Below are 57671 nucleotides of genomic sequence, written 5' to 3' on the forward strand. Positions count from 1 at the left end.
GCAAGGTTTGTAGCGACTGACACACCGCTATCGCGGGCAAGCCCGCTCCCACAGGGATCTGCATTGGATTCGGCAGCAGCGACCGACCGCCACGCTGCCTCCGCCAGCAATTCCCGATAGACCTTCGGGCTGCCCTTGACCCGCCCCGACAACCAGGCGCGGCAGTAACTGTCGGCCTGGCCGATGATCAGCGACAGCATCAACTCAGCAGGAACCCCCGCCAATTGCTCTTGGCGCTCGGGGTTGAACAGCCACTCCAGAAGCAACTTGTTGCGCGCCTTGTTGCGGGTGGCGAGGTCGTCCTTGAGCGGTCCCTTGGTCACGGCAAATCGCGCGTGATACTGGAATCGTGCCCACTCGGGCTGGCTATCAACCCAATCCACGTAGCTGTGCACCAGCGCCTGCACGCCCGCTTGGGTGGTCTGCGCCTCGGCGAGATAGCTGTCGCGCAATCGGGCCTGATCATCCAGCGCGGTGAAAAACAACGCGGCCACCAGACCTTCCTTGTTGCCGAAGTGGTGGTAGATGGCGCCGACGCTGGTATCGCATTCGGCGCGAATCATCTCGATGGTCGTGGCCTCGATGCCCTGCTCGTTGAACAGTTTGAGGGCCTTGCGAAAGATGTCGCGCTTGAGTTCGGCGCGCCGGCCGGGATAGCAGCGTTCGAGTAGGTCGGAAGTTTCCATGCGGGATTCGGTCCAAAAAATCGATGGTGGAGGCTGGCGTCAGGTTGACAGATTTCGCGTCAACAGAATACTGTTCCGTCACAGAACAATATTCTGTAACGGAACTATATTCCGCAAACCAACTCCCTGAAGAGGCTTCAACATGAGTCAGTTCCTCAGCATGTTCAACAGCGCAGGCCCGGAAGCATTCAGCAAAATGGCCTGTCAGGTCGCGCCTTACTTCTCCACCATCAACCCACTGGTCAAGGACTTGCGCCCAAACTCGGCCACCGTGCTGGTACCGTTTGCCAAAGAGATCACCAACCATTTGGGCACCGTGCATGCGATTGCGATGTGCAATGCCGCCGAGCTGGCCGCCGGGATGATGACCGACGTGTCCATCCCCGCCGGTGCGCGCTGGATTCCGAAAGGCATGACGGTTGAATACCTGGCCAAGGCTAAAACCGATGTGACGGCGGTGGCTGATGGCGAGGCGGTGGACTGGAACACTGAAGGCGACAAGATCGTGCTGGTGAACATTCACGATGTGGAAGGCAGGAAGGTGTTTACGGCGCGGATTACGATGAATGTGAAGTTGGCCTGAATCCCAATGTGGGAGCGAGCCTGCTCGCGATGGGGTCAGACCAGTCAACACATGTGTTGAATGAAAGACCGCTATCGCGAGCAGGCTCACTCCTACAGAGGAATTGCGGTGTGGTCAGACCAGCCGAAGTCGCGGACCACTGGCCGGCACCGCGTCGTCACCCAATCGCCCACGCACAAACTCGTTGGCCTTGTGCGTCAACTGATCCAGATGTCGGTCCCGCTGTTTCTCCGCATCGACCATCGCCCGTTTGCCGTGTTTTTGCAGCAGGTACGTGTGAATTTGTCGCACCTCCAGCGAGCTGTAGATCGGCGCCACATCCAGCAACGCCATCAAGCCGTCGCTGCCGTGATCGCGGGTGTTCATCAGCACCTGGGTTGCGCGCACGCCCACCACCTGGAAACCCATCGCCTCGAAATACGGCACCTTGGCCACAGCGCAAGTCAGCTCGGCATGGGGATAGCGACCGACCATTTCCCGCAGCATCCGGCGCGCAACGCCCTGGCGCCGATGCCCAGCTCGAACCGCCATGTACGCCACGCCGCAGGCCTCGGGATCGTCCTTGACCGGCAGGTACAGCAAGAAACCGATGACCTGTTCCGGGTCATCCAGATCGGTGGCGACGATCAACTCCACATCAATCCCTTTCGCCCCGTTCAGCGCTTCCAGATACAGGTGCACCTCATAGCCGATCGCGTACTGGTAGACGTTGTACAGCAGGTTGCTCGGCGGAATCGCGACCATGCTGATGTCGGTCAGGTTGTCGACCACCATCTGCAGGATCTGGCTATTGATGTGCTCGGGGCACGGGGTTTTGAAGCGCGTGATCTGGGGCATTGCGGGCGTGGGCTCCGGTACGGTTTGCGTGGGCTGCCCATCTTAACGCGTTCCGGCCCTTTGCTGGATTCATGAACCAGACACATGACTCTATAGCCGAAAAAAGAATAAACATTTTCATCAATTCAATGGTCACTCTTATTGATGAGGGCTGCAAAGGTGCCGAAGGGCACTGCACGCAAAAATTACGCAAAGGAAATGACCTGATGACGATTTCCCGACGCACTTTCCTGATTGTCGGTGCGGTGACAGCGGCCAGCGTGGCGCTGCCGCCGTTCATTTCTGCACGGGCATCCGCCGCCAATGCCGCGCGGCCGATCAAAGCCGCGGTGAAGATCTGGGTGAATGACAAAGAACGCGCCCTTGACCTCGATACCCGCACCACTCTGCTCGATGCCCTACGCGAAAACCTGCATCTGACCGGCACCAAGAAAGGCTGCGACCACGGCCAATGTGGCGCCTGCACGGTGATCGCCAATGGTCGGCGGATCAATTCGTGCCTGACCCTGGCCGTGATGCATGAGGGCTCGAAGATCACCACTATCGAAGGCCTCGGCACCCCGCAACAGCTGCACCCCATGCAGGCCGCGTTCATCAAGCACGACGGCTATCAATGCGGTTACTGCACGCCGGGGCAGATCTGCTCGGCAGTCGCGGTGCTAGGGGAAATCCGCGACGGCATTCCCAGCCATGCCAGCCCCAGCCTGACCGAACCACCGAAGCTGATCGCCAGTGAAATCCAGGAACGCATGAGCGGCAACATCTGCCGTTGCGGGGCGTACTCCAACATCATCGAAGCGATCAGCGAAGTCGCGGAGGCCAGCGCATGAGACCCTTTACCTACATACGCGCCAAATCCCCGACCGAGGCGGCGGCACTGGCCGCACAGGTCAGCGATTCGAGGTTCATCGCCGGCGGTACCAATCTGCTTGACCTGATGAAGCTCGACATCGAAACGCCTACGCACCTGATCGACGTCAACGGCATTGGCCTGGACCGCATCGAAGCCACGTCCGAAGGCGGCCTGCGCATCGGCGCTCTGGTCAGAAACACCGACCTCGCTGCCGACCCGCGCATCCGCAAAGACTACGGTTTGCTCGCACGCGCCCTGCTCGCCGGCGCCTCCGGGCAGTTGCGAAATGTCGCCACCACCGCTGGCAACCTGCTGCAACGCACCCGCTGCCCGTACTTTTACGACACTCATCAGGCCTGCAACAAACGCCAGCCCGGCAGCGGCTGCGCAGCCATCGACGGCGTCAGTCGGCAGCTCGGCATCATCGGAGTCAGCAACGCCTGCATCGCCACCCACCCCAGCGACATGGCCGTGGCAATGCGCGCGCTGGATGCTCAAGTCGAAACGATAAAACCTGACGGCAGCACACGCGCCATTCCGATTGCCGACCTGCATCGTTTGCCCGGCACCACGCCGAATAACGAAACCACACTGACGGCCCATGAATTGATCACCGCCGTGACCTTGCCGGCGCCAATTGGCGGCACCCACATTTACCAGAAGGTCCGGGATCGGTCGTCTTATGCATTCGCCCTTATTTCGGTCGGTGCAATCATTCAGAAAGATGGTACTGGTCGCGTCGCCCTCGGCGGCGTGGCGCATAAACCATGGCGCGTCGAGAGCGCTGAGTCGGCCATGCCACAAGGTGCGAAAGCACTGACCGAAAAGCTGCTCGCCGGTGCGACACCCACCCACGAAAACGCCTTCAAACTAACTCTGGTCGAGCGCACGCTCGCTGCGGTGATGGCCCAACCGAGGGAGCACGCATGAAATTCGACACGCCAGCCACCACCAACCCCATCGATCAAATGCAGGTCGTCGGCAAGGCCACCACCCGTATCGAAGGCCCGCTGAAAACCACCGGTACGGCGCATTACGCCTACGAGCATCACGACGCTGTACCGAACCAGGCCTATGGCGTGGTGATCGGTTCGGCCATCGCCAAGGGTCGCATCGCCTCGATGGACCTTGAAATCGCCCAGGCTTCGCCGGGAGTACTCACCATTGTCACCGCAGCCAATGCCGGCAAGCTCGGCAAAGGTAAATACAACACCGCGAAATTGCTTGCCGGGCCGGACATCCAGCATTACCACCAGGCCGTCGCTCTGGTGGTGGCAGAAACTTTCGAACAGGCACGGGCCGCCGCCGAGCGGGTCAATATCAACTATGTGCGCGCCGAGGGCGTGTTCGACCTCGCGGCCACTCGCGATTCGGGCAAAGAAGCCAAGGACCAGATGCCCGACACCGTGCATGGTGATTTCGAAGGTGCTTTTGCCGCTGCACCGGTGCAACTGGATGCGACCTACACCACGCCCGATCAGGCCCACGCAATGATGGAGCCGTTCGCTTCAATGGCGGCGTGGGACGGCGACAAGCTGACCTTGTGGACCTCCAATCAGATGATCGACTGGTCTGTCACCGATCTGGCGACAACCCTCGGCATACCGAAGCAGAATGTGCGGCTGATTTCGCCCTACATTGGCGGCGGTTTCGGCGGCAAGCTGTTCATCCGTTCCGACGCAGTGCTGGCGGCGCTCGGTGCCCGTATGGCCGGCAGACCAGTGAAAGTCGCGCTCGCACGGCCACTGATGTTCAACAACTCGACCCACCGCCCCGCCACCATCCAGCGCATCCGCATCGGTGCCACCGCCGATGGCAAGATTACCGCCATGGCTCACGAAGGCTGGAACGGGGGCTTGCCCGACGGCAAAGTCGAACTGGCCTCGCAACCCAGCAAGTTGCTGTACGCCGGGGAAAACCGTCGGGTGACCATGCGTCTGTCGACCCTTGATCTGCCGGAAGGCAATGCCATGCGTGCGCCGGGCGAAGCGCCGGGGATGATGGCTTTGGAAATTGCCATGGACGAAATGGCGGAAAAACTGAAGCTCGATCCGGTGGACTTTCGCATCCTCAACGACACCCAGGTCGATCCGGTCAATCCGCAACGCCCCTTCTCTCAACGCCACTTGATCGAATGCCTGCGCACCGGAGCCGAGCGATTCGGCTGGAGCAAACGTCACGCGCAACCGGGTATGCAGCGCGAGGGCCGCTGGCTGATTGGCATGGGCGTGGGCGTCGCTTTCCGCAACAACCTGCTGGTGAAATCCGGCGCTCGCGTGCGGCTCAATGATCAAGGCATCGTCACCGTCGAAACCGACATGACCGATATCGGCACCGGCAGCTACACCATCATTGGCCAGACGGCGGCGGAGATGATGGGTGTCAGCCTCGACAAGGTCGTGGTGCGCCTGGGCGATTCGAGCTTTCCGGTGTCGGCCGGTTCCGGTGGCCAGTTCGGTGGCAACTGTTCGACCGCTGGCGTCTATGCAGCTTGCATCAAACTTCGCGAAGCCGTTGCGCAGCGCCTTGCCGTGAAACTGGACGATGCGACGTTCGCAGAAGGAGAAGTCCGTTCCGGCGATAAACGCGTGCCGCTGCAACAGGCCGCGCAAGCCGGAGAATTGGTGGCCGAGGATTCGATCGAGTTTGCCGAGCTAAGCAAAAAATTCCAGCAGTCGACCTTCGGCGCGCACTTTGTCGAAGTCGCCGTGGACAGCGCCACTGGTGAAACCCGCGTGCGGCGGATGCTCGCGGTATGTGCCGCCGGGCGCATCCTCAATCCGACCTCGGCACGCAGCCAGGTGATCGGCGCCATGACCATGGGCGTCGGCGCGGCATTGATGGAAGAATTGGCGGTCGACAAGCGCCAGGGATTTTTCGTCAACCACGACCTGGCCGGGTACGAGGTGCCGGTGCACGCCGACATCCCGCATCAGGAAGTCATTTTCCTCGACGAGACCGATCCGGTTTCATCGCCAATGAAAGCCAAGGGCGTGGGTGAGCTGGGTATTTGCGGGGTCAGTGCGGCAATTGCCAATGCCGTTTACAACGCGACAGGCATTCGGGTCCGCGACTACCCCATCACGCTGGACAAAATGCTCGATAAATTGCCGCAGATGATTTGACTTGGCACCGCGTCAGTCGCTCTGCGGTATTGGGTGAGTCAGTTGATTTTGTACCGGGTTTGCGGCCCCATCGCGGGCAAGCCCGCTCCCACAGGAGACCGGGTTGCTCGGTTGAACTCGGATCCTGTGGGAGTGAGCCTGCTCGCGATGGCGTCAGTAGCTTCGGCGGAGATCAGAAGTCGTAAGTCATCTCGACCGACGCCACCCGCTCCTGCCCGTAGTAGCAACCGAACGAGTAGTTGCAGTCCGACACATACTCACGATCGAAGATGTTCTGCACGTTCAGGCGAGTCTGCAAACCGCGCAGGCTCGGGTCGAGTTTACCCATGTCGTAGCTGACGGTGGCGTCGTAGACGACCCACGATGGCACGTCGAACGAGTTGGCCGCATCACCCGGTTTGCGTCCGGTGTAGCGCGCGCCGGCACCGAAGGTCAGGCCATTGAGGGTGGCCTGGGTGAAGTGATAGTCGACCCACAACGATGCCGAGACGGGCGACTGCGCTTCGTTGCGATTGTCCTCGTTGCCCCAACTGTCCTTTGTGTAGAACGAGTCCATGTAGCTGGCGGCGGCCAGGACATCGACGTTGTCGATGCTGGATTTGACTTCCAGCTCGACGCCGCGCGAACGCACTTCGCCGCCCTGGGACATGTACTCCGGATAGTCATCATCGCCGGTCAGAACGTTCTTCTGCTTGATCTCATACACCGACGCGGTGATCAGGGTTTTCTCGAACGGCTGGTACTTCACACCCACTTCGTACTGTTGACCCTCGGTCGGCTCGAAGGCCTTGCCGCCACGCTCGGGAGCCGCGGTGCCCAGGGTCGGCAGGAAGGATTCCGAGTAGCTGACATACGGCGCCAGGCCGAAATCGGTGACGTAGGTCAGGCCGACACGTCCGGTGAACTTGTTGTCGCGCTTGGATTCACGGGTCGACGCCAGCAAGTCCTTGTTGTCGATTTCCGCCCAGTCCTGACGACCACCGATGGTCAGGATCCACTGGTCGAGTTTGATCTGGTCCTGCAGGTACACGCCGGTCTGGCGCAGGGTGTTGTCCCACTTGGTGGTCAGTGTCGGCATCACGCTGCTGGTGTCGTAGTTGTTCTTGCCATACAGGTCGACCGGCAACACGTTGCTGGCGTTGTAGCCGTCGTACTTGCGGGAGAAATGCCGATAGTCCACGCCCGCCAGCGTGGTGTGTTCCAGGGCGCCGGTGTTGAATTTGTATTCCAGGTTGTTATCGATGGTGTAAGCGATGTTGTGCTGGCGCCAGTCGATCTTGGCGCGGTTGGCCCGGGTGAAATCGGTCACGCCGGCATCATCGGTGACGAAGCTGCGCAGGTAAAAGCCCTTGTAGCGGTCACGCACGTCGGTGTAGCGCGCAGTGGAGCGGTACTTCAAGTCATCGGTGATGTTGTGGCTGAAGTCGTAGCCGAAGACGTACTGGTCACGCTTGTAGTCGTTGAAATTGGTATCGCCGGAAAAGAAGTCGCGGTTGATTCGTTCGCCGTTTGGACCACGATCCAGCGAGCCGATCCGTGGCAGCGACTGATAATCCGGTACGCCGTCATCGCGCTGGATTTGTGCCAGCAAGGTCAGGAAAGTGTCCTCGGTCGGCGCCCAGGTCAGGCTCGGCGCCAGCAGCATGCGTTCGCTGCTGTTGTGCTCGACTTGTTCGCCACCCTTGTTGGCGACGCCAATCAGGCGATAGGTGAACTGCTTCTGTTCGTCGATCGGGCCGCTGGTGTCGAAGGCGCCGTTGACCCGGTCGTAACTGCCCGCCCCCAGTTTGATCTGGCTGCGCTGTTCGGTGGTCGGGCGCTTGGAGACCATGTTGATCAGGCCGCCCGGCTGGTTCTGCCCGTAGAGTACCGACGACGGCCCCTTGAGCACTTCGATGCGCTCCAGGGTGTACGGGTCGATTTGCGGCGCGCCACCGAGGCTGCCCGCGTAAGGAATGTAGGCGCCATCGAGATACAGCGGCGTCGGCGCGAAACCACGGCTGGTGATTTCATCGGCAATCGAGTTGCGGTCGGTGTAGCCGCTGGTGTTCAGCCCCGGCGTGTAACGCAGGGCCTGGGTCAGGTTGCGCGCGCCCTGGGCTTCGACCTGGTCGGCGGTGACCACGTTGATGGTCTGCGGAATTTCCAGGATCGGCGTATCGGTCTTGGTGCCGGTGGCGCTGCGGGTCGCAACGTAACCGTCCACCGGACCGTAGGCCGACTCCACGGCAACCCCCGAAATGCTGGTGGCGCCCAACTGAATCGCCGCGCCCGCCCCTACGATCGGCAACAACGAATAGCTGCCGTTATCGTGACGCACTGCTTCGAGTTTGCTCCCAGCCAGTAGCTGGCGCAGACCAGCATCCACCGAATAACGACCCTGCAATCCCGCCGTTTGCTGGCCGTTGGCGGAGGTCGGTTCGAAGGAAACGGTGACTCCGGCGGTGCCGGCGAACTGGGTCAATGCCGAGCCCAGGGGACCGGCCGGAATGTCGAATTCGGTTTCGCCCGTGGTTTGCGCCCAGGCCGGTTGCGCCACCACCGCCATGCCCAACGGGGCGACCAGCGCCATACCGAGCAGTGCGGCGTGCACGGCACGGCTCAAGGGCCTGACGGATGGCTGGGTAGAAATGTTCAGTTGGGAATTGCGAGGGGTCATGCGGTGTCCTTTCGCCCGTTAGTGGCAGTAAATGGCGGCGTCTATGTGCGCCTCTAACTACCAAGTCGAACGAGAATCGAAATCAATAACCCCCGCGAAGATTTTTTTTGATCAATCACTCAGACCGGTTCCACACGGGTCCAAAACCGGCTGAAGCGACGTATGCGCACAGGCAAGGTCGAAGTCAGGTTGTCGAGGATCGTGTCGGTGCTGCCCAGATGAAACGCGCCGGAAATCCGTAGCGCCGCCACCGCCGGCTCACACCCCAGATGGCCGGGACGATAGCGCTGAAGTTCGCGGACAAAATCACCCAGGCGCCAGTCATTGACCACCAGCATGTCCCGGGTCCAGGCATCCGCTTGCGGGGCGGCTCGCTGCACGGTGTCGATGGCGTCGCGGCGAAAGCTCAATTGCTGGCCGGCATCGACGCGCACCGCAGGGCCGGACAGGTCGGCGCAGCGCACCTGGACCGCATGCTCCTGCACACTGACCAGGCTTTGCTCCGCATCACGCCGCACGACAAAACGGGTGCCAAGCGCGCGGATGCTGCCTTCGGCGGTGTGGACCACGAAGGGTCGCGCCAACGCGTCGGGCGCCGTTTCAATCTGGATTTCACCTTCGAGCAAACGGATTTCGCGCAGGGTATCGCTGTAGCGAATGTCCACCGCCGTTGCCGTGTTGAGTTGCAACTGGCTGCCATCGTCGAGCCGCACACGGCGACGCTCGCCGGTGCCGGTGCGCTGGTCGGCCATCAAGGTTGGCAATGACGTGGTGTTCCAGGCCAGTGTCCCTGCCCCACCCGCCATCAACAGAATCGACAAGACCTTGAGCACATCGCGGCGTTTGGCGCGGGCGCTGGCCAGGGTCGGGCGGGCGACGGCGGGAGTGACTTGCCCGAGTTTGTCCTGCAGGCGCGACAGACGCTCCCACGCCTGCACATGTCGAGGGTCGCGTTCCAGCCAACGCCGATGCGCTTCGCGAACGGCCTCGTCCGGCACCTCGCCGCGCAAGTCGACATACCAGCGCGCGGCGGCTTCGAGGGTCGCGTAGTCCAGTGGTTGCGCTTGGGCCACGGCTCAGTCCTCGATCAGCAACAGGCAGTGCGTCAGGGCGCGCACCGCATGCTTCTTGACCGTGGTCACCGAGACATTCAGGCGTCGGCCGATCTCGACATAGCTCAGGCCATCGAGCTGGGCCAACAGGAAAATCTCGCGGGTTCGCTCACCCAGGCCGTCCAGCAGGCGATCGATTTCCATCAGGGTTTCGATGATCAGCGAACGGGTTTCCGGCGAGACCGCCACCGGTTCCGGAGCGTTGGCCAAGGTTTCCAGATACGCCTGCTCCAGCGCTCGTCGGCGGAACATGTCGATCATCAGGCTGCGGGCGATGGTACTGAGGTAGGCGCGCGGTTCGCGCAATTCCTGGACCTTGCGTTGGGTGAGGACGCGAATAAAGGTGTCCTGGGCCAGATCCGCCGCGTTGTGATTGCAACCCAGCCGTTTGCGCAGCCAGCCACACAACCAACTGTGGTGTTCCTCGTAAAGCGTGTGCACGGCGTGTTGCAGCGAGAGGTCGGCGGAGGACATGGAAAAGGCCCGAAACAAATTTATTTGATAATGACTCTCATTTTCTTCCAAGCCAACACACTTTGGCAAGACCACCCCAGCATTGGTGAAAGTAACCCAATGAAATAAGGGGATTTCCCCCGTAAGCGCGGAATATGCCCCACCCGTTTCTGTAAGCGCGCAGAAACACTCTGAAACAACTTACTAATTCATTAGCACTTTTTCTGCCGGCCCGAGTGATGGCCCAACAGTTGCACTTCCCCCATTACCGCAGCAGCTGTCGTTCCCAAACGGGATGGCGGGTTTCGCCGATTTGGCATGACGCGAGGGGAAAAAAATGAAACGTGCAACACCACCGTTCAACCCGATGAGTTATCTGCGCAGGTCCGGCGTGGCCTCTGTGATGCTCATGACTTTGGCCACGGCCAACGCCGTACCGCTCGACGACGTCAACGAGCCACCACCAACAGACCCCTCGGCCTACTCTCCTCTGCCCGCCGATCCAGTGGCCGCGGCAGCCGCGCTGGAAGCCTTGAAAGGCATGCCCGAAGCCAACCAGGGCGCGATCGCCTATCCCAACGGCGTGTACGGGGACCGCGACTCACCGCGCGCCGAGAACGTGCTGCCGCCGAGTCTGCAGACCTCGTTCAATTACCCCACCAACGGCAAACCCAGCCCGTTGTTCGGGGCGCTGCCGTACACCCAGCAACTGCTGCTGTTCGAAGAATTCGGTACGGAAAAACTCGACCCGACCTTGCCGGCACCGCCGCTGACCTTCCCGGTGCCCACGGTCGGGCCTTTGCCACAGCAAGACCCGGATAACGTTGCCCGCAGCGGCCCGTCGAGTTCGGCGCTGGAAGCCTTCATGCGCCAGCCCGGGCTGTATCCGTTTCCGTCCCAATTCTCCAACGTGCTGGACCGCAACCCGTGGAAAGCGCAGATCGAAACCTTCCTCAATCGCCATCCGGTCGGCTCGCCGGCCGAAGGGCGTCCGCCAGGAAAGGGTTGGTCGCATCAACGCTGGAACGAGTTCTACCCGCAGGTCGCCTTCAAGACCGTGCAAGCGGGCGCCAAACTCAATGGAGGCATGCGTGATCGGCGGCAATTGCACAACTATGCCGTCGGTGAGTTCGGGCCTGGCGGGCTGTACTACCAGACCTCGGACATCCCGACCACCACAGGCACAACCAAAGGTATCGACACCCGCTTCCACCCCAACTTTCCAATACAGAATCACAACGCGCTGTGGACCTTCGACGGCACCTTTCCGCCAAAACTGCTGATGGTGCGTTACGGTCAACCGGTGCTGATGCGTCACTACAACGCGCTGCCGATCGACCCGGCGGCCAACATGGGTTTCGGCCTGCACACCATCAGCACCCACGAACACAACGGCCACTCCCCGGCTGAAAGCGACGGCTACACCAACGCGTTCTTCTTTCCGGGCCAGTACTACGACTATCGCTGGCCGCTGCAACTGGCCGGTTACGACACCATCAACACCGACGCCCATGACCCGCGCGCGGCGTTCCCCTGCGCGCCGGGCGAAACCCTGTTCGTCAACGATGCCAACCCGGGCCTCAAGACCTGCGACAACGGCAGCATCAAGATCCGTGGCGACTGGCGCGAAACCATGAGCACCCACTGGTTCCACGACCACATGCTCGATTTCACCGCGCAAAACGTCTACAAGGGCAACGCGGTGATGATGAACTACTACAGCGCCCTCGACCGTGGCAACGAAGCGCTGGAAGACGGCGTCAACCTGCGCCTGCCCAGCGGTTCGGCGCTGCCTTGGGGTAACCGCGACTACGATGTGAACCTGGTGGTGGCCGACAAGGCCTGGGACGGCAATGGTCAACTGTGGTTCAACCCGTTCAACACCGACGGCTTTCTCGGCGACCAGATCCTGGTCAACTGGCAGTACGAGCCGCGCCTGAAAGTGCGGGCGCGCAGCTATCGATTCCGCATTCTCAACGGCTCGGTGTCGCGCTACTTCCGGATTGCACTGGTGCGTGAAATCGCCGGCAACGGTGGCGAATATCCGGGGCCGGCCGGATCCAACGTGTCGTATACCCGCGTGCCATTCCATATGATCGGCAACGACGGCAACCTCATGGAACACGCCATACCGTTCGACGGCAGCATGGACCTGGACGGCGACGGCGATAAGCAGAACCACAACGCGATCCTGCCGACCCAAGGCATCGCCGAACGCTATGACATCATCGTCAACTTCGCGAAAAACGGGATCAAGACTGGCGACAAGCTGTACTTCGTCAACCTGATGGAACACAAGACCGGCAAGGGTCCGGAAAAGAACGGCCTGAGCCTGGCTGACGTGCTGTCCGAGAAGTACAAAGCGGTGATCAAGCAAGGCAGCAAAGGTCCGGAATGGGACAAAGGCGACCCGGTGGTCGGCAAGTTCATGCAAATGATCGTGCAGCCCTACACCGGCACGGATGTCAGCATGAACCCCGCCGACTATGAACCCGCCAAACCGGGCAAAGCCGCCGGTAAAACCATGATCCCGCTGACCCTCAATCGTGACGACCCTCAGGTCCAGGCCAAGCTCAAACTGGCGCGGCACCGCGAGTTCATTTTCGGTCGCTCCGACGGTACTGATGAAGCGCCGTGGACCATCAAGACTGACGGCGGTTTCGGCTACAGCATGGACCCTCGCCGGCTCAACGCGGCCCCGCAACTGGCCAACGGCCCGACCGATGGCGGCTACGTCGGCGACGGTACGCTGGAAGTGTGGAAAATCAAGAACGGCGGCAACGGCTGGAACCACCCGGTGCACGTGCATTTCGAGGAAGGCATCGTCCTCAGCCGCGACGGCAAGGCGCCACCGGAATGGGAAAAATGGGCACGCAAGGACGTGTATCGCATTGGCGAGGGCATCGACAGTTCGGTGGATGTGGAAATGGCGATCCACTTCCGCGAGTTCGCCGGGACCTACATGGAGCACTGCCACAACACTCAGCACGAGGACACGTCGATGCTGCTGCGTTGGGATATCGAGCATCCAGGGCAGTTCCAGTTGATGCCAACGCCGCTGCCCGGTTGGGACGGTGTCACCTACGTCAACTCTGCCGCACTGCCAACCTTCCGCAATGGCGATGGCAACGGTAATGGTGACGACGACGATGATGACGACAACGAAGGCCAGAACAAGAAACCGATTGCCAACGCCGACAGTGCCGCCAGCAGCAATGGCCAGCCGGTGACCATCAACGTCCTGGCCAACGACACCGATCCGGATGGCAACGTGCCGTTGAAAGTGGTGGGTCTGGCCCAACCGGACTCCGGTCAGGGCACGGTCAGCACCGACGGCGTGCGCGTGATCTACACGCCACCGGCCACCGTCACGGCGCCGTTCACCGCGACATTCACCTATCAGGCCAGCGACGCCAAGAACGCGGTTTCGGAACCGGCATCGGTCTCCGTGGCAGTCGCAGGGGCTGCGGTCAACGAAGACCTGGTGGTCACCAGCGCCTCGGTCACGTCCCGTAGCAACAGCCGTTACACCTGGGACCTGGCGGGCACCACCTCACGCGGCACCGGCAATACGCTGACCGTGACCGTGTCCACCACCGCCGGCCCGCTCAGCCTCGGCAACGCGATCCTCACGCCAACCGGCACCGGAGCGCGCTGGAGAGTGTCGGTCAGCACCACCGGCGCCGGCCCGACACCAAGCCCGACCGCGACCATACGCTCGGCCTTCGGGCAGGCGGTGACAGTGCCGATAACGGCGAAGTGATGGGGTAATGATTGACGCCCGGTTCATGCAATGTGGACCGGGCTTAAACTCATCGGACAAAGCACCTCACCTCGGCAAACCCATGCCGGCGAGCAGCGCTTGAAACCTGGCGCACTTGATCTACCGTTCTGTGACGCGCTCATTGCTGATGCCTGCGCACCGGTAACGAGACCTCTCCAAAACCGCGACTGCCATGTTTCCAAGGAGCCACGATGGCCACCTCTCCTCGCAAGGCTGCGCCTGCCTCTGCCAGCAAAGCCAAAACCCGAAAGCAATCAAGCGCCCCTGAATCCTCTGCCACCCTGCCCCGCCGTCTCCCGGTGTGCCCGGATCAGTTGGACATGCGTGACCGGCTCTATTTACCGCCGGTCGGTCTGCAACCGGCCAAGACATTGATGCCAACGCTGCGGATGGGCATCAAGAATCAGTTGCAAACCAATGCCTGCACAGGCTTCGCGCTGTCGACAGTGATTGAGTATCTGCTCGACAAAGGAAAACGGGAGAACAAACCGGCCATCTCGCCCTTCATGCTGTACAGCATGGCCCGGCGTTACGACGAAATTCCCGAACCGCCGAATCCGGACCCGAAACTTTCCGACAGCGGATCGACCCTGCGTGGCGCGCTCAAGGGCTGGTACAAACAAGGTGCCTGTGCTGCAAATCTGTGGCCAAACCTGAATATGCCGCCAGCGACCAACCAGCCCACGACCGACTGGTGGATCGACTCAGTACAACGCCCGCTCGGTGCCTATTATCGAGTCAATCCATTATCGATCAGTGACATGCACGTAGCGCTCAATGATCTGGGCGTACTCTACGCCAGCGCTGCCTGTCATTCCGGCTGGAGCGTCGCCGCCAGCGAGGCCATGCCGCTCACTACGCCGTCGACGCATTGGGGCGACTACTGGCGTATCCCCTGCGAGAAGGCCGAACCCGACGATGGTGGGCATGCCTTTGTGATTATCGGCTACAACGAAGACGGTTTTCTGATCCAGAACTCCTGGGGCACTGAATGGGGTAGCGCCGGTTACGCCATCCTCACGTACTCTGACTGGCAGCTGAACGCGATGGACTGCTGGGCACCACAACTGGGGGTGGTCACCGCCGAACACACGGCGATTTCCGAAGCCACTACCCTGCGAGAATCGCCCTCCGGCAATGTTATCGTCGCCACCTCCGAAGTGCTGGCCAATCGCGAAATCAACCCGTTTATCATCGATCTGGGCAACAACGGGGAGCTGAGCCAGACCGGCGATTTCCGCACTCGTCGAGAGGATGTCGAAGACCTGGTCGATTTCCATCTCGGTGAAGCCCGCAAGCGCTGGAACCTGTCGCTAAATGACCCCATCGATATCGCGATCTACGCCCATGGCGGCCTCAATGACGAAAAAGCCGCGGCCGACGCGGCAAAAGAGTGGGTGCCGCTGCTCTACGAAGCAAAAATTTTTCCGATTTTCCTGATGTGGGAAACCGGTGCCATGAAGACCGTGCTCAACCTCATTGTCGATGCCTTCATGCAAGTACCACGCAGCACCGGAGGATTTGTTTCGGACGCCCGTGACCTCGCCAAACAGTTCCTGAACAAACGCCTGGAGCGTTCGCTTGCTGCGCCGGGAACATTGCTGTGGGGTGAGATGAAGCAAAACGCCGACGCCTTGAGCGGCAATCCGCGCAGCGGGTTGCAGATCTTGCACAAGGCCTTCCTGAGCTCTAACAAAATCGGCAAATTCCGCCTGCACCTGATAGGCCATTCGGCGGGCGCCATCGTCCATAGCTTTATCATTGATCGGCTCGCCGGTTCCGGTCTGCGCTTTGCTTCGCTCAGCCTGATGGCGCCAGCGGTGCGCGTAGATACCTTCGAACGCCTGGTATTGCCTCACCTGATCAACAAAACCGTGGACAACTACCTGCAGTTTTCCCTGACGGACAAAGCCGAAAACCAGGATCCGACCTGCCGCCCTTACCTGCGCTCCTTGCTGTACCTCGTTTCCGAATCGTTCGAAGCAGGCGTGCGCACACCGATTCTGGGCATGGACAAGTACATACAGGCATCACCCGTGTTCAACCTGCCTAATTTCACTTACGTCACAACACCGTCGGATAAGTCGATCAACTCGACCCACGGTGGTTTCGACGATGACTTTCCAACCCAACAAAAAATTGTCGAACAAATACAAAAAAGCCGAACCAACATCATTAACCTGACAGGTACGTCGGGTGTGCCAGCAGTGGCGAACGCCAAAGCTACACGCAGCAAGGCAGTGGCCGCGAAACCGAAGAAAGCAGCGACGCCGCGGACGAAAAAAGCATGAACGAAAGCAAGCAGACCACTCCTTACGGCGCTACCGAATTGCTTTGGTCCGGAAAGATAGATTCCAAGCCGTACTGGAATGATGTGCCATTTTCACTGCAGGGCGGCACGCGGTATTACCTGCGCGCCACTGGAAACTGGCTGGACTGGCATAACCTCAGCGACGCCAACGGCTATGACAAAAGCAGCATGAACTGGGCAAAAGGCCTCCTGCGTTTCAAGGCGCCGGGGGCAACCTGGTTCTCCCTGATCGGCAGCATCGACCGGAAACGAGAGAGCCGATTCGTGATTGGCGACGGCAGTCGCTGGAAAGAAGGATGGGTGGCGCCCAAGTCTGGTCGATTGAGCTGTTACGCTAACGATGCACCAGGTTTTTACTGGAACAACGAAGGCGTTGTAACGCTGGAAATCTGGCGGTAGCCGGCCTCAATGCCCTTCCGGTGCCGGCAAGGCGATGTAACTGAAAGGCCTGGGCATCACAATTTCTGTTCCCTTCGGCACATTGTCCCGGGTTATCTGGATCATTGTCGATTCATGCCTCTCTGCCCGCAGAATTTTTGGGTCATCGGGGCTGCCTCCGAAAAAATCCTCCCAGTGCGACAGCACCACCAGTCTGGGCCGGGTCAAATGCAGTAGCCGTTGCGGGTAACCTTCGACATTGCTCCAGGAAGCGACAGGCAAAAACACGACGTCTATGCGCTTGTTGTCGCCAACGTCCGGTGGAAAACCGTACGGCGCATCGCTTGCCGAATCCTGATAGTGCATCCGATAAACCGTCCTGCCCTCTGAGTCCAGCAGGTCCACCAGCCAGGCCAGAGTCTGGCCTTCTCTCCAGTTCCACGCCAATTTTGGCAGCGCGTTCAGGTCGTACGTCCAGGAACCCTTCGCCGGGTCCAGCCCGGTAAAGTTCGGGGCATGATTGCTCTGGACCGGCATCGCGCGAAAGCCACGATTTTTTGAGTAGAACCAGCCGTCCTTCCGCTCAACCGTACGCGAACTCTCCACACCACGCAGCAGACGCGCCATTTTCGACTCGGCATTCACGATCCTGTCGGCTGGCAGTTCGGCACGCAGAATATGGCCAGCAGTACTCGACCCATAGATTGTCGCGGCGAGTGTGTGCCTGCGCATTACCCAGGCCACATCCAGCAGGTGATCGTAGTGGGCGTGACCGACCAGCAGCATCGTCACATCCGCCGCCTCGGGCATGCGCGCGTCTATCTCTTTGGTGTCTGGTGTCATCCAGAACAACTCAGGTAACGCAGGTCGACTGAAAAACGGATCGAACAACAACCCTTCGTCCCGCCAGCGCAGCAAAAAACCGGTCACACCCAGGAACTGCAGCCTGGGCGATGGCGGTGTTTGATTGTTGGAAAGAGGCAATTCACTGATGTCTTGCCTACACCCAGCGAACAGCAGCAGGATCGATAGCGCGAACCAACGCATGGTGTGATCTCCTGCGGGAGCAGATAAAAAATGCAAGAAACACTGGGTTACTGGTGTTACAGATGTGTAATGAAAGAGAGAAAATCATATTTACATCTTTCAATCAGTGTAGCCAACAATCTCGTCACAATAACTCCCACTCGAAGACCTCTACAAAACCAAACTTTTGTAGATAGATAAACGCAATTAATACACTCAAGATTATGCCGAACAAATTTAACAACCAAACTAAAATACAACTACCTTTCAACTCAACTGCCACCACATCAATAACGCTTCGCTACCAGCATGTGGAAAAAACTCCATGAGTAAATTGCACTCCACTCACCCTACCTTCATACGCAATGCCTGTCTTGTGCTGGCGCTTTCGTGGCTGTCAGGTTGTGTGATGCTGCCTTCGGTCTCCCAATACGATGAAGTCACCGACAAACAACTCACGGCCCTTCAACAGTCCACCGATGACTTCATCGTAAAACTTGCAACTGAAACCAACCCCAAAGCCCGAACATATCAGGCCAACCAGACATTTTATGTCGACACTGACAAACAACTTCGACACCTGGAGTTCAGAGTCGATTCAGTTCCCGACAATACCCAGACCATTACCTTGGTCAAAGACATACGCACCCTGATACTGGGTAGCGGACAATGTTCTCCCGAAGGCACCAGTCTGAAGGATTTGCACTGCATGCCATCCAACCAGATTAAAGGTCCATCCGCTCAATCACTCGTCGCTATTCAACGACAGATCAACATCGCCATCAGCGCTGCCTTGAAGCATGAAATTTACAAGAAACAGGCCGACACACCGGAAAAATGATTATTCGGAGATACGCAAATGAATGACAGTGCCGTTTCTACGGGCAATCTGGGTGAGAAAATATTTGAAGGGGCCAAAACGAACCTCGCCGGTCACTTTTCAGCCATTAAAAAATACTTGAAGGGCGAATCCGAGAAGTTGGCAATCACTCTCAGGATGATCCTGGAGGGGGCTGCATCGGGGGAGATTAGTGAAGATGAAGCACGCATCCTAATTAACGGACAAAAAGTTGCCTCATCGGCAGTCATAACGGCAGCCCAGGGGATGAGCGCGGTAGCCGCGCAGGCAGCACTCAATGCCGGGCTGGCCGTTGTGAAGGAATTCGTGAATGGAAAAATCGGCTTCGCGTTGCTGTAAGGCGTTGACGGTCAGTTGAACTCAACGCTGCGGCGCAACCATCCGAAACTGGATATTGATTTCGTTGGAAACAAAGCTGTCAGCCCACTCCCCCTCACCGATTTTGAAGTCGTTACGCTTGAGGGTCAGTTCGCCCACGAAGATGCCGATGCCTCCCTCGGCCTTGAGCAAGACGGGTACATCCACTTCCCGAGTGAGCCCTCTGAGTGTGAGGTTGCCGGTGAACCGGTAGCGATGGTTGCCGAGATCCTTAATGCGGATCGATTCAAAGGTCGCCACCGGGTAACTGCTGGTGTCGAACCAGGCAGGTTTTTGCAATTCGGTGTTGGCGTCCTCGCTACCGGCATCGATGCTGTCGAGGTCGATAGTCAATTTGGCGTTGGCGGTCTCGGGGTGGGTAGTATCGAAATCGAAGTCCCCCGCGAACTTGCGGAACGTGCCATACATCCCCGAGCCCATCTGGCTGTAGGTGAAGCTGATGGTGCTGGCCGTAGGATTGACGTCGGTGTACTCGACGGCATGGATCGAGGGTGATATGCCGAGAACGAGCGCGGCAACCAGAACGGGGGAACGCGAAAATCGATGATTCATTGGATTCTCCGGACCGAGCGGCCTCTACCGATTCTGGTGCAGCCAATGCAGGTCGGCAACAGATGGACTAAAGCAAAGAACCGCTGTTTGTTCCACCAGGGAGCAGTAGTGAGATGGCAAACGATACCCAAAACGACGCCGAACGCGACCGCATTCGCTTCAGGCGAGCGAGCCTTGACCTGGAGAAGGATCGTGCGGGCACGTCATCGCTACAGACCTGGGGCCTCGCGCTATCGGGAGGTGGTATCCGCAGCGCGACGTTTTGTCTGGGTGTGCTCCAGGCCCTGGCACGGGCCAGGCACCCTGGCGCAGCGAAACAAGCAGATCCGAATGATCTTCGCACTCACTTGCTACCTTATTTTGACTATCTCTCCACTGTCAGTGGCGGGGGCTATATAGGGGCATTCTTTTCCTGCCTGTTCCAACCTGATCGACTGCGCGAACAGTGTCCGCCATCACCTACCGAGCCCTTGACTCCCGATGCCATTGCTCAAGCAAAAGTACGCATGGCAGCAGATGACGCCTACGAGGTATTGCGTTTTGAGCCTCCGGGAAGCATCAGTACACACACCGAATACATAACGGAACACGTGGGCAACGGCCCCAGTGCCTGGTTGCGGGAAAACGGGCGCTATCTCACGCCCACCGGCTCCGGAGACATGTTCTATGCCTTGGCCATGACGTGGCGAAACTGGCTGTCATTGCACTTCGTTATCGGTATGCCGCTAGTGGTGATCCTGTCACTGTCCACGTTGGTCAGACAACTCTGCGACACCTGGTTTTTCAGCCTGCCACTCTTCGCCGCGCTTTTTCTTCTGTTGCCTCTGATACAGGCGTACTGGCTCGCGATTCCAGCCAACGCGCTGGATGACGTGCCCGCGCTGCGCAACCCCTGCTCTGTTGCAACCGCCGCGATCGGCAGTCTTGTCGCTGTCGCTGGCTTCTTCGCGTATCTGGGTCACTCACCCGGTATTGCGCTGTTTTGTGCAGCCGCGGCGATCGTGGCAGGTATATCTCTATTGATTTTCTTCCGACTACTGCGAAAGCTCGCCACCTTCAGCACCACCAACAGGGATGATGATGGACTCAACACCAACAGTGTTCGTAACTACCGCATCTACATCACTCGATATCTGAGTGAAGCCATTATCATCACGACCGCGCTCGGGGCCGTGGTGTTGGTAATCGCATTGACTGAGGAGGTGTACAGCGTAAGCGGGACCTGGAAGATCACATCCGCGGGAGTTTTGCCCGTGCTGATCTGGCTGGTACGGCGAGTGGCCTGGACCAAAGATGAAAAAATACTGCCCGATTGGCTACTGAAATTACCTCTGGACACGCTGGCCATGTTCGGTGGTGTCGTGATGGTTCTGGTGCTCTGCCTGGTCTGGGCGCTCTTTGTGCAATGGATTGCATGGGATGGACAGCAAATCGGAGCTCAATCGTTTGCCAGCATGGCATTGCGCCTGTCCGCGCTCTTCATTCTCGCGTTGATATTGACACTGGTTTCCAGCCGGTTCATGGGCTTTCTCAATGGCTCTTCGTTCCAGGGTTTCTATTCGTCACGGCTGACCCGTGCCTATTTGGGTGCCTCCAACGGTCAACGTTTCTACAGCAATGAGGATCAGCGGAAAAAACGCATGAGCGTCGCCGAAACCTTATCCGGGGATGACCTCTCGCTGCAGGCCTACTACGCCACCCGCACCGCCGGCCCCTTGCACCTGATCAATGTCACCATGAACCTTACGGTCGACCCTGCCGAACAGCTTGTGCAACGCGACCGCAAGGGCAAGCCTTTATGCGTGGCACCCTATTGGTTTCCCGGCACGCCGAAATCAGAAAGCCAGTCGATGAGTTTTATCTACAACGGCAAGCGTCAGCATCGTGATACCGAAAATCTGTGGAACTCGGAGATCACGCGATCATTGACGCTGGGACAGTGGATAGGCACTTCCGGTGCGGCCTTCACCACGGGATTGGGGCGCGCGACCAGCCTCGGTTTGTCCCTCGTGTTGGGCATCTCCAATGTGCGTCTCGGCACTTGGTGGCCCGGCAATTTCACGGACGATGAGGAAATGCCGTACGTACGCATTGACCCCTTCCTCGCCCGCTGGCTGCCGACTCAAACCTATTTCTTTTATGAGTTCACCGGTCATTACCATGGCCATCGCCGCGATTTTCAGTATCTGTCTGACGGCGGTCATTTCGATAACACCGCGGTCTATGAACTCCTGCGCAAGGATCGGAACATCGAACTGATTGTCCTGTGTGACTGTGGTTGCGATCCCACTTATCAATTCGATGACCTGACCAATCTCATACGTCTGGCGCGCATCGATCACTCCCTTGAAATCAGGGAGGACACCGGGGTATCAACCAACAGCATCCTCGCCAAAGTGTTTGGCAGCATCAGCGAGTTCAAGAATCCACCCGACGGAGCGAGTGACAAATGTGCCCTGCTTTTCGACGTTGTCCGCCGCCCCGATCCGAAGCGGCCCAACGACGAGGCTGAGCTGATAAGCCGTATTCTGGTGATCAAGCCTCGTCTTATTTCATCGCTGGCGGCCGATGTTTTCAATTACGCCCGAGTCAATCCGGACTTTCCCAACCAGACAACCGCCGACCAGTTCTTCGACGAGGCCCAGTTTGAAAGCTATCGCCAGCTCGGACTGAGCATCGGCCAGAAAATATTCGGCGATGGCAGCAACAACGACCGTATCGCCACCGCCCTTTGGAAGCATTTGAAATACCGGTGATCGAAGCACGAGTACCCGATTCAATCCACTGACCTGACACTGACAACTGGACATTTACTGAAAGGACTCAGCGCGGCGGCTGCCAATGATGCGCAGGACCAGACACGTCTGGAAATTTGCAACTTGGCGACGCCAAACAAAGAACGCCACGGCTCTGAACCGGCAACCGGCAACCGGCAACCGGCAACCGGCAACACACTGTGGACCGTGTAACGACAGTCAACTCGCCTCGTTCTGCCACGCCCGTTGCAACAGATCCATGACTTCGCTATCCGACGTCTGTGAAAAATCCATGTACCAGTAACCGATCGACATCATCCAGTCAGGCATCAGCGGGCAGACCAGCTCATCCACTTCGCTGCGCAACGCCTCGGCGGTTTCAATCGGCGCCACCGGTACGGCGACGACGATGCGCGACGGCGCATGCACTCGCGCGGCATGGATCGCGGCCATCATTGAAGCGCCAGTCGCCAGGCCGTCGTCGACCAGGATCACTACCTGATCCTTGAGTTGCAGCGGCGGACGGTTGCCGCGATACGCCTGCTCACGGCGCAACAATTCCTTGCTTTCCCGGGCGACCACCGCATCGAACGCGGCTTTATCAATGGGGTGCGCCCACAGCGCCTGCTCATTGAGAATCTGGATGCCGCCACTGGCAATCGCGCCCATGGCGAACTCCTGATGTGACGGCACGCCGAGCTTGCGCACTAGCATCAGATCGAGGCGCACGCCGAGAGCCGTGGCCACTTCATAAGCCACCGGCACCCCGCCACGGGGCAAGGCCAGCACGATAACGTCAGATCGATGGGCGTATTGAAGAAGCGGCTCCACCAGCCGCCGCCCGGCGGCGGCGCGGTTTTGCAGGATGGTTTGCGATGAGGGGCCCATGTGAAAACCTCCCCAGGCGATTGCGCCTGATGGTTAACTCTCCCCCTCATGAATTGTCGGTTCGACAGCCCCCAACATCAAGTCGGGCAAGCGACACCACAGCCCCGTTCCACACAGATCCCTGTGGGAGCGGGCTTGCCCGCGAAGACGTCAGCCCAATCAACATCTACCTCAACTGACACCACCTTCGCGAGCAAACAAACATCACTACCTAAACCAACCGCTCAATCTTCTGATGCTGCCAAACCAATTTGTAATACAGCGTCTGCAACGCCAGCATCCCCAGATACGCCACCGGAAACGCCATCCATACCCCTTGCAACCCGAACCGCGCATCCAGCAGATAAGCCACCGGCAACTGCACACACACCACGCACACAATCGAAATCGCCACCGGCACCATCACCGTGCCGCTGGCGCGCATGATGCCGCCGATGATCGCCTGGAAGCCGAACACCAACAGGCTCCAGAGCATGATGTGCAACAGGTGCTCAGCCATATTCAACGTCGCCTCTTCAGTGAGGAACGACGCCAGCAACCAGCTCGACAACAAGTAGCCGAGCACAATCAACCCACCGGTCAGGCATACGTTGATCATCAGCCCGGTCTTCAGAATCGGCCCGATGCGCTCAATGCGCCCTGCCCCGATCGCCTGCGCGCCGAGGATCGACGCCGTGATCGCAATCGACAGCGCCGGGAACTGTACGTAATTGACGATCTGCGTCACCGCGCCATACGCCGCCGTCGCCTGGGACCCGTGCTGGTTCACCAGCGCCAGAATCACCAGCTCCGACAGCGACAACACCACCATCTGCAACCCGGTGGGCAGACCGATGCGCAACACCTTGCCGAGGATCGCCCAATCCAGCTTCATCGCCGCAAAAAACTCGCGGTCCGGCGCCAACGGATGCCCGCGACGAATCAAACGCCACGCCAGCCACCCCATCGCCACCAGGTTGCCCGCCAACCCGGCGAACGCCGCACTCTGAATCCCCATCGGCGGCAATCCCAACCACCCGCGAATCAACGCCGGCGTCAGCGCGAGGCCGATAACCGTCGACACCACCAGCGCCAACAACGGCGACAGCGTGTCGCTCACCCCCCGCAGCAACTGCGTGAACAACACAAACACCAACAGCGACGGCATGAACCACAACATCACATGGGCATACGCGACCGCATCGTCCAGCACATCAACCGGCGTCCCCAACCCCACCAGCGAAGACCGCGCAAACACACTCCCCACCACCGCCGCCACCAACCCGATCAACAGCCCCAAAAACAACGTCGCCCCGGCAATCGCCTTCACCAAATGCGTCTCCCGAGCGCCCCACGCCTGCCCGATCAACACCCCTGCGCCAGCACCCAAACCGATGACCAGGGCGATGAAGAAAAACACGATGGGAAACATGCCGGACACGGCAGCCAAGGCTTGAGTGCCAAGCATCTGGCCGATGTAGATACTGTTGACGGTGCCGGACATGGATTGCAGGAAATTCGACAAGACCATGGGCGCCAGGAAAAGCAGGTAGATTTTCCAGAGTGGGCGTTGGGGTTGCGCTGGGGTTTGCATTGGGTGGAGGTCCATCTCGACGGCGTGAGGGCTAATAGAGGATAGCTTCGGTGAGTTAGGAGCGAGGGGCAATGAACATTTCGGGGTTGTGTTTAGTTTTGTAGGGAAGTGAGGTGAAAGGTCTGAGATTCAGTGTGATTGGTCCTACATGAAGCTCGGAATGCGTCACCTACCGCGTTCTTGCCCTGCGGCTTATAGTCAGCCTCGTCGCAGAGAATAGCGACCGGGTTTGGCGACCTGATCACAGAGAATGACCAATTGACGGCCCTGAGCCAATCAAACAGAGATCATTCAGAATGAATCGATACATGCCTCTCACCGGGATCGACCTGATTCCCGCCTCCCTACTCATTGATACCGAAGCACCGCTCGATGTGCTGCAAGCCATGGCGGATTACCGTATTCGAACGGTTACGCAGGTGTTGGAGAATATTGCCTTTCGCGCAGAGATTGGCTGCGACACGGTGGTGTTGTCGGACTTTTCCAAGCTGCTGGCCATTCCGTTGCGGGATGGGTGTGATTTGATGGATGTGATTGGACGGCGGTTGCGGGCGCAGGTGGCGGAGTGAGTGGAAACGGGCGCTGAAGGCGCCCGTTTTTGTCTGGCGAAAGTAGCCGTCACGTTTGTTGTAGGAAAACAATTTAGCGGGCCTTCGACCCAAGGCTATCCTCCGTAGAGAGCGGCAATCGGCCAGATGCACCTTTTGAAATCTGAATGCGGCAAATAGCAGATAGTCAACGCAGCTTCAATTTCGGCCTTTAGCAACACTTAATAGACTCCGCTCCCCCCTTGATTGGGGGCTATATGGAGCTTGTTCAAGAGGAACGACGTGTAGAAACCGTCATTTGAGGGATTACGGACTATGAATCGGAAGACCTTTAGGCTATTGAGTGTTCTCGCACTGGCGGGGACTGCGTTACCGGTTTCAGCGGTGGGTTTCGATTGGTCAACAGGGCAAGGACTTATCGATACCTGTAAAGTTATTCGCATCCCTCAACAAAAAGCTACAGAAGACGACATAGCACTTACGCTCATGTGCGTAGTTCAATTCAAAACATGGCGTGAATCTTGGACCTATGCCGATGCCTATAACACGCTAACGACCCACAAAAGCGGACCTTTTTGCATACCACATTTGATTACGCACAAAGCTTTGGTAGAAAAGTTTCTCGACTGGTCGAAGGGCAATATGACCCGTGAGCTAAAGACTCAACCGAGCACGCTTAGTGTGTTTACGTTCATGCTCGCTACCTACCCGTGCCCAACGGAACCAAAAACTGAGAAACAAAGGTTCTACGAGCATGAAAGTTAACCCTCCTTTTGATGTTTACTGGTACTCACACTTGTAGGGAACTCATAAGTAAAAATGGGGACGGATTTATTTATCAGAAAATAGATTCACCCTCTTTGAATCACGACACTCCATCTCGCCCTCCGTTTCCCTTCAATCAATGGAGCATCAACCACCAGCCACACAGTTAAACGGCGAATGGAATCCCCAAACTATCTATGCTTAGCTCTATCCAACGACAAGGAGCGTCCGCGTGCCCAAGTTTTTCCCCGCCCTGATCATCCTCACCCTTGCTTCAAACATATGCCTTGCCAGCGAAGCCGACGAGCAAGCCAACGCGTTCAACGATACTTACCTCTCGACTTGCATGAAACACCTTTTCCAACTCGACACCCTGCGAACAGCGCTAAAACGCGTACCCGCACTTCCTCCTGAAAAGGCAGCGCATTTCCTCGCAGGCAAGCCAGGCGATGCCTGGTCCGTTCCAGATAAACGCGGAACCTTCGTACTTGCCCTCTCCAGCGACAAAAACTTCTGCTCGGTCTATGGCCGCAGAGCAAACACCGAGACTGCAAAAAAGTTGTTCCTCGCCATGATCACAACCCCACCCGCCCCGCTCACCGCCAAATTGGTGAGAGAAGAACAAAAACAATCGCCCCTCAATGGACCCACTCAAACCATCGCCTACGAATGGTCGGTACCGAATGCAACGCGCAAGATGATGTTTATTTTTTCGACGGCGCCGTCTGAAAGCGCGCAGGTTCAGGTGTGGGGTTCGGCGTCTGTGGTTAGGGAGTGAATCGAACCGAAGATTCCGGCGACAAAGGAAACATATTGATTTCACTTAAACCGCAAAACATCACGAAGCAGCTAGCGAAGCCTGCGTTCGGCTGCGAAGCAGACGCAAAATCAGGTAGCGCGGTCCTTCAGGATGATCACCTTTGCAGGTTTGACAACTGCTGCGCAGCCGAACGCAGGCTACGCAAGCTGCTACACAGAGTGCGTGGCAGCACCAAATCTCGCCCTCTGTCGCCTCCCGTATTGACATATCGATAAATCTCGATATCCTGCACTCATGGACCTACTCGAAGTATTCAAAGCCCTCTCGAACCCTACACGCCTTCAAATCTTGAAAGGCTTGAAGGACCCCGTTAAGAACTTCCCTCCGCAGGATGAGGGTGACGTTCTCACGGTGGGGGTCTGCGTCAGCAGTATTCAGGAAGGTATCGGGCTGTCGCAGTCAACGGTGTCTGGTTATCTCGCGACGCTGCAACGAGTGGGCCTGGTCGAAGTCCGACGCATTGGACAATGGACCTACTACAAGCGCAATGAAGCAGCCATCAGTGCGCTGGCCGAGATCATAGGGACAGATCTGTAATTTTTTTACACCATGATATCGAGATATCTCGATATCCCTTTTTGTCGATACGAGGATTTTCAATGAAAGCGATGATGCTTAAATCATTTGGCGGCCCGGAATCGTTCGAACTGTGCGACGTGCCCAAGCCTGTGCCGCGTGCGGGACAAGTCCTGGTGCGGGTACACGCCACCTCCATCAACCCCTTGGATTATCAGGTTCGACGTGGCGACTATGCCGACCTGGTGCCACTGCCGGCCATTACCGGGCACGACGTATCGGGCGTTGTCGAAGAAGTTGGGCCGGGTGTGACGGCCTTCGCTCCGGGAGACGAAGTCTGGTACACCCCGCAAATATTTGACGGGCCAGGAAGTTATGCCGAGTACCGCGTTGCGGCCGAAAGCATTATCGGGAAGAAGCCGCCATCACTGAGTCATCTTGAGGCGGCCAGTCTGACCCTGGTCGGCGGCACGGTATGGGAAGCACTGATCGGGCGTGCAGCGCTCAGAGTGGGGGAAAGCATTCTGATCCACGGCGGCGCGGGGGGCGTCGGTCATGTAGCCATTCAGGTGGCAAAAGCCATTGGAGCGCGAGTCTTCACGACCGTGCGCGAAGCCAACTTTGAGTTCGCACGAACCATGGGGGCCGACGTGGTCATCGACTACGAAAAGGAGGATTACGTCGACGCCATCCTCCGCGAAACGGGGGGCCGCGGAGTCGATGTCGTGTTCGACACCATCGGCGGCAACACACTGACGCGTAGCCCCGACGTGCTCGCCCAACTGGGTCGCGTGGTGTCGATTGTGGACATTGCCCAGCCACAAAACCTCGTTCAGGCCTGGGGCAAGAACGCCAGTTATCACTTCGTGTTCACACGACAGAACCGCGGCAAGCTGGATGAGTTGAGCACGTTGATAGCGCGCGGTCAGCTTCGGCCACACGTCGGCGCCGTCTATTCGCTTGCTGACCTTGCTCTCGCCCATGCCCGGTTGGAGAGTCCCAACAACGGCCTTAAAGGAAAAATCGTGATTGCGGTCGAGCCATCGCTCATCCCGTAAGTGCGTTCTTTTAACCGCTTAAGTCATATCCGAGGAACGCCATGATTTATGAAATCGCCCTGCTCCCCGTCCACAAAGAACGCATTGAAATGTTCAGACGTGCATTTGCCGAGGTCGCGCCTTTGCTCACCCGCGCAAAGGGTTACGGCGGCCACTTGCTTGCACAAGGGATAGAAACCCCTGAGCGATTCAACCTGATAGTGCGCTGGGCTTCACTCGAGGATCACACGCCAGGCTTCGAAGAGAGTGAAGACCATCGGATGTTCATGATGGGCCTGGAGGAGTATTTTTCGGAAGAACCGAGCGTCTACCACATTGAAGGGGCAGCTTTTACTGCTGGCGAACAAGTAACCGAAGGGGGAGAGATTTACCTGACTTAATCCGCAACCCAGCCCGTAACAGCTGGCGCAGCCTGCGCTCGGCTGCGAAGCAGACGCAAAATCAGGCAGTGCGATCCTTTGGGATGACTTCACTTGCAGGTTTTACGACTGCTGCGCAGCCGAACTCAGGCTTCGCCAGCTGCTACACCGAGTGCGTGTCGGCAGCGCGGTCGGAGGCGGTCTCCATCAGATAACCCTCACTCCACCAACGAAACCAACCTCGGCTCAATCGCCCCCTTCTCCACTTCCAGCAACGCCAACGTCACCGGCAACTTGAACCGCCGCGGCCCTGCGCTGCCCGGGTTGAGGAATAGCCGTTCCCCGCGCCACTCAATGCGTGGCTTATGGGAGTGTCCGGTAATCACCAGCCTCGTGCCCGCATCAAGCAGCGCGGGTACATCGGCAATGTCATGCACCAGTAAGGTCTGCCAACCCTCGATGTCGAAACTCAGGTGATCGGCCACGAGTTCTGCCCACGGGGCCGTCTGGTCATTGTTCCCGCGCACGACATACAGCGGCGCAATCGCCGCCAGTTGTTCAAGGATTTCCTGCTTACCAATGTCGCCCGCATGAATAATCCGTTCACAACCCTGCAACGCCGCGAGGGCTTCGGGGCGCAGCAGGCCGTGGGTATCGGAGATCACGCCAACTTTCATGCAAGGCTCCAGGCCAGATTCAATATTGAGCGCCTCTCACTTCGACGCATTCCGAGGATCATCATGGCTATCAATGTATTCAAGCCCCAGCGGCCCCGTGCCGTAAACCTGTGAGATGTACTCCCCGGATTTCGCCCAGTGAAAGTGCGGCGTATTGGCCGGCAGTATCACGACGCTACCCGGACCATAAGCAACCAGTTTGTCCGGGTCAAAGACCTTACCAAACCCAATGTAGAAAACGCCGGACATGACGGTATAGATACGATTTTCTGGATGGGTATGGGGCATTAATTTAGTGCCGTTGGGCACTTTGACTCGCACAACGTAGGGTGCAGGCTTACTCGGATCACCGGCGATTACGGCGAGTTTCACTTCTTTCGGGAAAGCGGGAAAGCTGCGCCATTCCACGTCTTCGTTATGTAAAGCGCCGACTTTATCGAGGGGCAAGGGTTGTGCCTGGGCAAACGGCACGGCTGCACTTGCGACAAGAAGTGCCGCCAAACCAGCCGTTTTGAAAATGCTCTGAATCATGAGAGACACCTTAGCGATGCAGTAGACAAAATCGTCAGGCTGACTCTATTTGTGATCGGCGCTGCTGATAATGACACTGTGGCGCATTACAGTTGATCCGCAATGTAATCAATGTACTGGCGCAATCTCCACTCTGCATCATCACGCCTACCAACGGTGTTCCGCCCGCCCTATCAATGCCGTCGATGTTCACAATCACTTCAATGAAATTCTCTTAAAAATTCCACGGCGTAACATCTGCTCCATACCAACCAACAACACCCCGGAGCACACGATCATGAAACGCCAAACCATCCTCAGCATCGCTTTCTCGATCTTCGCAGTTAACGCTTTCGCCGCAACTTCTGCTCAACCTGTCGTCGCTGAAGGCGGCTCGGATCGACTGATTGAAAGCCGTGTGGTTGGAGGTGGTTCGGATCGTCTGATCCAGAATCGTGTGGCTGAAGGCGGTTCTGATCGCCTGATCGAAAACCGCGTCGCTGCCGATGGTTCGGATCGTTTGAAAGGCAACGAAGTCGCCGCTGATGGCTCCGACCGCCTGCAAGGCAACACCGTCGCCGCCGATGGCTCGGATCGCCTGCAAGGCAACACCGTCGCTGCCGATGGCTCCGACCGTCTGCAAGGCAACACCGTTGCCGCCGATGGCTCCGACCGTCTGCAAGGCAACACCGTCGCTGCCGACGGCTCCGATCGTCTGCAAGGCAACACCGTCGCCTGAACACATCGCGACAACGCAATACCCACAAAAAACCCGGCCTGATCAGCCGGGTTTTTTGTGGGCGTAACAAATGTGCTTTTGACTCCAGGCTACTGGTTAGTACACCACGTACATCCCCAGTCCCAAAACCACCACGACAGCATGCGGAAGGCACACATGTGGCCACCTCGCAAACTCGAAATACCTACCCGCCACCTCGGCATGAAACGTCTCGAACCACCGGGTCGATATCTGGAATGCGGGAATTGGCGGCGGGCTTTCAGCTGAAAAATACGCTTCAATGTCCCGTATGCGTCCATGGTAAGCATATTGAAAACCCTTCCAGGACGTCTCCAATGCCCAGAAAAGAGTCGCGGTCAGCGCAGCGATCAGGAAGAGGCTTGGTGACGCGCTCGTGAAGCCGGCAACAATTTGGGCAAGGCTGAACGTCACACTCCAGCCTTTGATCAGCAGCGTTCTGCTGTCAAAGTCTTCAACCACTTTCTGAAGGTGCAGGTACTCGGTTTCGAGTTGTTTTCTTAAGGGATCAACGTCCATTGTTTTACCCTCAATTCTGTAAGTTCAGCTTCGTTCACGGTGAGGATAGTACAGCGCTGTAATTCATCACGTTTCACTACGCTCTCCCCATTGCGCAATTGCGTGGTGCAGCCATTCAGGAATACCGCCGACTCGAAACCGAATTGCCCGACTTGGCGATACGCTGGACAGGTTCTCTGTCCTACAGCGCAAACCTGGATGAAGGGCCCCCGGATGTCCCATCATCGGCCAACCTGATATCCCGATCACGGATTCTGGATCTTGAGCCGAACCTCAAGAATCCCCCTCGGCCTGCCGTGTATGTCGCCGAAGAAGGCGCCCTCGATGCAATGCAGGCAACACACAGCTGACCGAGACGCTGAAAATGCCCCTTCCCATCGAGGCCTCCCCAGCGATTTTCATCCGCTACAAGACACAACCCAATCTCGTGAACACCATCATTTCCAGCCCCGAAATGGAGGTAAGGCAAGGCCCGGAAGGTACGCTGCTGGCGGCGGTAGTGGGCCGTCTCGCCAGCGAGGAAATAATCGACAACACGTTATCCCCTGCCCTTGCGCCCTGCCATCCCAAGCGGTTTTTCCGCACGTAGGGGACGATAGCGACGCGGCTGGATGCGTTGGGACGAACGTTTCATCAGTAGAGAGGATATGGCAGGCGTTAGTTTGTATGTGAATGTATATAGGCTGTCAGAATTACCGTGGAACGATATACCCTTCGCAATAATTTAGTTTATTGCAACACGAAGGGAGTTCTATGCACATTACTACTGCACGCCAACCATTGAACCTGCAACAACCGGAAACACATACACCTTCATCATCCAACAGGTTACACCGTCAGGTTAGCTGTACCAACAACACACCAGAGGAAATTATCCCTTTAATATCGCTGGAAACACCCACAAGAAGCACGCCCAATAAGAGCCACATAGATTGGTTCAAAGCAGCGAATACAAATAATATTGAAATGATCAAATCGCTGATTGAGAGTGGCGTAGATGTCAATCTTACAGGCCCCAACAACCTTACGGCCATAGTGCATGTTCTGTTTGGAAACCTCGAAGGGGAACCAAATTTCGAAATAGCTTGGGAGATCTTTCAAGCAAAAAACTTTAACATCGAGGTGGGAGTCACTGGTCGTCATTTGACAACACTGCAGGCATTGAAACTGTATCAAGACCGAAACCGTGTTTTTAATGAAGATCAAAAAAACAAAAAAACGTCAGAAGCCAACGTATCACTCGACAAACCCAAGCCGGATATCGATGTTTTTACCGAATATTACTCGAAACTTGAGATAGAACAATGGCAAGAAGCTAACGGCCATATATTAAGCTTACCTGAGTTAACCGTAGATCAAAGAATCTGGTTTGAGGCCATCGAACTCTCGGATACAACGAAAATAAATGAATTGATTAAAAACCCTCTAAATATTAATAGACAGGATCACCTGAACCGTACAGCCTTGTGGCTTGCCGCTTACAAAGGGGATGTGATTCTTATTGAAACCCTGCTTGCTTCTAATGGGCTTATCATCAATGAGGAAACAGCAGGCGAGTTCCACAATGATCTTTCCGAACTACGAGACTGCTTGAATTCTGGAGAAGTCGAGAGGGAAAATATCCGCAAGGTGCTAACAAAGCTAATTCCCGATCCCTATCCGAGTGTTTATGCCGAGTTGCTTGAAAAAGCAGGCGGAACATCTCCCCACAACACCTCCGTGATCAATCGACTAACACAGTCCTTTATCAGTGCAATCTGTATAAAAACCGGATTCCGGAACTGACCAGCAGTCATCAGCCACCCATCACCGAACTCGCCAACAACGCCTCCAACCCCATCGGCTTGGCAAAGTAATAACCCTGGGCCTGCCCTGCGCCCATCTCGCGCAGCAGGTCCAGCGTCGCGTGATCCTCGACACCTTCGGCCACCACGCTCAGGTCAAGCGATTCGGCCATGCGCACGATGGCCCGGACGATTGCGCGACTGCGGGCGCTGGTGGTCAGTTCGAGGATGAACGACTTGTCGATTTTCAAGCCGCTGAATTGGTATTGATGCACGTAGCTCAGGGATGAAAATCCTGCGCCGAAGTCATCGAGCACCACCGACATGCCGTTGTCGGCCAATTGCTGCATGGTCTGCTTGGCAATCGCCGGTTCGGCCACCAGCGCACCTTCGGTCAACTCCAGGCAAATCCGCGACGGCTCGACGCCGTGTTGCGCCAACAACGCCAACACATCACTGGCGAAGTCCGGCCGCGTCATGCTGTAGCTGGAGCAATTGACGTGCACCGCAGGCCAGTTGGCGTGTTCAGGTTTCGCGAGGATCGCGGCGATGCTGGCCAGCATGTACAAGTCCAGTCGGCCGATCAGGCGCAAACCCTCGACATCCGGAAGGAACTCGCCCGGCGCGATCACCCGGCCGTCCGGGGAATGCCAGCGGATCAGCGCTTCGAGGGCTAACAGCTCGCCGGTTTCCACACTGACAATCGGCTGGAAATACGGCAGCAGTTCGTCGGTACGCTTGAGCGCGTTGCGCAAGGCCCCTTCTCGCTCGACCTGGTCCGAGACTTCGCGGCGCACTTCCTGGTTGAACACCGCATAGCTGTCGCGCCCGGCACTCTTGACCCGGTACATCGCCGCATCGGCATCGCGCAGCAAGTCGGCCGGCTCGTGATGGAACTGACTGTCGGCGCTGACAATACCGATGCTGCAGGACGAAAAAACCTCATAGCCATTGATGAAAAACGGCAGGTCGAACGCCGCCAGGATTCGTTCGGCGATTTCGATGACCACGTCCAGCGACGCCTCGGGAGCGAGCACTGAAAATTCGTCGCCGCCCAGGCGCGCCAGCATGTCGGTTTCGCGCAAGCAACCGCGTAAGCGGTGGGCGGCCTGCATCAACAGCAGGTCGCCGAAATGGTGGCCGAGGCTGTCGTTGACCATCTTGAAACGGTCGAGATCGATGAACATCACCGCCAAGTGCCCGCCATGGCTGCCAAAGCGTGACCAGGCCAGATTCAGGCGCTGTTGCAGGTAGGTTCGATTCGGCAGCCCGGTCAGCGCATCATGGGTGTTTTCATGCTGCAACTTGGCATTGGCGTGATCGAGTTCACGGGTGCGGCTTTGCACCCGGGCTTCGAGCTTGAGGTTGGCGGTATGGATCGCTTCGGCGGCGGTACGGCGCGACAACGCGGTGTCGATGTGCCGCGACACGAACGTCAACAGTTCCTGGTCCCGCAGCGTGTACCACACGTTTGAGGTATAGCTTTGCACCGCCAGCACGCCTCGCACCATGTCGCCATCGAACAAGGGAATGCCCAGCCAGGAGAAGGACCGGACCGACTCCTGAGCGAGTTCGATTTCACCGCTTGCAGCCAATCGTTCAGCCTCGCCGACGTCAATCAGGCAAGGTCGGCGCTGGCGGATCACGTACTCGGTCAGGCCCCGACGCCCACGCCGCGCTGGCGGGCAGATGGTCTGCCGCTCGTCCACGTAATAGGGAAAAGTCACTTCACTGGTCGCGTCGTCGAACAGCGCAATGTAGAAGTTCTGCGCGAACAGCAGATCACCGACGATGCCATGCAAGGTTTGGAATAGCTCAGCCATATCGCCAGACTGGCTCGACAGTTCGGCAATCTGGAACAGCGCGCTTTGCAGATGCTCGGCGCGCTCGCGGTCCGCCACTTCCTGCCGTAACGCGTCGTTGAGTGCCGAAAGCTCCAGGGTGCGGCGCATCACCGTTTGCTCCAGTTCCTCCCGGTGCAGAATCCGGCCCAGGGCCATGGCCACGTGGCGCGCCACTACCAGAAACAACGCGCGGTCTTCAGCGCTGTAAATACGCGCAACGTCATAGACCTGCATCGCCAGCATACCGAACACTTCATCCGAGGCGTTTTTCAACGGCGCGCCCATCCAGAATTCGGGACGATCACCCACGCAATAGAAACGCCCCTCCGCTTGAGCCGCGAGAATACCGGCGGCGTCGATCAGCAGCGGCTGGCCGGTGGTCAACACCTGGCCGGTCAATGACAGGCGCGAAGGGACAAGGTATTCGTAGTTCTCGGACTCCAGCGCATCAACGTCGATGATGTCTACGTAATACGGGTAGTCGATCTTGCCGGTGTGCGGGTCGTACAGCGCAAGATAGAAGTTCTCGGCATCGATCAGGCTGGCCAGCAACCGGTGAACCCCCACCAGAAACACGGCGCGGTCGCGGGTTGAACTGGCCAGGTAGGTGATTTCATACAGCACACGTTGAGTAATCTGCGCACGGGCAAGCGTATTGGTCTGTAGCTGAACACCCAGGTGCAGGGCAAATTCGGCGAGCGCCGGTTCCGCGGCCTCGTCTTCTGGCGCGAGTAGCCAGCCCAGCACACTTTCGCCCCTGCCGGTCGGCCAGCGGTGCAAGCGTCGGGCCCGGCAAAAGGCGTCAAATGCTTCATTCTCGATGTTTAAAGGCCACTGCGTCCGTGGGTCGCCTTGCCCGACGCAATGCATTTGTTCACCTGCGCGGTAAAACACCCACGCGGTGGTATGACGCCAGATGCGCGCTGAGTCCAGCAATTGTTCGATCGTGCCCGCGCTGCCAACGCAATCCATGCCGACAGTAGCCGGGTAATCTTTATGTTGAAGTGACGCTACTGCGCAATCGGTCGATTGCCGTGGGGAGTCGTTCCTTGTACGAAAACTCATCAGCGCTCCCTGAGCCAGAAACTGGCGACACTCACTGACTGCTAGCAATGTGCCAGTGAGCTTCTCATTTAAAGCTTGTTGTTATTTATTTCAATAATTTTGTTCGCTTGCGTGCCAACTATGAGACGAGCAGCAAGTTATTGGCGATTTGTCGTCCCGTGCGCGGCAATCGTCATCGGCGCCAACCAGCCTGACGCAGCTTAGTGACTATGCCCAACTCCCAACGCTTCCGCCATCCGTACCAGATCCGCAAAGGACCTGGCGTGCATTTTTTTCATGGCATGGGAGCGGTGAATCTTGATGGTGATTTCGCTGAGGTTCATTTGCCCGGCGATCTGTTTGTTCATCAGGCCTTTGACGGCAAGCGCCATGACCTCTCGCTCACGCGCCGTCAGCGATTGATAGTCGGCATGCAGGTTCGAAGATTGCCGTTCGACTTCCCGACGCTTGATATCGGTTTGCAGCGCGGTGGATACCGCGTCCAGCAGGTCCTGCTCACGAAACGGCTTCGCCAGGAAGTCCACGGCACCCGCTTTCATCGCCTTGACGGACATCTCGATGTCGCCATGGCCGGTGATGAAAATAATCGGAATGGTCGTGTTGGACTCAACCAGTTGCCGCTGGAAATCCAGGCCGCTATTGCCTTGAAGACGTACATCCAGGACCAGGCAACTGGCGCCCTCGGTCTTCGGCTGGCGGAGAAATTCCGCCGTGGAGGCGAAGGTTTCGACGCGGATGCCGGCAGAGCGCAAAAGGTTGCTCAGTGCGTCGCGTATGGAAGCATCGTCATCCACCACGTACACGATCGAACCATTGTTTTGCGGCTCACAAGACGGTGCGTTCATGCACGGCACTCTTGAAAAATTGACGGAAAAAAAAGTGTAGCACAGCATCTAAATTTGCCTGGAATGCACCCAGGGAGCCGCCGTAGCGGCATCGCGGCCCTCGCTGACGCCAGGCTGCGAAGCAGAGTTGCAACGCCGAAATCAACCGGCTTGCCATTGGCGAAACCTTCCAGATCCGTCACCTCGATCGGCCCCTCTTAAACCTAAGTATTGCGTCTGGCACTGACCGACTATGTTCATCCCTGCATCACGGGAAGCGTGAACTGAACCGTGGCACCGCAAGGCTGGTTGGCGCTTGCCCACAAACGACCGCCATGGGCCTCGATGATCGAACGACAAATCGACAACCCCAACCCCAGCCCCGTGGGTTTGGTGGTGTAGAACGAGGTGAACACCTGATCGGTGTTTTCCACGAGAAATCCCGGCCCGGAATCGCTGACGCTCACCCGCAGGTAGCCCGCTTCTCCCGGCGCCACGCTGATCTGCAACTGCCGCTCGCCCTGGGCAGTCCCGCTCATGGCCTCAAGCGCATTCATGATCAGGTTGAGCAACACCTGTTGCAGCTCTACACGATCGCCTTCGATGAGGGGCAAACCGTCCATGAGTTGAGTTTGCAATGCGACGCCATTCTTCATGATCTGGCTACGGCTGAACTCGATCATTTCGCCGATCGCGGCGTTGATGTCCACCGGCCCCTTCTGTCGCGGCGCCTTGCGGATGTGCTGACGAATCCGCCCCAGCACGTCTGCTGCGCGGTTGGCATCGAGGATGAGTCGACTGAGCACATGACGCACCTCATCGAGCTCGGGTGGCTCGGTGTTCAGCCAGCGCTGGGCGGCATTGGCATTGAGGATGGCGGCGGCAATCGGCTGGTTGACCTCGTGAGCGATCGACGCCACGAGCTGGCCCATGGTCGCGACACGGTTGGCGTGGGACAGCTCCGTCTGCACCTCGCGATAGCGCCGCTCGCGTTCGGCAACCTCGCGATACAAACGGGTATTTTCCAGCGAAATGGCAGCCTGTGACGCCACCAGTTTGAGCACCGCGATCCGGTCCGGGCTGAACACCCCGGCGGCCAGATTGTTTTCCAGATAGAGCGCGCCTGTCAGCTTGGCCTGGTTCATCAACGGCAGGCAGAGGATCGAACGGGCGCGATGCTGACGGATGTAAGGGTCTGTAGAAAATGCCACCTCGGTCACGGCATCGTCGAGCACAACGCTCTCGCGGGTGCGCAGGACTTGATAGAGAACCGACTCCGGTAGCACCTGCGAACTGACCGGGATATCGCGCAATTGCGTCGCGTTGTCGCCGGTAGTCACTTGCGCGGCAATCCGGTGTTCCGCGCAGGTCGAGAGAATCAACAAGCCCCGTTCGGCGCCGGCCTGCTCGATGGCCGTGAACATGATCGTATCGATCAGCTTTTCCAGAACGATTTCGCCCGACAACGCCTGGGAGACCTTGAGTACGGTGGCCAGGTCGAGGTGTTCGACCGCCGTGGCCATGGTGGTGGTCGAGCCTAGCGGGTGTTCTTCGGTACGCAGCGATGGATACTTCGCGTCGAGCTGCCGAACCTTGCCATCAGCGCCCCAACGCAGGTAGCCGTAACGGGCATCCTGCAAATACACCCGGGCAATCTTGCCCAGGCCACGCGCGGCGTAGAAGCGAGATGCGAGCTCGTTGGCAAGCGCCTCGATCTGGATAAAACCGCTGTTCTGCGCCATGTCGATGGCTTGCTCGTAAAGCAGCTCGGCCTCAACGACACGCCCTTCAACCCGAGCGATTTCGGCACCGACCAATGCCGCCCTGCTGGCAAAATTATCTGGGCACTGTTGCGCCCAGGTCTGTAATTGCCGGTGACTGTCCATCATGGCGCCCAGGTGCGGACCGTATTCGTCCGCCGGGATGCTGTCACACCAGGCGGCCCGGGCTAATGCGTCATAGAAGTAAAACTCGGCTTCCTCGAAAAACGACTGGCACACCCAAAGTAACTGTTGCGCCTTCGCGGCAGCGGCCATGGCCGCCCCAGGATCGTCGGCCATGTAGCGGGCCTGTAACTTGCGAACCCAGTAAAGACACTCGGCCAGCACCAGATCCGGGTTGCTGGACAAATGGGCTTCGGTGTCGGGCTCGTTCAACTCACCGTCGTCGAGACGGCCAAAAGTGGCCGTCAGGCCCCGGAGCATGCGGATCAGTGCAAGTTGGGTGTTGATGAAATCGATGACCAGCCCGAAGCGCACCGTCTTCGCGTAATCGAGGCCGCGTTCGGCTTCGATTTGCACGTCGGGTAACACCTCGCCGGCGAACAGCAGGTCAGCCGTGAGATTGTTGCCCGCATAAGCGCCGTATGGCAGGTCGCCGATGCGGTTCGCCGCCGCAAACGAACGGCGCAGCAGTTCGCGACATTCGGCCACGGGCCTCATCCAGCGCACGGCAAAACACGAGAAGCACAGGTAGGTGCTGGCCTCGAATCGCGTAAGCCCACGTCGTTCAATGAGCTCGCAGCCGAGCTGACCGAAGCGGAACCCCACCTGGTAGTCACCAAAACGCCGGCCCGCGACCCTGAATAGATTGGCGTAAAGCACGCAGGAGGCATCGCAGTTACCCCACTCGAGGCTGAGACTGATCGCCTTGCAGATCGACAGGCACGACAGATTGAAATCAGTCTGCAAGGCTGGCGCGAAAAGCTTGCCCAGCGCGTTGACTGTGACCAGTGATGTCGCATCCTTCATCAGCGGTAAATCGATGAGATCTTCGATGGCCCGATCCCCCAGCAGCGAGCCGATCTGTTCATATTCGCGGCGCACTTCATCGTCATTCGGATGGGCTGACCACTCGATGCCCACATGCCGCAGATAGTCGAGGCAAACGGCGACCGCGCCATCGCTGCGATCAAGCAGCAGATAAACGTCCATTTGCAGGCAGGCGACGTCGGCGCGTTCGATCGTGGTTGCGGCGCGTTTCGACAGTGCCGTCAGGCGCTCATCCGCGACCGATAGCTGCCCGGTCAGGAATTCGCATTCGGCCCGGTTCAACTCCAGCGCGAACATCAGCTCATGGCGATGCGTCCAGCCATCTTCATCCAATAGCTGTGCACCGGTGCTGAGGTAGTTGAGCGCGGAGGCGTAAGCCGTTGACGCCTTGGCGCGCTGGCCGGCCATCAAGTTGAAACCGGCCAGTTGCACCCGCTCGTTCTGCTCGGTGAGCAGTGCGGCACCGCGATTGAGCTGACCGACGATTTCAAAGATTGCCGCTTCCAGGTCTGCCGCAGGCGTCTGCGCGGCGAGCAGCCGGCCGGTGCGCAGATGAGCCTGGGCGCGGGAATCCCTGGGGATCAGTGAATACGCGGCCTCATGGATGCGGTCATGGACAAAGCCATACGCGCCCTCCAGCCGCTCGACCAGTTCCTGGCGAATCGCTTCCCACAACACCGTGCGGACTTGCGCCTTGGGCATGCCCATGGCGGTCGAAAGTGCAGCAATAGTCGCGACGTTTCCCAGGCAGGCAAGTTGCTGCAATGCCTGCTGTGTCTCGGCCGACAAGCGAGTCAGTTTGTCGACCATCAGGTCGACGATGTTGTCGGTGTAGCCCTTGGCATGGATGCGATCCGGGTCCCAGCACCACTGACGTGCGTCATGATCGAACGTCAGCAGTTGCTCCTCGGCGAGCGCATGCAGGAACTGGATCACAAAAAATGGATTGCCCGCAGTCTTGTCCAGCACCAACTGCGCCAGCGGTTCGATATGCGCAATCTCGTCATGCAGCGCCTCGGCGATCAACTGCTCGATGTGCGCCTTGGCCAGCGGTGCCAGCGTGATCTCTTCGACCCTGCCGCCCGCAGTGCGAATGGCCTTGAGCTTGCTCGACAGCGGGTGGGTGACATCCACTTCGTTGCTGCGATAGGCGCCCACCAGCATCAGGTGGCGCATGTCCGGGCTGGTCAGCAGATCCTCCAGCAGGTCGAGCGTTGCCGCGTCGAGCCACTGCAGATCGTCGAGAAACAAGGCCAGCGGATGCTCGGCCCGGGCAAACACACCGATAAAGCGCCGGAACACCAGAAGGAAACGCCGTTGTGCCTGCTGCGGGTCTAGGGCCGGAACCGGTGGAGGCTCGCCGATGATGAGTTTGAGTTCCGGAATGAGGTCAGTCATCAGCCGCGCATTGGCATCCAGCGCCTGTTGCAACGCGTCACGCCAGTGCGCCAGCTCCGTGTCGTTCTTGCCTAGCAGCGTGCGCACCAGGCTTTGAAAGGCCTGTACCAGCGTCGAATAAGGAATGTCACGCCGGTATTGATCGAACTTGCCGGAGGCGAAGATTCCGCGCGGCGGCACCAGCACTTTGTGCAGTTCATTGACCACCGACGACTTGCCTATACCGGAATAACCGGTGACCAACACCAGCTCCGGCGCACCGTTTTCTACGATTCGCCCGAAGGCGGCAACCAGCGTTTCGACCTCGCGCTCGCGCCCGTAGAGTTTCTCGGGCACCAGCAGCCGATCGGACGTGCCGTGCTCACTCAGCGTAAATTCGTTGATCCGGCCCAGGTTCTGCCAATCCGCCAGGCATCGACGCAGGTCATGCTCTACGCCCGCAGCCGTCTGATAGCGCTCCTCGGCGGTTTTGGCCAATAGCTTCATGACAATGTCGGAGAGCGCTTCGGGAACGGTTTCAACCCGCGAATTCGGTGGTTGCGGCTTTTTCGCGATATGGCAATGCACCCACTCTATGGGGTCGGTTGCGGTAAAGGGCAGTGAGCCGGTCAGCATCTGATACAGGGTGACGCCGAAGGAATAGAGGTCGCTGCGCGAATCGATCGAGCGGTTCATCCGGCCGGTCTGCTCAGGTGCCATGTAGGCGAGCGTGCCGGCGATGGTCTCCGGCGCCTGCCGTTCGCGCGGCAGCCGTGAGGCCAGGCCGAATCCGGTGAGCCGGGCCTGTCCGTCAGCGCAGTTCACCAGGATATGACTGGGCTTGATGTCTTTATGGACAAGTCCACGTTGGTGGAGCTTGCCCAGAACCACCGCGACGCTGATGGCGTGATGCAGAAAAGCGCTGATTTCCATGGGCGCCACCAGCCACTGCACGAGCGGATCGCCACCGGGATCTTCGAGCACCAACTGCATCTGCCCACCTTCACGCACCATCTCAAGCGGCCGAACCGCCCAGCTACGGTCCAGTTCGTCCTTCAGTGCAAATTCGTGGGTGAGGCGGCCCAGGCAGGCCGGAAGCGGCTGTGCGGCAGCAGGTCGCGCCACCAGCACACTGCAGTCACCGCCCGCGCCCGAGCGTAGTTCCCGGCAGAAGATACGCTCACCATCGTCCCATAAAATCTGCATGCTGTTATCCATCGGAGAGGGAACAAAAGTCGTGTCTTGTCTGCCGTTTGCCGTCGGGGCGGGCATCCGAAACGGTCGCGACGTTTCAGATTAGCTTCTTATCGCCACGCGCCAAGTAAACCTCGTTGCCACGTGTACGATTGAACACCGCCCACGATGTCATCGAACGGCCTGCGCTACATCAACACTTAGATCTTAGCGACCTATACATAGATATACTTTTCCCACCTTGAAGACCGCGTATCTTGTAGGTACAACCGGCGTAGTCACGAGCCCATTACATGACCCAATCCCCCCAGACACGCAGTGCCACAATTATTGCAATTGTCGATGATGACGATTCCGTTCGAGGTGCCCTGAATAGCCTGGTGCGGTCCGGCGGATATAAAACCCGAACCTATTGCAGCGCCCTGGAGTTTCTCGACGCTAACGCTTCCACCGAAACCCATTGCCTGATTTCCGATATCCAGATGCCGGGAATGAGCGGTGTCGAGATGCTTGAACAACTCGTCGCGACGGGCTTTCACATTCCCACGATATTCATTACCGCCTATCCCGCAGCAGCTCCGCCACTGGGCGCTCATGCCCCGGAGTTGGTTGCCTGTCTGCCCAAACCCTGTGACGGCGACAGGCTGCTGAACTGCATCGAAGCCGCCCTGCTCCAGCGCCACTGATCCGAATCCCCCTCTGCGTTACCTGTTTTGCAGCTCTCCAGCAGCCATTGGGCGGCAGCCACCTGCCACCCGACTGTCGAGCGCCAATCAGTTCGGCTCACTTTTTGAGAGGCGTCACCAGCGGCATGTCATCGCTGTCGACGACGAACACCGCCAACAGGCGTGCTGGTTGACTGTCGCTGGCGTTGGCGCTGACTTCGTGCACGGAGCCCGGCTCCTCCACGAAGTTTTCGCCGACGTGGTAGACCTTTTCCGGCTCGCCTTTTATTTTGATGCGAAACGAGCCTTCCAGGACCGTTGCATAGATGAAAGCCGTTTTCGGATGGGTATGCGCTGGCGAGGCTGCGCCCGGCCCATACTCGACGACCACGCCTTTCATGCTCTTGCCAGGAATGTTGGGAATGGGACGGTCGAACACCACCGTCACCTTGCCGGGAGGCGGCTCAGCGGCCGACGCCGCGCCGATCGAAAGCACTGTGAAAACAGCGGCCAACAGCATGCGAGTAACCATGGCATTTGCTCCTACGTGGGTGGGAATGTGATGGTGCGATTGTCAGCGGTTCGCCGACAGGGCAAACCAGTCTTCGAAGCGGATCGCACCCAGACGCGCGCTCTTGCCGGCGGTCAACGATTGGTCGTCGAGCACGGCGCCGAAGTAGCGGGCGTTCACGTCCGGCACGACTTTGCGGTTGTCCCCGGTTGCCTGCATAAAGCGCCTGACCAGTTCGTCGATCGGCAGGGCTTCGGGACCGGCGACTTCGACCGTGCCATTGACCGGCGCAGCCAGTACGACATCGGCCAGCGCCGCCACCACGTCGTCGGACGCTATTGGCTGGATCAGCGCCGGCGAAGCGCGAACCTCCTCACCTACGGTGAACGACTGGACAATGCCGCCGACAAATTCGAAGAACTGTGTGGCACGCAGCAACGTGTAAGGAATGCCGGATGCCTTGATGATGTTTTCCTGCGCAACTTTGGCCCGGAAGTAACCGTTTTCAGGCAGCCGCTCGGTTCCGACAATCGACAGGGCAACGTGATGGCGAACCCCGGCAGCCGCTTCGGCAGCCAGCAGATTGCGGCTCGACGTTTCGAAGAAGTCGAGGACGGCCTGGTCCTCCCACGACGGCGCGTTGGCTACATCGACCACCACATCAGCGCCATCCATCGCTTCGGCAAGGCCTTCGCGAGTGATGCTGTTCACGCCAGTGCTGGGGCTGGCGGCGAACGCGTCGTGGCCGCGCTCGCGCAGGGTGTTCACAAGTTTCGATCCAATGAGGCCGGAGCCTCCGATAACGACGATCTTCATGGGTTCTCTCCACTTGTCGACGGCAATCATTGCGTCGGTGTGGAGCAAGATTGCCTGCACGCGCGCGGCGAGTCCTTGCGCCGGGCTTGGGTTTGCCTTGGCGAACGCTTGGATTTACGTCCAAAGAAATTCTTGATCGTCCAGCGGCCCTTGCCGCTGACGGTGCAGCGGCGTTCGACCTGCCGTATCATCAGCGTCAGATACCAATCGCCAGTCGCCTGGGACACGGAGTTGAGGGCGCTTCGCCAGGGGATGCTCACTTTGCAGTTCGCATTTGATGACTTCGTGCTCGATCAGGATCGCCGGGAGCTGACCTTGCGCGGACAAGTCGTGGCCGTCGGCCCGCAGGTCTTCGATCTGTTGCTGCTGTTCGTCAGCAACCCCGATCGCGTGGTCAGCAAAGACGACTTGCTCGAAGCCGTCTGGAGCGGCCGGATCGTCTCGGAATCGACGATCACCAGCCACATCAATGCGGTGCGCAAGGCCGTCGGCGATACCGGCGAAGAACAGCGCCTTGTGCGCACGGTCGCCCGCAAGGGTTACCGCTTTGTCGGGCAGGTCAATGTCGAAAATAACGGGCAACAGCGCCAGCCCGACATCAACGAACACGCGATTTTTTCCAGGCAAACGCCCTCCTCTGCGCTGGTGCTCCCGGACAAACCCTCGATTACCGTTTTGCCCTTCCAGAACCTCAGTGGCGATCCGGAGCAGGAATATTTCGCCGACGGCGTCGTGGAGGACATCATCGCCGCCCTGTCGCGCATCCGCTGGCTGTTCGTCATTGCGCGCAATTCGAGTTTCACGTTCAAGGGCCGGGCGGTGGACGCCAGAGGCGTTGGCCAGGAATTGGGCGTTCGTTACGTGCTGGAAGGCAGCGTGCGAAAGTGCGGGAACAAGGTGCGCATCACCGGGCAATTGATCGACGCAACGAACGGCACGCACATCTGGGCGGAGCGTTTCGAAGGCCTGCTCGACGACATCTTCGAGCTACAGGATCAGATCGCCGAAAGCGTGGTCGGCGCCATCGCGCCGCAACTCGAACGGGCAGAAATCGAACGCGCCAAACGCAAGCCGACGGACAGCCTCGACGCTTACGATTACTACCTGCGCGGCATGGCCAAATTGCACAGCGGCAATCGGGAGGCCATCGAGGAAGCGCTACCGATGTTCTACACGGCCATCGAACTCGATGCAGAATTTGCCTCGGCCTACGGCATGGCTGCCTGGTGCCACTTCTGGCGCAAGCTCAATGGCTGGATGAACGATCGGCCTGCCGAGATTGCCGAAGGAATTCGGCTCGCGCGCCTGGCGGTGACGCTTGGCCGCGATGATGCGGTCGCATTGACGCGCGGCGGGCATGCGCTGAGCCACCTCGCCGGCGAGGTCGACGGCGGCATTGCCCTGCTCGACCGGGCGCGCCTGCTCAACCCCAACTTCGCGCCCGCCTGGTTCCTCGGCGGCATCTTGCGTGCGCTGCACGGTGAAACCGACGCGGCCATCAAGGACTTGAGCCATGCCGTTCGCTTGAGTCCGCTGGACCCGGAAATGTTCCGGATGCAGGTCGGCATGGCGCTGGCGCACTTCTTCGCCGGACACTTTGATGCCGCTACGGACTGGGCGGAAAAGGCCTTGGGCAACTTGCCCAGCCTGCTGCCTCCGGTGGCGTTGGTGGCGGCCTGTCATGCACTCAGCGGGCGCCTGGATAAAGCGAAAGTGGCGATGCAGCGCCTGCACGAACTGGACCCCTCTTTGCGCATCTCCAACCTCAAAGACTGGCTGCCGATCCAGCGCCCCGAAGACTTCGCCCGGTTCGCCGATGGACTGCGGTTGGCGGGGTTGCCGGAGTGATCGCAACTGGCTGGTCCCTGGGCTACTGACAACACCCCTTTCCTACCCGGCAAAAACACGACGCCTTGATCTCCACATCCGCCCGCGCCATCGCCAGGTTGAGCCGCACTTGCGCAGCCGCCGCTTCGGCATCACGCCCCAGTCGTTTCAGACATTCCACATAGCCGTGCAAGCTCCAGACATTATCCAAATGCCACGACGCGCGGCTGAGGGTGTTGTCCAGGCCGAGGTCGGCGCTGTAGGCGTGCAACGCCTCTTCGACCCTGCCCTGCTCCAGCAGCAGCGCACCGAGTGCGTGGCGCACCGGTTGCATCCAGCCCCAGGGTTCGTCGTAGGGCAAGTGGTCGTCCAGTGATTGCGCTTCGCGCAGGTGGGCGAAGGCTTCGTCGACGTTGCCTTTGCGGTACTCGATTTCGCCGCGCAGCATGCCGGCCGCCACGGCCAGGATGTCGTTGCATTGGTTGTTGAACAGGTAGCGCGTATCCGGCACTCGGGCCCACGCTTCGAGGAACAGGTGATGCTCGGTTTCGGCGGCGTCGACTTGCCCGCAAGCCGCATGGGCCACGCCTTTGGCGTAATGCAACATGGCGGTGGTCACGCAGTACAGCGCCTGGTCATCCGGTAGCGGTGTGGCGAGGATGTCGTGCCATTTGCCGAAGCGGATCTGCACGTGGACCTTCATCGACACGAAGCTTTCCAGCCAGTCGGCCATGGGCGGTTGCTCGACGCGCAGCAGTTCTTCCTTGATGGTTTCGCTCAGTTGCTCGGCGGCTTCCAACGCCGGTTGGTATTGGCCGAGGAACATCGCCGAGTAGAGTTTGAAGTGGTAATTGTGGCTGCGGTACAGCGTGTAGAAGTTGATCGGGCCTTCCTGTGCCAGGTATTGGCTGTCGGCCTGGATCGCCCGGTGATTGGTGATCATGGCGCCACGGTAATCACCGCAGAGCACGTCGATGTGCGACGGCATGTGACGCAAGTGTCCGGCATCCGGCACCAGGTCGCGCAGGACATCGCCGGCGCGTAACGCCCGTTCCGGGTACGGCGACATTTCCATGGTGTGAACGTACATGTGCAGCACACCGGGGTGCGGCGCATCGCCGTGCTGCTCCATGCGTTGTAACGCTCGTTCGAGCACGGCCACTGTCTCAAGGGTGTCGGCACCGGCTGCCGGTTCGCCGGTTTTCAGATCCCATAACTGCCACGGCGTGCGATCGATCAGCGCTTCGGCGAACAGCGCCACCACGTCGGGGTCGTCGGGGAAGGATTGGTAGACATCGCGCATGGACGCCGCGTAGGCATCGTTCCAGCTGAAGAGTTCGTCAACGCTATTGGCCTGTTCGGCCTGGTAGCGTTGCGGGAGCGCGCGGATCAGCGCCTGCTCCACCGGCGTTGCGCCGTCGAGACGCACCAGCGCTATTTGCGTCGCCAGCCGGGCCTGGGCCACGGCTTCCTTGAGCTCTTGTTCGATGAAGGCGTCCCAGCGTTTGTTGTAGTTGGGACCCGAGGCGTAGGCGATGCCCCAGTAGGCCATCGCGCAATTGCGATCGTGTTCGAGGGCCTTCTGGAAACAGCGGATGGATTCGTCGTGGTTGTAGCCGTAGCACCACATCAGGCCACGGTCGAACCAGAGCTGGGCTTGTGGCGAACTCGTTGTCACCGGGCGGCTGTAGGTGCCCAAATCGTAGTAGTCGTGCATCGGTTTATCCTCTAGATCAGAGCATGAAACCTGCGAAGAACCAGCATACCCCCACGCTACTGGCCGGGCCGTGCAGCCGACGACAGGCTACGCCGCATCATCACGCCCACAAGGGGTATGCCGTTCGCCCTATCAATGTTGTCGATGTTCACCATCACTTCAATGAAGTTCTCTTAAAAAATCCACCGCGTAACATCTGCTCCATACCAACCCATAACACCCCGGAGCACACGATCATGAAACGCCAAACCATCCTCAGCATCGCTTTCTCGATCTTCGCAGTTAACGCTTTCGCCGCTACCTCTGCTCAACCTGTGGTCGCTGAAGGCGGCTCGGATCGACTGATCGAAAGTCGTGTGGCTGAAGGTGGTTCGGATCGTCTGATTCAGAATCGTGTGGCTGAAGGCGGCTCGGATCGCCTGCTGGAAAAGCGTAACGCTGTAGCGGCCGATGGTTCGGATCGTTTGAAAGGTAATGAAGTGGCTGCCGATGGTTCTGATCGTCTGCAAGGCAACACCGTTGCCGCTGATGGCTCGGATCGCCTGAAAGGTAACGAAGTGGCCGCCGATGGCTCCGACCGTCTGCTGCGCAACCTTGTCGCTGAAGGCGGTGCCGATCGCCTGATCAAGTACCGCGCTGCATAAACACTTTGCTTCACCGCTCCACCCGCAAAAAGCCCGGCCTGATCAGCCGGGCTTTTTCGTGTTCGACATCATGCGACCGCTTGAAATTTCTTGCGGTACGCCGCTGGCAACAATCCCACACGCTGGCGGAAGAGCCTGCGGAACGAGTTACCGTCTTCGTAGCCCACCGCATAAGTGATGCTGTCCAGGGTCATGCGGGTGGATTCCAGCAGCTGTTTGGCTTTCTCCAGACGCAGGGTTTGCAGGTAGGTAATCGGCGTATAGCCCGTCGCGTCCTTGAAGCGCCGCTTGAAATTGCGTACGCCGAAACCGAATTGCTGGGCGATGTCATCGATCAGCAACGGCTGGTCGAAGTGTGTCTCAAGCCAGTTCTGCGCCCGCAGCACTTCACCATCGCCATGGTTTTTCGGCAATGACCACATCACATACACCGACTGCTCGCTGCGCACCGAGTCGACCAGCAAATACTTGCCGCACTTCTGCGCCAGTTCCAGTGAAGCAAAGCGACGCACCAAATGCAGTAGCAGGTCCATGGCGGCACTCGCGCCGCCGCTGGTGATCACGCGCTGGTCTTCGCAGATGATCTGCATTTCCTCAAGACACGCCGCGCTGTAGCGGCGACGAAAGAGGTCGGCAAAGGCCCAGTGCGTGGTGCTGCGAACGCCATCCAGCAACCCCGCTTCGCCCAACATGAAAGCCGCCGTGCACATCGACGCCACCACCGCGCCCTGCGCGTGTTGTTGACGCAGCCATGGGCCATACACTGCGAAGGTCGGCAAGGCGTCTTTCAGGGTGAAAAGGAATCCGGGGATCAGCACCAGATCGGTTCGCGGGATCTCGGCGATGGACCGGTCTGCGCGTAACGTCTGCCCTCCCCACGCGGCGACTTGCGCGCCATCCAGCGATGCACTCACCACCTCGAACGGCGAGTCTTCGGCGAACAGGTTCGCAGCGCTGAGCACTTCCAGGGCCAGGGTCGCGCTGGCGGCGGAACATTGATCAGCCAGAAGCAAGGTGATGTGCATAAAAACCCCTGTTGCGCTTTTCGCATGAAAAAAGTCATTTGCGCACCTACCTTAGCCGATTTCCGACGCCTAAAGTGCAGCCATCACTTCATCATCGGCGTACTTATGAATCTCTGGTTCCGACTGTTCCTCATGCTGTTTCGTCGTCCGTGGCGCAAGCCCGTGGATGCCTTGGCCACCACCGTCGTGCACATGCGCGTGTGGCCGCTGGATCTGGACCTCAACCGGCACGTCACCAACGGCCGCTATTTCACCCTGGCCGACATCGGGCGCATGGATTACGTGCTGCGCAGTGGCGCATTTCGTGTGGCGCTGCGCAACAAGGCGGTGCCCATCGTCGGCGATACCTGGGGCAAGTTTCGTCGTGAGTTGAGGCTGTTCGAAGCGTTTGAAATTCACACGCGGATGCTCGGCTGGGATCACAAGTGGAGCTTCATGGAGCACCGTTTCGTGAGCAATGGCCGAGTGGTTGGCGTGGTGGTGATGCGCGGCCTGTTCCGTGCAGCGAAAGGCACGGTGCCGCCCGGCGAATTTGCTCGCGAACTGGGGTTGCCGGAGCAATCTATGGAAATGCCACAGTGGCTGACAGATTGGTCGCAAAGCTGCGACGACATGAGCCTTCAGCTGCGGGACGAAGAGGCACCGCGTACCCGGCAGGCACAGACCGTCGAATGACAGTCTCAGGGGCACGCTCTATCCTGTCGCCTTCACCCACTGCCCGGAGACACCCGTGCCGCCCCTGACCGCCCGCGAGGTTTACCAGCAATTGCGCGATGCAGCCCTGGACTTGCGCCCGCTCAAGCGCCTTGAAGATCAACCCGGTCCGGTGCATGTCGACATCGAGCATTGGCGTTTTAGCCTTGATGTCGATGGCACACACCTGCGCCACTGCCTGCATTGCCAGAGCCCGGACGGTCGCGAATTCAACGGCGGACAGCGCTTCGGCACCGACCCGGTGAGCTTGCTCAGCACCTGGGAACTGGCACAGATTGAACGACTGTTGGCCGCCACTGTAACGGGTTGAATACACTGTCGTGTTTCATGCCTCGGGCTCAGCTGTGATACATAAGACCTGATGCGCATCCCATGCCCAAGAGGTTTGCTTATGTTCCACTGCCCACGCCTGCCGCAATTGCTGAGCTGTGCCCTGCTCGGCATACTCGCCAGCGGCGCCCAGGCCGCCACCGCTGCACCCGAAACCCTGCAACCGCTGCTGAACACGATCAACGAGCGCCTGAACATTGCTGATCAGGTGGCATTGACCAAGTGGGACAGTGGCAAACCGATCCAGGATACCGCCCGGGAAGCCTTGGTGATTGCCAACGCCAAAAAGCAGGCCGTCGAGCGCAAAGTGGACCCGGACGAAGCCGCAGAATTGATCGCCGCGCAGATCGAAGCCAACAAACTGGTGCAGTACGGTTTGATCGCTCAGTGGCAGGCGGCGCACAAGGCGCCGGATGTGCCACGACCGGACCTCAATCAGATCCGCCCCAAACTCGATGAACTGCAAACCCGTCTGTTGCAGGAGTACGCCGATTTCGTGCCCTACCGCGTCGACCCGGAATGCCCAGCGTGGCTGGCCGAACAGCGCTCCGCCCTGATCAAGGATGCCCTGCACGGCCAGGCCCTGATCCGCGCAACCGGGGAATTGTGCGTCACCGATCAATGACCACGAATACGGCGCAGGGCAACCATTGACTGCGTCAATAGTCACCATTAACTCAATGAAGTTCTCTTAAAAACTCCAGGGCGTAACATCAGCTCCATACCAACCAACAACACCCCGGAGCATACGATCATGAAACGCCAAACCATCCTCAGCATCGCTTTCTCGATCTTTGCAGTTAACGCTTTCGCCGCAACTTCTGCCCAACCTGTCGTCGCTGAAGGCGGCTCGGATCGACTGATTGAAAGCCGTGTAGCTGAAGGTGGTTCGGACCGTCTGATCCAGAATCGTGTGGCTGAAGGCGGTTCTGATCGCCTGATCGAAAACCGCGTCGCTGCTGATGGCTCGGATCGTCTGCAAGGCAACACCGTCGCCGCTGACGGCTCGGATCGCCTGCAAGGCAACACCGTCGCTGCCGATGGTTCGGATCGTCTGCAAGGCAACGCCGTCGCCTAAACGAAATGCTTCACCGCAATACCACGAAAAGCCCGGCCTGATCAGCCGGGCTTTTTCGTGGGCGTTGAAAAGAGTTCAACGTCATCGGCAATTTCCTGCAAAGGCGCCGGACCTATCCCATGTAACAAAAGGATCAGGCTGATATTCATGGCGTGCGTAAAGGTTTGAAATATGGGACTGGCAACTCAATTGGCCGGAACGCATCGAGCCACTGATCAAGCTGCGGTTGACCCCAAAGCCCCCGTTCAACCAGAATGCTGGAGGTAGCGCCAATGTAGCTACAAATCAACGATGAGGTTACTGCCATGGGTGCATTACTTAAAACGACGGACGTGCGTTGCCGCATTGATGAGGATTTGAAAGCACGAGCTACCGAAGTCTTGAGCGCTTGTGGACTGAGCATCAGTGATGCCATGCGTCTGTTTCTTCGACAAGTAGTAGCGACTCAGGGACTTCCGTTTGAAGTTCGCGTCCCATCGGAGAAAACAGCTCGCGCCATGATGGAAGCACGCGAAATTCGCCAGCGCTTCGACTCGATAGACGAAATGCTGAGGGACGTTGATGGCGAAACCGGAGAAAAAGCAAAAACGCGCTGAACTGCCCAAGCAGTGTGCACAGACCTCGGAATTCAAGAAGTCATGGGAACGTTACAAGCGTGCCGGGCGCCGTGACATGAATGAGGTTCGTCAGGTAATGGTCATGCTTTTTCTGGGAGACCCATTACCAGCGCAGTACCTGGACCATGCGTTGTCGGGGGATTGGACTGGTTTTCGAGAGTGTCACATTGGTGGTGACTTCTTGATGATTTATGAACACACGCGCTCCGACCTACTGACATTTGTCGATCTCGGAAGTCACTCGGAACTGTTCAAGTAACACGGTACTTCATCTGCGATACAACAAACCTCGATTGATTCGGGCTTTTTCGTGGGCGGAATTTAAGCGAATCTAGGCTCCCCTTTCCGGAAACCTGCGCATGAGCAAAACCGAAGCCCTGACCAAAATCATGCTTGGCCCCGTGTTGCTGATGCAGGGCATGTACACGCGGCGCGTCACACCGAAATTGCCGGAGGCCGAGGGTGAGCGCCAAGGGCTGGTCGGCAATGGCGAGGCGCTGCGTTTGCTGATTCTCGGCGACAGTGCGGCGGCGGGTGTCGGGGCAGCGACTCAGGCTGAAGCGCTGAGCGGCCAGGTGGTCAGTCGTCTGGCCAAGGATTATCAGGTTGGGTGGACGCTCTGGGCGCGGTCGGGTCTGGATTCGCAAGCGCTGCTGGAACTGCTCGAACAACATGCCGCGCAAACCTTCGATGTCGCGCTGCTGTCCATCGGCGTCAACGATGTGACCAGCACGATCACCGATACGCAGTGGATCGCCCGTCAACAGCAGTTGCTGGACGTGCTGCTCGACAAGTTCGGGGTCAAGCTGGTCGTCATCTCCCCTCTTCCGCCGATGCACCTGTTTCCCGCGCTACCGCAACCACTGCGCTGGTATCTCGGTAACCGCGCGGCGCGTTTCAATGCGCATCTTGAGAGACTGGCGGATCGTCAGGATCGCTGTAGGATGCTGACAACCCATTTGGCCCCCGTGGCCGGGGCGATGGCGCGGGACGGTTTCCATCCGGGCCCGGCCATCTACAGCGTGTGGGCAAATGACGCCGCGCAGGTCATCGCCCGACAGTTTGGTCACACCGCATCAGGCACGCTTTGAACAACAACAAAAAACAGGAGTTGAATATGTCTGAACTGCAATTGCACCCCAAAGCCGCGGAGTCCTTGAACCTGTGGCACGCGATGATCCGCACCGGTGACTTGAAGGCCTTGCCTGCGTTGCTGGACGAGCAAGCGGTGTTCCGTTCGCCAATGGCGCACACGCCGTATCCGGGCGCGCCGGTGGTATCGATGATTCTCAACACGGTGTTCGAGGTGTTCGAGGACTTCACCTACCACCGTGAACTGGCGACCGCCGACGGCCTGAATGTGGTCCTCGAATTCAGCGCCAAGGTTGATGGTAAACAGCTCAAGGGCATCGACATGATCCGCTTCAACGAACAGGGAAAAATCGTCGACTTCGAGGTCATGGTCCGGCCAATGAGTGGTTTGCAGGCCTTGGGCGAAGAAATGGGTCGACGTCTCGGCGCTTACCTGGCGGCCAGCAAAGCCTGATCGTTGTGCAACACCGGTCGAGATTTCGGCACGACCTGCAACTCGACCGGCTCACAGAGCAACGCACTGCAGCGCGAACGTAACCAGCGCTGGCCAGAGTCATCGTGCACCGCTGCGCGCCAGACCATCGAAAGCTCCGGTGCCGGCAGTTGCAACGGAGCCGGCTCGGCTCTCATTCCCGGCACAGACGCCATCGCCTTGGCCACGTAATCCGGCACGATGCCAAGCATGTCGCTTTGCGCCAGCAACCCCGGCAATGCACTGAACTGCGGGACGGTCAGCACCACTTTGCGTTGCCGGCCCAGCAGGCTCAAGGCATGGTCGGTGTCATCCGAGGCGCTGCCCACGGACGACACCACCACATGCGGGCGCCGACAGAACTCGTCCAGGCCCAACGGACCGGATCGGGTGTCAAACCGCAACAGCATTGGCCGGATCGGCCGCAAGCCTTTGCGTCGGGCATTCGCCGGCAGGTCGAGGGTATGGCTGATGCCTACTGAGATGTCGCCGTTGACCAGTCTTTGCGACATCTGCTGCTGATCGACCCGATGCACAATCAACTTGATGCTCGGCGCCTCGACCCGCAGTTGCCGTAACAGCCGCGGCAGCAACGCGTACTCGACATCGTCGGACAGGCCTACGTGAAAGGTCGCCTCGCTGGTGTGCGGGTCGAACGATTGGCAACGGCTCAACGCGGCGGCGATGCCATCCAGCGCCGGTGCCAGGTTGGCGAAGATTTCCTCGGCCCGTGCGGTCGGTTCCATCAATCGCCCGCAACGTATGAACAACGGGTCATCGAACAACACGCGCAAACGGCCCAGGGCACCGCTGATGGTGGGCTGCCCCAGGAACAGCTTTTCGCCGACGCGGCTGACATTTCGCTCATGCATCATCGTCTCGAAAACCACCAGCAGGTGGATATCGGCACGACGCAGGTCATTTCTGTTCATGAGGTTCGCTACCCGGCACGCGGCCATTTGAGTTCGGGAAGGTGCCTGAACAGGGTATGGCGGCGGGGGCAAAAGGTCTGTCGTACCTGCGGACAGCGCGATCATGCATTAGGTGAGTGCGTTGATACTTCCGTATAACTCCCGCAAAAAAAACCTATTCCAATTAAGCACTTCCTCGACTTTTCCACTGAAGCGCCATTCGCTGCCATGGCAGTTTTTTCGGGTTTTTTGTCCTAACGGGGTGCGAGCCCGTGCTTCTAGGATACTGAACCGATTCTCCGCCCCCAGCCCGAACAAACCACCGAGGCGCGCATGATCGAAATCCCTAAAAAAAAGCCTGCCAACGCACGCAGCGCGCCCGCCTCTGCAAAAGGAACCTACAGCAAGATGCTGTACAACTCAGGACAAAGGGCCTCTCGTCACTTGCTCGGCCTCAACCTCAAGCCGTTGGAAAACCTGTTGGTGTGGCTGATGGGATTGGTCGTGGCGTGCGGGATCCTGATCAACACCGAAACCCAATCCGACCTCACTACCACCACGCTCTACATCGCGTTGTTGCTGATGGCGATCAACCTGTTGTCGATCAGCGCGGTGATCGTGGTCGCGTTGTTCTGCATGTTGGTGCTGACGTCGATGTGCCTGTATCACGGCGGATTCAGCCGCTGGGACTCGGTCACGGACTTGCTGCGCAGCTTGACCGTGTTGGCGGCAATCATTTTTCTGGCGCTGCGCAGCAAACGGGTCTCCGACAACCTGCGTCACAAGGAAGTCTACATGGTCGGGGCCCAGCGCCTGACCCAGACCGCGTGCTTCGGCTTTCGCGCGGACCTTGGGAAAATGGGCTGGTCGGAGCAGGCGGCACGGATACTCGAATACCCGGCGGGCGCACCCTCCTCGGTGGACTTGTTCCTGGCGCGAACCCACCCCGATGACCTGCCGCTGGTACTGGCCGGTTTTGACAAGGCCGCACGCCACGCAACCTTGATCGAGGTCAAACACCGGTTGCTGATGCCTGACGGGCGCATCAAGTATTTGCACATGTTTGCCACACCGCTCGGCAGCTTTGAGTACCTGGGCGCATTGATGGACGTGACCGCCAGCAAACTGGCCGAAGAAGCACTGTGTCGCGCCCAGACCCAATTGGCCCATGTCACCCGCGTGACGACGTTGGGCGAACTGGCCGCCTCCATCGCCCATGAAGTCAATCAACCGCTGGCAGCGATCACCAGCAGCGCCGAAGCCTGCCGCAATTGGCTCGGGCACCCGCAACCCGATGTATTCGAAGTACGCCAGTCACTCGAACGAATCATCGCCAGCTCCAACCGAGCCAGCGAAATCACCCATCGCGTCAGGGCCTTGTCGCGCAAATGCGGCCCGCTGCGCCAGAACGAATCACTCAACGACATCGTCAGCGAGACCCTGAGCCTGGTTCGCTATGAGTTGGCGCATCACAAGATCACCCCGAAAATCGAGCTGACCGCGTTCGGCGGCCAGGTCAGCGCCGACCGCGTGCAATTGCAGCAAGTGATCATCAACCTGATCATCAATGCTTGCCAGGCCATGGACGCGGTCAGCCCTGGCGAGCGGGCGCTGTGCATCCGCACCAGGGTGAAGGACAACGAAGCAGTTCTCGAAGTGGCCGATCAAGGCCCCGGCATTCCCGCCGAAGTCTTGCCGCAATTGTTCACGCCATTTTTCACCACCAAGGCAAACGGCCTCGGCATGGGGCTTTCCATTTGCCGTTCGATCATCGATTTCCACGAAGGGCGGATCTGGGCCACCAGCACAAGCGGCCAGGGCAGCTCGTTCCTGTTTGCCCTGCCGATACGCGTTGCCAACGATCAAGGTTTCGCAGCGGCCATTTAATACACAGGTATGAGTGCCGCCTGCCCGGCTGACAATTAATGTAGCGCCCCTCGCCAGGAATAAAGCGAGGGCGGTTGCACGTCCAACCCTTGGGAACCCGCAATGAACGAACAGCACCCACTCCACAAAATCACCCGGAACGAGTCCATGGTTTTCATCGTTGATGACGATGCGCCGCTGCGCGAATCCCTCGGCAGCCTGTTGCGTTCCATCGGCCTGCGGGTCGAGTTGTTCGGTTCGGTCGCCGAGTTCATGAAGTACCAGCGTCCGGACACGGTCAGTTGCCTGGTGCTGGATGTGAGGCTGCAAGGCAGCAGTGGCCTGGACTTTCAAAACGAACTCGCCGCCGCCGGTATCAACGTGCCCATCGTGTTCATCACCGGGCACGGCGACATCGCCATGACCGTGCGGGCAATGAAAGCCGGAGCGGTGGATTTCCTGACCAAGCCCTTTCGCGAACAGGACCTGATCGATGCGGTGTGCGCCGCCCATAGCAGGGACAAACAGCGACGCGAATCCGAGCGCCACGCCGATGAATTGCGCTCACGGCACCAGACGCTGAGCGCGCGGGAACAAACGGTCATGGCGCTGGCCGCCTCGGGTTTGATGAATAAACAGATAGCCGGTGAAATCGGCTTGAGCGAAATCACCGTAAAAATCCATCGCGGCCAGGCCATGCGCAAAATGGGTGCGCGATCCTTTGCCGATCTGGTGCGCATGTCTGAGGTGATCTCGGCCCAGCCAGTAATCAGGTGACTATACCCACGTATACTGTGCGCCCTTTCAGGACGGCGTATCTTGCAAGGATGGCGCAGAGCCTATTTAGTGCTCTGTGCTACCAGGCAGGACACCACTATGTGCAATAAGGCAATGATTGCCGTTGTCGATAACGATGAATCCGTTCGAATGGCGCTGGACAGTTTATTGCGATCCTATGGTTATACAGTGCGAACCTACGAAGGCGCGCATGAGTTTCTCTTCTCCGATGGCCCGGTTAATACGTCCTGTTTGATCTCCGACATACAAATGCCGGAAATGGACGGCATCACCATGTATGAAGAGTTGGTGGCCAAAGGCATTCATATCCCGGTGATTTTCATAACCGGGAACCCCTACGCGCAGCGCCCGCCGCGCACCGGCGCCATGAAACCCATTGCCTTTTTC

General features: G+C 58.7%; 51 protein-coding genes and 2 pseudogenes (1 of these 53 running past the window's edge). 33 read left to right on the forward strand and 20 right to left on the reverse strand.

The features are described 5' to 3' along the window. Positions 1 to 77: 77 nt before the first annotated feature. Positions 78 to 686, reverse strand: a pseudogene (locus tag ACW9JC_RS03595) (TetR/AcrR family transcriptional regulator); the annotation flags it as partial. A 142-nt stretch (positions 687 to 828) separates the two neighbouring features. Here ACW9JC_RS03595 and ACW9JC_RS03600 point away from each other — a divergent pair. Continuing rightward, positions 829 to 1269 carry a hotdog fold domain-containing protein gene (locus tag ACW9JC_RS03600; RefSeq protein ID WP_457453612.1) on the forward strand — a complete coding sequence of 147 codons (441 nt, stop codon included), beginning with the start codon at positions 829 to 831 and terminating at the stop codon, positions 1267 to 1269. Positions 1270 to 1383: 114 nt separating this feature from the next. Here ACW9JC_RS03600 and ACW9JC_RS03605 read toward each other — a convergent pair whose 3' ends face one another. Further along, on the reverse strand, positions 1384 to 2106 hold the full coding sequence (locus ACW9JC_RS03605; protein ID WP_457453613.1) for a GNAT family N-acetyltransferase: 723 nt from the start codon (positions 2104 to 2106) through the stop codon (positions 1384 to 1386). Between the two features lie 206 nt (positions 2107 to 2312). On the opposite strand from ACW9JC_RS03605, the gene paoA reads away from it, so the two are divergent. Genes paoA through paoC form a run of 3 tightly spaced genes read left to right on the forward strand, consistent with a single transcriptional unit; the run spans position 2313 to position 6084 of the window. Then, positions 2313 to 2936 carry an aldehyde dehydrogenase iron-sulfur subunit PaoA gene (paoA, locus tag ACW9JC_RS03610; RefSeq protein WP_457453614.1) on the forward strand — a complete coding sequence of 208 codons (624 nt, stop codon included), beginning with the start codon at positions 2313 to 2315 and terminating at the stop codon, positions 2934 to 2936. Beyond that, positions 2933 to 3889 carry an FAD binding domain-containing protein gene (locus ACW9JC_RS03615; RefSeq protein ID WP_457453616.1) on the forward strand — a complete coding sequence of 319 codons (957 nt, stop codon included), beginning with the start codon at positions 2933 to 2935 and terminating at the stop codon, positions 3887 to 3889. Before paoA ends, ACW9JC_RS03615 begins: the two co-directional genes overlap by 4 nt. Continuing rightward, on the forward strand, positions 3886 to 6084 hold the full coding sequence (gene paoC / locus ACW9JC_RS03620) for an aldehyde oxidoreductase molybdenum-binding subunit PaoC (RefSeq protein WP_457453618.1): 2199 nt from the start codon (positions 3886 to 3888) through the stop codon (positions 6082 to 6084). The genes ACW9JC_RS03615 and paoC overlap by 4 nt, the downstream gene beginning before the upstream one ends. Before the next feature lie 172 nt (positions 6085 to 6256). On the opposite strand, the gene ACW9JC_RS03625 is transcribed toward paoC, so the two are convergent. From ACW9JC_RS03625 to ACW9JC_RS03635, 3 genes are all read right to left on the reverse strand, one after another. Then, complete coding sequence (locus ACW9JC_RS03625) at positions 6257 to 8743, reverse strand: TonB-dependent siderophore receptor (RefSeq protein ID WP_457453619.1); 2487 nt, start codon at positions 8741 to 8743, stop codon at positions 6257 to 6259. 119 nt (positions 8744 to 8862) lie between these two features. Beyond that, a complete protein-coding gene (locus ACW9JC_RS03630; protein WP_457453621.1) occupies positions 8863 to 9816 on the reverse strand; it encodes a FecR domain-containing protein in 954 nt (317 codons plus the stop codon). A gap of 3 nt (positions 9817 to 9819) precedes the next feature. Then, the gene (locus tag ACW9JC_RS03635) at positions 9820 to 10329 is read right to left on the reverse strand and encodes a sigma-70 family RNA polymerase sigma factor (protein ID WP_338581764.1); all 510 of its coding nucleotides are present in this window, start codon (positions 10327 to 10329) and stop codon (positions 9820 to 9822) included. A 316-nt stretch (positions 10330 to 10645) separates the two neighbouring features. Between ACW9JC_RS03635 and ACW9JC_RS03640 the strand changes: the two genes are divergently transcribed. The 3 genes from ACW9JC_RS03640 to ACW9JC_RS03650 all read left to right on the forward strand — a co-directional run bounded on the left by ACW9JC_RS03640 (position 10646) and on the right by ACW9JC_RS03650 (position 16802). Further along, the gene (locus tag ACW9JC_RS03640; protein WP_457453623.1) at positions 10646 to 14071 is read left to right on the forward strand and encodes an Ig-like domain-containing protein; all 3426 of its coding nucleotides are present in this window, start codon (positions 10646 to 10648) and stop codon (positions 14069 to 14071) included. A 341-nt stretch (positions 14072 to 14412) separates the two neighbouring features. Next, positions 14413 to 16383 (forward strand): C1 family peptidase, encoded by a 1971-nt coding sequence (locus ACW9JC_RS03645; RefSeq protein WP_457453625.1) that lies wholly within the window; start codon positions 14413 to 14415, stop codon positions 16381 to 16383. Next, positions 16380 to 16802, forward strand: coding sequence for a hypothetical protein (locus ACW9JC_RS03650; protein WP_457453627.1), 423 nt, complete (start codon positions 16380 to 16382; stop codon positions 16800 to 16802). The genes ACW9JC_RS03645 and ACW9JC_RS03650 overlap by 4 nt, the downstream gene beginning before the upstream one ends. A 6-nt stretch (positions 16803 to 16808) precedes the next feature. Here the strand turns inward: ACW9JC_RS03650 and ACW9JC_RS03655 are convergent, their stop codons facing one another. Continuing rightward, the gene (locus tag ACW9JC_RS03655; protein ID WP_457453628.1) at positions 16809 to 17828 is read right to left on the reverse strand and encodes an MBL fold metallo-hydrolase; all 1020 of its coding nucleotides are present in this window, start codon (positions 17826 to 17828) and stop codon (positions 16809 to 16811) included. A 304-nt stretch (positions 17829 to 18132) separates the two neighbouring features. On the opposite strand from ACW9JC_RS03655, the gene ACW9JC_RS03660 reads away from it, so the two are divergent. Beyond that, on the forward strand, positions 18133 to 18648 hold the full coding sequence (locus ACW9JC_RS03660) for a hypothetical protein (protein WP_457453630.1): 516 nt from the start codon (positions 18133 to 18135) through the stop codon (positions 18646 to 18648). Between the two features lie 18 nt (positions 18649 to 18666). Further along, positions 18667 to 19005, forward strand: coding sequence for a hypothetical protein (locus ACW9JC_RS03665; RefSeq protein WP_457453632.1), 339 nt, complete (start codon positions 18667 to 18669; stop codon positions 19003 to 19005). A 21-nt stretch (positions 19006 to 19026) separates the two neighbouring features. Here the strand turns inward: ACW9JC_RS03665 and ACW9JC_RS03670 are convergent, their stop codons facing one another. After that, a complete protein-coding gene (locus ACW9JC_RS03670; protein ID WP_457453634.1) occupies positions 19027 to 19596 on the reverse strand; it encodes a YceI family protein in 570 nt (189 codons plus the stop codon). A gap of 113 nt (positions 19597 to 19709) precedes the next feature. Here ACW9JC_RS03670 and ACW9JC_RS03675 point away from each other — a divergent pair, with 113 nt between their 5' ends. Continuing rightward, entirely contained in the window at positions 19710 to 22352 is a 2643-nt protein-coding gene (locus ACW9JC_RS03675; RefSeq protein WP_457453635.1) for a patatin-like phospholipase family protein, read from the forward strand. A 219-nt stretch (positions 22353 to 22571) separates the two neighbouring features. Here ACW9JC_RS03675 and ACW9JC_RS03680 read toward each other — a convergent pair whose 3' ends face one another. Both ACW9JC_RS03680 and ACW9JC_RS03685 read right to left on the reverse strand, forming a co-directional pair. Continuing rightward, positions 22572 to 23240: a phosphoribosyltransferase gene (locus ACW9JC_RS03680; protein ID WP_457453637.1), complete on the reverse strand. Its 669-nt coding sequence runs from the start codon at positions 23238 to 23240 to the stop codon at positions 22572 to 22574. A 211-nt stretch (positions 23241 to 23451) separates the two neighbouring features. Next, complete coding sequence (locus tag ACW9JC_RS03685; RefSeq protein WP_457453638.1) at positions 23452 to 24813, reverse strand: MATE family efflux transporter; 1362 nt, start codon at positions 24811 to 24813, stop codon at positions 23452 to 23454. Between the two features lie 296 nt (positions 24814 to 25109). On the opposite strand from ACW9JC_RS03685, the gene ACW9JC_RS03690 reads away from it, so the two are divergent. From ACW9JC_RS03690 to ACW9JC_RS03715, 6 genes are all read left to right on the forward strand, one after another. Further along, on the forward strand, positions 25110 to 25382 hold the full coding sequence (locus ACW9JC_RS03690; protein WP_457453640.1) for a hypothetical protein: 273 nt from the start codon (positions 25110 to 25112) through the stop codon (positions 25380 to 25382). Between the two features lie 294 nt (positions 25383 to 25676). After that, positions 25677 to 26126 (forward strand): hypothetical protein, encoded by a 450-nt coding sequence (locus ACW9JC_RS03695; RefSeq protein ID WP_457453641.1) that lies wholly within the window; start codon positions 25677 to 25679, stop codon positions 26124 to 26126. A gap of 232 nt (positions 26127 to 26358) precedes the next feature. Further along, the gene (locus ACW9JC_RS03700; RefSeq protein ID WP_457453642.1) at positions 26359 to 26904 is read left to right on the forward strand and encodes an NMCC_0638 family (lipo)protein; all 546 of its coding nucleotides are present in this window, start codon (positions 26359 to 26361) and stop codon (positions 26902 to 26904) included. Between the two features lie 276 nt (positions 26905 to 27180). Then, positions 27181 to 27483 (forward strand): ArsR/SmtB family transcription factor, encoded by a 303-nt coding sequence (locus tag ACW9JC_RS03705; RefSeq protein ID WP_150701392.1) that lies wholly within the window; start codon positions 27181 to 27183, stop codon positions 27481 to 27483. A 62-nt stretch (positions 27484 to 27545) separates the two neighbouring features. Further along, on the forward strand, positions 27546 to 28520 hold the full coding sequence (locus ACW9JC_RS03710; protein ID WP_457453644.1) for a zinc-dependent alcohol dehydrogenase family protein: 975 nt from the start codon (positions 27546 to 27548) through the stop codon (positions 28518 to 28520). A 41-nt stretch (positions 28521 to 28561) separates the two neighbouring features. Continuing rightward, complete coding sequence (locus tag ACW9JC_RS03715; protein ID WP_457453646.1) at positions 28562 to 28900, forward strand: antibiotic biosynthesis monooxygenase family protein; 339 nt, start codon at positions 28562 to 28564, stop codon at positions 28898 to 28900. Between the two features lie 197 nt (positions 28901 to 29097). On the opposite strand, the gene ACW9JC_RS03720 is transcribed toward ACW9JC_RS03715, so the two are convergent. Beyond that, on the reverse strand, positions 29098 to 29556 hold the full coding sequence (locus ACW9JC_RS03720) for a metallophosphoesterase family protein (protein ID WP_457453647.1): 459 nt from the start codon (positions 29554 to 29556) through the stop codon (positions 29098 to 29100). A 36-nt stretch (positions 29557 to 29592) separates the two neighbouring features. After that, entirely contained in the window at positions 29593 to 30087 is a 495-nt protein-coding gene (locus ACW9JC_RS03725; RefSeq protein ID WP_457453648.1) for a cupin domain-containing protein, read from the reverse strand. Between the two features lie 277 nt (positions 30088 to 30364). Here ACW9JC_RS03725 and ACW9JC_RS03730 point away from each other — a divergent pair, with 277 nt between their 5' ends. Continuing rightward, positions 30365 to 30805: a hypothetical protein gene (locus tag ACW9JC_RS03730; protein ID WP_457453649.1), complete on the forward strand. Its 441-nt coding sequence runs from the start codon at positions 30365 to 30367 to the stop codon at positions 30803 to 30805. A gap of 96 nt (positions 30806 to 30901) precedes the next feature. On the opposite strand, the gene ACW9JC_RS03735 is transcribed toward ACW9JC_RS03730, so the two are convergent. Continuing rightward, positions 30902 to 31342 carry a hypothetical protein gene (locus tag ACW9JC_RS03735; RefSeq protein ID WP_457453651.1) on the reverse strand — a complete coding sequence of 147 codons (441 nt, stop codon included), beginning with the start codon at positions 31340 to 31342 and terminating at the stop codon, positions 30902 to 30904. A gap of 86 nt (positions 31343 to 31428) precedes the next feature. Between ACW9JC_RS03735 and ACW9JC_RS03740 the strand changes: the two are divergent. Both ACW9JC_RS03740 and ACW9JC_RS03745 read left to right on the forward strand, forming a co-directional pair. Further along, a pseudogene (locus ACW9JC_RS03740) lies at positions 31429 to 31931 on the forward strand (hypothetical protein); the annotation flags it as partial. 164 nt (positions 31932 to 32095) lie between these two features. Beyond that, complete coding sequence (locus ACW9JC_RS03745; protein WP_457453653.1) at positions 32096 to 33127, forward strand: hypothetical protein; 1032 nt, start codon at positions 32096 to 32098, stop codon at positions 33125 to 33127. Positions 33128 to 33137: 10 nt separating this feature from the next. Here ACW9JC_RS03745 and ACW9JC_RS03750 read toward each other — a convergent pair whose 3' ends face one another. The 3 genes from ACW9JC_RS03750 to ACW9JC_RS03760 form a co-directional block, all read right to left on the reverse strand. Beyond that, entirely contained in the window at positions 33138 to 36035 is a 2898-nt protein-coding gene (locus ACW9JC_RS03750) for a sensor domain-containing phosphodiesterase (protein WP_457453654.1), read from the reverse strand. A gap of 200 nt (positions 36036 to 36235) precedes the next feature. Next, entirely contained in the window at positions 36236 to 36880 is a 645-nt protein-coding gene (locus tag ACW9JC_RS03755) for a response regulator transcription factor (protein ID WP_338581785.1), read from the reverse strand. A gap of 236 nt (positions 36881 to 37116) precedes the next feature. Then, entirely contained in the window at positions 37117 to 42213 is a 5097-nt protein-coding gene (locus ACW9JC_RS03760; RefSeq protein WP_457453656.1) for a trifunctional serine/threonine-protein kinase/ATP-binding protein/sensor histidine kinase, read from the reverse strand. Positions 42214 to 42494: 281 nt separating this feature from the next. Between ACW9JC_RS03760 and ACW9JC_RS03765 the strand changes: the two genes are divergently transcribed. Then, complete coding sequence (locus tag ACW9JC_RS03765; RefSeq protein WP_457453657.1) at positions 42495 to 42887, forward strand: response regulator; 393 nt, start codon at positions 42495 to 42497, stop codon at positions 42885 to 42887. Between the two features lie 97 nt (positions 42888 to 42984). Here the strand turns inward: ACW9JC_RS03765 and ACW9JC_RS03770 are convergent, their stop codons facing one another. Both ACW9JC_RS03770 and ACW9JC_RS03775 read right to left on the reverse strand, forming a co-directional pair. Beyond that, positions 42985 to 43398, reverse strand: coding sequence for a cupin domain-containing protein (locus ACW9JC_RS03770; RefSeq protein ID WP_338581788.1), 414 nt, complete (start codon positions 43396 to 43398; stop codon positions 42985 to 42987). A 42-nt stretch (positions 43399 to 43440) separates the two neighbouring features. Further along, positions 43441 to 44193 carry an SDR family oxidoreductase gene (locus ACW9JC_RS03775; protein ID WP_457453660.1) on the reverse strand — a complete coding sequence of 251 codons (753 nt, stop codon included), beginning with the start codon at positions 44191 to 44193 and terminating at the stop codon, positions 43441 to 43443. 261 nt (positions 44194 to 44454) lie between these two features. Here ACW9JC_RS03775 and ACW9JC_RS03780 point away from each other — a divergent pair, with 261 nt between their 5' ends. Beyond that, a complete protein-coding gene (locus tag ACW9JC_RS03780) occupies positions 44455 to 46041 on the forward strand; it encodes a winged helix-turn-helix domain-containing tetratricopeptide repeat protein (RefSeq protein ID WP_457453662.1) in 1587 nt (528 codons plus the stop codon). A 22-nt stretch (positions 46042 to 46063) separates the two neighbouring features. On the opposite strand, the gene ACW9JC_RS03785 is transcribed toward ACW9JC_RS03780, so the two are convergent. Beyond that, the gene (locus tag ACW9JC_RS03785) at positions 46064 to 47737 is read right to left on the reverse strand and encodes a tetratricopeptide repeat protein (RefSeq protein ID WP_457453664.1); all 1674 of its coding nucleotides are present in this window, start codon (positions 47735 to 47737) and stop codon (positions 46064 to 46066) included. Between the two features lie 236 nt (positions 47738 to 47973). On the opposite strand from ACW9JC_RS03785, the gene ACW9JC_RS03790 reads away from it, so the two are divergent. Then, complete coding sequence (locus ACW9JC_RS03790) at positions 47974 to 48381, forward strand: hypothetical protein (RefSeq protein WP_457453666.1); 408 nt, start codon at positions 47974 to 47976, stop codon at positions 48379 to 48381. A gap of 68 nt (positions 48382 to 48449) precedes the next feature. Here the strand turns inward: ACW9JC_RS03790 and ACW9JC_RS03795 are convergent, their stop codons facing one another. Next, entirely contained in the window at positions 48450 to 49406 is a 957-nt protein-coding gene (locus ACW9JC_RS03795; protein ID WP_457453668.1) for a GlxA family transcriptional regulator, read from the reverse strand. 105 nt (positions 49407 to 49511) lie between these two features. On the opposite strand from ACW9JC_RS03795, the gene ACW9JC_RS03800 reads away from it, so the two are divergent. The 8 genes from ACW9JC_RS03800 (at position 49512) to ACW9JC_RS03835 (ending at position 53691) form a co-directional block, all read left to right on the forward strand. Beyond that, a complete protein-coding gene (locus tag ACW9JC_RS03800; protein WP_457453670.1) occupies positions 49512 to 50081 on the forward strand; it encodes an acyl-CoA thioesterase in 570 nt (189 codons plus the stop codon). 55 nt (positions 50082 to 50136) lie between these two features. After that, positions 50137 to 50430: a DUF7693 family protein gene (locus ACW9JC_RS03805; RefSeq protein WP_457453671.1), complete on the forward strand. Its 294-nt coding sequence runs from the start codon at positions 50137 to 50139 to the stop codon at positions 50428 to 50430. Between the two features lie 81 nt (positions 50431 to 50511). Continuing rightward, on the forward strand, positions 50512 to 51075 hold the full coding sequence (locus ACW9JC_RS03810) for a chorismate mutase (RefSeq protein WP_457453673.1): 564 nt from the start codon (positions 50512 to 50514) through the stop codon (positions 51073 to 51075). A 129-nt stretch (positions 51076 to 51204) separates the two neighbouring features. After that, the gene (locus ACW9JC_RS03815) at positions 51205 to 51528 is read left to right on the forward strand and encodes a hypothetical protein (RefSeq protein WP_457453675.1); all 324 of its coding nucleotides are present in this window, start codon (positions 51205 to 51207) and stop codon (positions 51526 to 51528) included. Between the two features lie 305 nt (positions 51529 to 51833). After that, positions 51834 to 52124, forward strand: coding sequence for a type II toxin-antitoxin system RelB/DinJ family antitoxin (locus ACW9JC_RS03820; protein WP_338581798.1), 291 nt, complete (start codon positions 51834 to 51836; stop codon positions 52122 to 52124). After that, on the forward strand, positions 52090 to 52404 hold the full coding sequence (locus tag ACW9JC_RS03825) for a type II toxin-antitoxin system YafQ family toxin (RefSeq protein WP_457453677.1): 315 nt from the start codon (positions 52090 to 52092) through the stop codon (positions 52402 to 52404). The genes ACW9JC_RS03820 and ACW9JC_RS03825 overlap by 35 nt, the downstream gene beginning before the upstream one ends. Positions 52405 to 52504: 100 nt before the next feature. Further along, a complete protein-coding gene (locus ACW9JC_RS03830) occupies positions 52505 to 53236 on the forward strand; it encodes an SGNH/GDSL hydrolase family protein (RefSeq protein WP_457453678.1) in 732 nt (243 codons plus the stop codon). Between the two features lie 26 nt (positions 53237 to 53262). Continuing rightward, a complete protein-coding gene (locus ACW9JC_RS03835) occupies positions 53263 to 53691 on the forward strand; it encodes a nuclear transport factor 2 family protein (protein WP_457453680.1) in 429 nt (142 codons plus the stop codon). On the opposite strand, the gene ACW9JC_RS03840 is transcribed toward ACW9JC_RS03835, so the two are convergent. Further along, entirely contained in the window at positions 53667 to 54641 is a 975-nt protein-coding gene (locus ACW9JC_RS03840) for a LysR substrate-binding domain-containing protein (RefSeq protein WP_457453682.1), read from the reverse strand. The two genes, ACW9JC_RS03835 and ACW9JC_RS03840, sit on opposite strands and share 25 nt — an antisense overlap. Before the next feature lie 387 nt (positions 54642 to 55028). On the opposite strand from ACW9JC_RS03840, the gene ACW9JC_RS03845 reads away from it, so the two are divergent. The 3 genes from ACW9JC_RS03845 to ACW9JC_RS03855 form a co-directional block, all read left to right on the forward strand. After that, a complete protein-coding gene (locus ACW9JC_RS03845; protein WP_457453684.1) occupies positions 55029 to 56507 on the forward strand; it encodes a sensor histidine kinase in 1479 nt (492 codons plus the stop codon). A 102-nt stretch (positions 56508 to 56609) separates the two neighbouring features. Further along, positions 56610 to 57263 (forward strand): response regulator transcription factor, encoded by a 654-nt coding sequence (locus tag ACW9JC_RS03850; RefSeq protein ID WP_457453686.1) that lies wholly within the window; start codon positions 56610 to 56612, stop codon positions 57261 to 57263. Positions 57264 to 57362: 99 nt separating this feature from the next. Beyond that, positions 57363 to 57671, forward strand: the 5' portion of a protein-coding gene (locus ACW9JC_RS03855; protein WP_457453687.1) for a response regulator transcription factor. It continues 66 nt past the right edge of the window; the window shows 309 of its 375 coding nt (coding positions 1-309); the start codon lies at positions 57363 to 57365; the stop codon falls past the right edge of the window.

The organism is Pseudomonas sp. SDO5591_S426 (assembly GCF_054070755.1).

Coding starts and splice junctions, on each gene's coding strand:
- ACW9JC_RS03600 (WP_457453612.1), top strand. CDS start 829: ATGAGTCAGTTCCTCAGCATGTTCAACAGCGCAGGCCCGGAAGCATTC.
- ACW9JC_RS03605 (WP_457453613.1), bottom strand. CDS start 2,106: ATGCCCCAGATCACGCGCTTCAAAACCCCGTGCCCCGAGCACATCAAT.
- paoA (WP_457453614.1), top strand. CDS start 2,313: ATGACGATTTCCCGACGCACTTTCCTGATTGTCGGTGCGGTGACAGCG.
- ACW9JC_RS03615 (WP_457453616.1), top strand. CDS start 2,933: ATGAGACCCTTTACCTACATACGCGCCAAATCCCCGACCGAGGCGGCG.
- paoC (WP_457453618.1), top strand. CDS start 3,886: ATGAAATTCGACACGCCAGCCACCACCAACCCCATCGATCAAATGCAG.
- ACW9JC_RS03625 (WP_457453619.1), bottom strand. CDS start 8,743: ATGACCCCTCGCAATTCCCAACTGAACATTTCTACCCAGCCATCCGTC.
- ACW9JC_RS03635 (WP_338581764.1), bottom strand. CDS start 10,329: ATGTCCTCCGCCGACCTCTCGCTGCAACACGCCGTGCACACGCTTTAC.
- ACW9JC_RS03640 (WP_457453623.1), top strand. CDS start 10,646: ATGAAACGTGCAACACCACCGTTCAACCCGATGAGTTATCTGCGCAGG.
- ACW9JC_RS03645 (WP_457453625.1), top strand. CDS start 14,413: ATGCGTGACCGGCTCTATTTACCGCCGGTCGGTCTGCAACCGGCCAAG.
- ACW9JC_RS03650 (WP_457453627.1), top strand. CDS start 16,380: ATGAACGAAAGCAAGCAGACCACTCCTTACGGCGCTACCGAATTGCTT.
- ACW9JC_RS03655 (WP_457453628.1), bottom strand. CDS start 17,828: ATGCGTTGGTTCGCGCTATCGATCCTGCTGCTGTTCGCTGGGTGTAGG.
- ACW9JC_RS03660 (WP_457453630.1), top strand. CDS start 18,133: ATGAGTAAATTGCACTCCACTCACCCTACCTTCATACGCAATGCCTGT.
- ACW9JC_RS03665 (WP_457453632.1), top strand. CDS start 18,667: ATGAATGACAGTGCCGTTTCTACGGGCAATCTGGGTGAGAAAATATTT.
- ACW9JC_RS03670 (WP_457453634.1), bottom strand. CDS start 19,596: ATGAATCATCGATTTTCGCGTTCCCCCGTTCTGGTTGCCGCGCTCGTT.
- ACW9JC_RS03675 (WP_457453635.1), top strand. CDS start 19,710: ATGGCAAACGATACCCAAAACGACGCCGAACGCGACCGCATTCGCTTC.
- ACW9JC_RS03680 (WP_457453637.1), bottom strand. CDS start 23,240: ATGGGCCCCTCATCGCAAACCATCCTGCAAAACCGCGCCGCCGCCGGG.
- ACW9JC_RS03685 (WP_457453638.1), bottom strand. CDS start 24,813: ATGCAAACCCCAGCGCAACCCCAACGCCCACTCTGGAAAATCTACCTG.
- ACW9JC_RS03690 (WP_457453640.1), top strand. CDS start 25,110: ATGAATCGATACATGCCTCTCACCGGGATCGACCTGATTCCCGCCTCC.
- ACW9JC_RS03695 (WP_457453641.1), top strand. CDS start 25,677: ATGAATCGGAAGACCTTTAGGCTATTGAGTGTTCTCGCACTGGCGGGG.
- ACW9JC_RS03705 (WP_150701392.1), top strand. CDS start 27,181: ATGGACCTACTCGAAGTATTCAAAGCCCTCTCGAACCCTACACGCCTT.
- ACW9JC_RS03710 (WP_457453644.1), top strand. CDS start 27,546: ATGAAAGCGATGATGCTTAAATCATTTGGCGGCCCGGAATCGTTCGAA.
- ACW9JC_RS03715 (WP_457453646.1), top strand. CDS start 28,562: ATGATTTATGAAATCGCCCTGCTCCCCGTCCACAAAGAACGCATTGAA.
- ACW9JC_RS03720 (WP_457453647.1), bottom strand. CDS start 29,556: ATGAAAGTTGGCGTGATCTCCGATACCCACGGCCTGCTGCGCCCCGAA.
- ACW9JC_RS03725 (WP_457453648.1), bottom strand. CDS start 30,087: ATGATTCAGAGCATTTTCAAAACGGCTGGTTTGGCGGCACTTCTTGTC.
- ACW9JC_RS03730 (WP_457453649.1), top strand. CDS start 30,365: ATGAAACGCCAAACCATCCTCAGCATCGCTTTCTCGATCTTCGCAGTT.
- ACW9JC_RS03735 (WP_457453651.1), bottom strand. CDS start 31,342: ATGGACGTTGATCCCTTAAGAAAACAACTCGAAACCGAGTACCTGCAC.
- ACW9JC_RS03745 (WP_457453653.1), top strand. CDS start 32,096: ATGCACATTACTACTGCACGCCAACCATTGAACCTGCAACAACCGGAA.
- ACW9JC_RS03750 (WP_457453654.1), bottom strand. CDS start 36,035: ATGAGTTTTCGTACAAGGAACGACTCCCCACGGCAATCGACCGATTGC.
- ACW9JC_RS03755 (WP_338581785.1), bottom strand. CDS start 36,880: ATGAACGCACCGTCTTGTGAGCCGCAAAACAATGGTTCGATCGTGTAC.
- ACW9JC_RS03760 (WP_457453656.1), bottom strand. CDS start 42,213: ATGCAGATTTTATGGGACGATGGTGAGCGTATCTTCTGCCGGGAACTA.
- ACW9JC_RS03765 (WP_457453657.1), top strand. CDS start 42,495: ATGACCCAATCCCCCCAGACACGCAGTGCCACAATTATTGCAATTGTC.
- ACW9JC_RS03770 (WP_338581788.1), bottom strand. CDS start 43,398: ATGGTTACTCGCATGCTGTTGGCCGCTGTTTTCACAGTGCTTTCGATC.
- ACW9JC_RS03775 (WP_457453660.1), bottom strand. CDS start 44,193: ATGAAGATCGTCGTTATCGGAGGCTCCGGCCTCATTGGATCGAAACTT.
- ACW9JC_RS03785 (WP_457453664.1), bottom strand. CDS start 47,737: ATGCACGACTACTACGATTTGGGCACCTACAGCCGCCCGGTGACAACG.
- ACW9JC_RS03790 (WP_457453666.1), top strand. CDS start 47,974: ATGAAACGCCAAACCATCCTCAGCATCGCTTTCTCGATCTTCGCAGTT.
- ACW9JC_RS03795 (WP_457453668.1), bottom strand. CDS start 49,406: ATGCACATCACCTTGCTTCTGGCTGATCAATGTTCCGCCGCCAGCGCG.
- ACW9JC_RS03800 (WP_457453670.1), top strand. CDS start 49,512: ATGAATCTCTGGTTCCGACTGTTCCTCATGCTGTTTCGTCGTCCGTGG.
- ACW9JC_RS03810 (WP_457453673.1), top strand. CDS start 50,512: ATGTTCCACTGCCCACGCCTGCCGCAATTGCTGAGCTGTGCCCTGCTC.
- ACW9JC_RS03815 (WP_457453675.1), top strand. CDS start 51,205: ATGAAACGCCAAACCATCCTCAGCATCGCTTTCTCGATCTTTGCAGTT.
- ACW9JC_RS03820 (WP_338581798.1), top strand. CDS start 51,834: ATGGGTGCATTACTTAAAACGACGGACGTGCGTTGCCGCATTGATGAG.
- ACW9JC_RS03825 (WP_457453677.1), top strand. CDS start 52,090: ATGGCGAAACCGGAGAAAAAGCAAAAACGCGCTGAACTGCCCAAGCAG.
- ACW9JC_RS03830 (WP_457453678.1), top strand. CDS start 52,505: ATGAGCAAAACCGAAGCCCTGACCAAAATCATGCTTGGCCCCGTGTTG.
- ACW9JC_RS03835 (WP_457453680.1), top strand. CDS start 53,263: ATGTCTGAACTGCAATTGCACCCCAAAGCCGCGGAGTCCTTGAACCTG.
- ACW9JC_RS03840 (WP_457453682.1), bottom strand. CDS start 54,641: ATGAACAGAAATGACCTGCGTCGTGCCGATATCCACCTGCTGGTGGTT.
- ACW9JC_RS03845 (WP_457453684.1), top strand. CDS start 55,029: ATGCTGTACAACTCAGGACAAAGGGCCTCTCGTCACTTGCTCGGCCTC.
- ACW9JC_RS03850 (WP_457453686.1), top strand. CDS start 56,610: ATGAACGAACAGCACCCACTCCACAAAATCACCCGGAACGAGTCCATG.